This is a genomic window from Streptomyces desertarenae (assembly GCF_042681365.1).
Lineage (GTDB): Bacteria > Actinomycetota > Actinomycetes > Streptomycetales > Streptomycetaceae > Streptomyces > Streptomyces desertarenae.
Genome location: NZ_JBHUFU010000026.1, coordinates 1 through 55,876 on the forward strand (window position 1 = coordinate 1; position 55,876 = coordinate 55,876).

Annotated in this window: 44 protein-coding genes, 5 tRNA genes, 1 pseudogene and 1 riboswitch; of the genes and pseudogenes, 25 read left to right on the forward strand and 25 right to left on the reverse strand. The window is 73.2% G+C overall.

Translation table 11 applies throughout. The features are described from left to right. Window positions 1–379: 379 nt before the first annotated feature. Window positions 380–943, reverse strand: a complete 564-nt coding sequence (locus tag ACFSJS_RS26290) for a MarR family winged helix-turn-helix transcriptional regulator (RefSeq protein ID WP_380904707.1) — start codon at window positions 941–943, stop codon at window positions 380–382. A 120-nt stretch (window positions 944–1,063) separates the two neighbouring features. On the opposite strand from ACFSJS_RS26290, the gene ACFSJS_RS26295 reads away from it, so the two are divergent. Beyond that, entirely contained in the window at window positions 1,064–2,476 is a 1,413-nt protein-coding gene (locus tag ACFSJS_RS26295) for an MFS transporter (RefSeq protein WP_380904708.1), read from the forward strand. Here the strand turns inward: ACFSJS_RS26295 and ACFSJS_RS26300 are convergent, their stop codons facing one another. Together ACFSJS_RS26300 and ACFSJS_RS26305 are read right to left on the reverse strand one after the other, a co-directional pair. Continuing rightward, on the reverse strand, window positions 2,477–4,252 hold the full coding sequence (locus ACFSJS_RS26300; protein WP_380904710.1) for an ATP-binding SpoIIE family protein phosphatase: 1,776 nt from the start codon (window positions 4,250–4,252) through the stop codon (window positions 2,477–2,479). It abuts the gene before it with no gap. A 200-nt stretch (window positions 4,253–4,452) separates the two neighbouring features. Beyond that, window positions 4,453–5,775, reverse strand: a complete 1,323-nt coding sequence (locus ACFSJS_RS26305) for an NAD(P)/FAD-dependent oxidoreductase (RefSeq protein WP_380904785.1) — start codon at window positions 5,773–5,775, stop codon at window positions 4,453–4,455. 384 nt (window positions 5,776–6,159) lie between these two features. On the opposite strand from ACFSJS_RS26305, the gene ACFSJS_RS26310 reads away from it, so the two are divergent. Both ACFSJS_RS26310 and ACFSJS_RS26315 read left to right on the forward strand, forming a co-directional pair. Beyond that, a complete protein-coding gene (locus ACFSJS_RS26310; protein WP_380904712.1) occupies window positions 6,160–7,050 on the forward strand; it encodes a TetR/AcrR family transcriptional regulator in 891 nt (296 codons plus the stop codon). Window positions 7,051–7,642: 592 nt separating this feature from the next. After that, the gene (locus ACFSJS_RS26315; RefSeq protein WP_380904714.1) at window positions 7,643–9,457 is read left to right on the forward strand and encodes an NPCBM/NEW2 domain-containing protein; all 1,815 of its coding nucleotides are present in this window, start codon (window positions 7,643–7,645) and stop codon (window positions 9,455–9,457) included. 34 nt (window positions 9,458–9,491) lie between these two features. Here the strand turns inward: ACFSJS_RS26315 and ACFSJS_RS26320 are convergent, their stop codons facing one another. Beyond that, window positions 9,492–11,681: an asparagine synthase-related protein gene (locus tag ACFSJS_RS26320; protein WP_380904716.1), complete on the reverse strand. Its 2,190-nt coding sequence runs from the start codon at window positions 11,679–11,681 to the stop codon at window positions 9,492–9,494. 646 nt (window positions 11,682–12,327) lie between these two features. Between ACFSJS_RS26320 and ACFSJS_RS26325 the strand changes: the two genes are divergently transcribed. Then, complete coding sequence (locus ACFSJS_RS26325) at window positions 12,328–13,896, forward strand: sporulation protein (RefSeq protein WP_380904718.1); 1,569 nt, start codon at window positions 12,328–12,330, stop codon at window positions 13,894–13,896. Between the two features lie 300 nt (window positions 13,897–14,196). Continuing rightward, the gene (lhgO, locus tag ACFSJS_RS26330; protein ID WP_380904787.1) at window positions 14,197–15,393 is read left to right on the forward strand and encodes an L-2-hydroxyglutarate oxidase; all 1,197 of its coding nucleotides are present in this window, start codon (window positions 14,197–14,199) and stop codon (window positions 15,391–15,393) included. Between the two features lie 63 nt (window positions 15,394–15,456). Here the strand turns inward: lhgO and ACFSJS_RS26335 are convergent, their stop codons facing one another. Next, window positions 15,457–16,257: an SAM-dependent methyltransferase gene (locus ACFSJS_RS26335; RefSeq protein WP_380904720.1), complete on the reverse strand. Its 801-nt coding sequence runs from the start codon at window positions 16,255–16,257 to the stop codon at window positions 15,457–15,459. 613 nt (window positions 16,258–16,870) lie between these two features. On the opposite strand from ACFSJS_RS26335, the gene trmB reads away from it, so the two are divergent. The 3 genes from trmB (at window position 16,871) to ACFSJS_RS26350 (ending at window position 20,093) form a co-directional block, all read left to right on the forward strand. After that, the gene (gene trmB, locus ACFSJS_RS26340; RefSeq protein WP_380904722.1) at window positions 16,871–17,716 is read left to right on the forward strand and encodes a tRNA (guanosine(46)-N7)-methyltransferase TrmB; all 846 of its coding nucleotides are present in this window, start codon (window positions 16,871–16,873) and stop codon (window positions 17,714–17,716) included. A gap of 121 nt (window positions 17,717–17,837) precedes the next feature. After that, a complete protein-coding gene (locus tag ACFSJS_RS26345; RefSeq protein ID WP_380904724.1) occupies window positions 17,838–18,605 on the forward strand; it encodes a hypothetical protein in 768 nt (255 codons plus the stop codon). A 234-nt stretch (window positions 18,606–18,839) separates the two neighbouring features. After that, entirely contained in the window at window positions 18,840–20,093 is a 1,254-nt protein-coding gene (locus ACFSJS_RS26350; RefSeq protein ID WP_380904726.1) for a PrsW family intramembrane metalloprotease, read from the forward strand. Here ACFSJS_RS26350 and ACFSJS_RS26355 read toward each other — a convergent pair. Together ACFSJS_RS26355 and ACFSJS_RS26360 are read right to left on the reverse strand one after the other, a co-directional pair. After that, a pseudogene (locus ACFSJS_RS26355) lies at window positions 19,976–20,748 on the reverse strand (transposase family protein); the annotation flags it as partial. The gene ACFSJS_RS26350 and the pseudogene ACFSJS_RS26355 sit on opposite strands and share 118 nt — an antisense overlap. A 232-nt stretch (window positions 20,749–20,980) precedes the next feature. Beyond that, window positions 20,981–21,568: a hypothetical protein gene (locus ACFSJS_RS26360; RefSeq protein ID WP_380904728.1), complete on the reverse strand. Its 588-nt coding sequence runs from the start codon at window positions 21,566–21,568 to the stop codon at window positions 20,981–20,983. Between the two features lie 402 nt (window positions 21,569–21,970). Between ACFSJS_RS26360 and ACFSJS_RS26365 the strand changes: the two genes are divergently transcribed. The 5 genes from ACFSJS_RS26365 (at window position 21,971) to ACFSJS_RS26385 (ending at window position 27,569) form a co-directional block, all read left to right on the forward strand. Further along, window positions 21,971–22,615 (forward strand): hypothetical protein, encoded by a 645-nt coding sequence (locus ACFSJS_RS26365; protein ID WP_380904729.1) that lies wholly within the window; start codon window positions 21,971–21,973, stop codon window positions 22,613–22,615. Window positions 22,616–22,704: 89 nt separating this feature from the next. Beyond that, complete coding sequence (locus ACFSJS_RS26370; RefSeq protein ID WP_380904731.1) at window positions 22,705–24,120, forward strand: ParB N-terminal domain-containing protein; 1,416 nt, start codon at window positions 22,705–22,707, stop codon at window positions 24,118–24,120. A 5-nt stretch (window positions 24,121–24,125) separates the two neighbouring features. Further along, window positions 24,126–25,940 carry a DEAD/DEAH box helicase gene (locus ACFSJS_RS26375; RefSeq protein WP_380904733.1) on the forward strand — a complete coding sequence of 605 codons (1,815 nt, stop codon included), beginning with the start codon at window positions 24,126–24,128 and terminating at the stop codon, window positions 25,938–25,940. A gap of 98 nt (window positions 25,941–26,038) precedes the next feature. Next, window positions 26,039–27,079, forward strand: a complete 1,041-nt coding sequence (locus ACFSJS_RS26380) for a NaeI family type II restriction endonuclease (RefSeq protein WP_380904735.1) — start codon at window positions 26,039–26,041, stop codon at window positions 27,077–27,079. After that, complete coding sequence (locus tag ACFSJS_RS26385; RefSeq protein WP_380904737.1) at window positions 27,072–27,569, forward strand: very short patch repair endonuclease; 498 nt, start codon at window positions 27,072–27,074, stop codon at window positions 27,567–27,569. The genes ACFSJS_RS26380 and ACFSJS_RS26385 overlap by 8 nt, the downstream gene beginning before the upstream one ends. Here the strand turns inward: ACFSJS_RS26385 and ACFSJS_RS26390 are convergent. The 3 genes from ACFSJS_RS26390 to ACFSJS_RS26400 form a co-directional block, all read right to left on the reverse strand. Continuing rightward, window positions 27,483–28,685 (reverse strand): DNA cytosine methyltransferase, encoded by a 1,203-nt coding sequence (locus tag ACFSJS_RS26390; protein ID WP_380904739.1) that lies wholly within the window; start codon window positions 28,683–28,685, stop codon window positions 27,483–27,485. The two genes, ACFSJS_RS26385 and ACFSJS_RS26390, sit on opposite strands and share 87 nt — an antisense overlap. A gap of 261 nt (window positions 28,686–28,946) precedes the next feature. Next, window positions 28,947–29,579 (reverse strand): ATP-binding protein, encoded by a 633-nt coding sequence (locus ACFSJS_RS26395; RefSeq protein ID WP_380904741.1) that lies wholly within the window; start codon window positions 29,577–29,579, stop codon window positions 28,947–28,949. Between the two features lie 111 nt (window positions 29,580–29,690). Then, window positions 29,691–29,912, reverse strand: coding sequence for a hypothetical protein (locus ACFSJS_RS26400; RefSeq protein WP_380904791.1), 222 nt, complete (start codon window positions 29,910–29,912; stop codon window positions 29,691–29,693). Here ACFSJS_RS26400 and ACFSJS_RS26405 point away from each other — a divergent pair. The 4 genes from ACFSJS_RS26405 (at window position 29,836) to ACFSJS_RS26420 (ending at window position 32,253) form a co-directional block, all read left to right on the forward strand. Continuing rightward, the gene (locus tag ACFSJS_RS26405; protein ID WP_380904789.1) at window positions 29,836–30,639 is read left to right on the forward strand and encodes a helix-turn-helix domain-containing protein; all 804 of its coding nucleotides are present in this window, start codon (window positions 29,836–29,838) and stop codon (window positions 30,637–30,639) included. The two genes, ACFSJS_RS26400 and ACFSJS_RS26405, sit on opposite strands and share 77 nt — an antisense overlap. Next, the gene (locus ACFSJS_RS26410) at window positions 30,639–30,863 is read left to right on the forward strand and encodes a DUF397 domain-containing protein (protein ID WP_380904743.1); all 225 of its coding nucleotides are present in this window, start codon (window positions 30,639–30,641) and stop codon (window positions 30,861–30,863) included. The genes ACFSJS_RS26405 and ACFSJS_RS26410 overlap by 1 nt, the downstream gene beginning before the upstream one ends. A 9-nt stretch (window positions 30,864–30,872) precedes the next feature. Beyond that, window positions 30,873–31,361: a glutathione peroxidase gene (locus ACFSJS_RS26415; RefSeq protein ID WP_380904745.1), complete on the forward strand. Its 489-nt coding sequence runs from the start codon at window positions 30,873–30,875 to the stop codon at window positions 31,359–31,361. Window positions 31,362–31,506: 145 nt separating this feature from the next. Then, window positions 31,507–32,253: an antibiotic biosynthesis monooxygenase gene (locus ACFSJS_RS26420; RefSeq protein ID WP_380904747.1), complete on the forward strand. Its 747-nt coding sequence runs from the start codon at window positions 31,507–31,509 to the stop codon at window positions 32,251–32,253. Window positions 32,254–32,331: 78 nt separating this feature from the next. Here the strand turns inward: ACFSJS_RS26420 and ACFSJS_RS26425 are convergent, their stop codons facing one another. From ACFSJS_RS26425 to ACFSJS_RS26480, 12 genes are all read right to left on the reverse strand, one after another. Further along, complete coding sequence (locus ACFSJS_RS26425) at window positions 32,332–33,309, reverse strand: aldo/keto reductase (protein ID WP_380904749.1); 978 nt, start codon at window positions 33,307–33,309, stop codon at window positions 32,332–32,334. Between the two features lie 262 nt (window positions 33,310–33,571). Beyond that, window positions 33,572–34,624, reverse strand: coding sequence for a M23 family metallopeptidase (locus tag ACFSJS_RS26430; protein ID WP_380904751.1), 1,053 nt, complete (start codon window positions 34,622–34,624; stop codon window positions 33,572–33,574). 12 nt (window positions 34,625–34,636) lie between these two features. After that, window positions 34,637–34,812: riboswitch (cyclic di-AMP (ydaO/yuaA leader) on the reverse strand. 275 nt (window positions 34,813–35,087) lie between these two features. Then, complete coding sequence (locus tag ACFSJS_RS26435; protein WP_380904753.1) at window positions 35,088–36,419, reverse strand: APC family permease; 1,332 nt, start codon at window positions 36,417–36,419, stop codon at window positions 35,088–35,090. A 246-nt stretch (window positions 36,420–36,665) separates the two neighbouring features. Next, complete coding sequence (locus ACFSJS_RS26440; RefSeq protein ID WP_380904755.1) at window positions 36,666–36,881, reverse strand: hypothetical protein; 216 nt, start codon at window positions 36,879–36,881, stop codon at window positions 36,666–36,668. Window positions 36,882–36,886: 5 nt separating this feature from the next. Continuing rightward, window positions 36,887–37,450: a DUF5994 family protein gene (locus tag ACFSJS_RS26445; RefSeq protein WP_380904757.1), complete on the reverse strand. Its 564-nt coding sequence runs from the start codon at window positions 37,448–37,450 to the stop codon at window positions 36,887–36,889. A gap of 139 nt (window positions 37,451–37,589) precedes the next feature. Then, window positions 37,590–39,293, reverse strand: coding sequence for a SpoIIE family protein phosphatase (locus ACFSJS_RS26450; protein ID WP_380904759.1), 1,704 nt, complete (start codon window positions 39,291–39,293; stop codon window positions 37,590–37,592). A gap of 296 nt (window positions 39,294–39,589) precedes the next feature. Continuing rightward, window positions 39,590–39,662: transfer RNA gene (locus ACFSJS_RS26455), tRNA-Lys, on the reverse strand. A 236-nt stretch (window positions 39,663–39,898) separates the two neighbouring features. Further along, on the reverse strand, window positions 39,899–41,812 hold the full coding sequence (locus ACFSJS_RS26460) for a DEAD/DEAH box helicase (protein WP_380904761.1): 1,914 nt from the start codon (window positions 41,810–41,812) through the stop codon (window positions 39,899–39,901). Window positions 41,813–42,056: 244 nt separating this feature from the next. After that, window positions 42,057–42,968, reverse strand: coding sequence for a hypothetical protein (locus ACFSJS_RS26465; protein WP_380904763.1), 912 nt, complete (start codon window positions 42,966–42,968; stop codon window positions 42,057–42,059). 55 nt (window positions 42,969–43,023) lie between these two features. Further along, the gene (gene crcB, locus ACFSJS_RS26470) at window positions 43,024–43,410 is read right to left on the reverse strand and encodes a fluoride efflux transporter CrcB (protein WP_380904765.1); all 387 of its coding nucleotides are present in this window, start codon (window positions 43,408–43,410) and stop codon (window positions 43,024–43,026) included. Next, on the reverse strand, window positions 43,407–43,892 hold the full coding sequence (locus tag ACFSJS_RS26475; protein ID WP_380904767.1) for a fluoride efflux transporter FluC: 486 nt from the start codon (window positions 43,890–43,892) through the stop codon (window positions 43,407–43,409). The genes crcB and ACFSJS_RS26475 overlap by 4 nt, the downstream gene beginning before the upstream one ends. Beyond that, complete coding sequence (locus tag ACFSJS_RS26480; RefSeq protein ID WP_380904769.1) at window positions 43,889–44,251, reverse strand: metallopeptidase family protein; 363 nt, start codon at window positions 44,249–44,251, stop codon at window positions 43,889–43,891. The genes ACFSJS_RS26475 and ACFSJS_RS26480 overlap by 4 nt, the downstream gene beginning before the upstream one ends. 178 nt (window positions 44,252–44,429) lie before the next feature. On the opposite strand from ACFSJS_RS26480, the gene ACFSJS_RS26485 reads away from it, so the two are divergent. The 4 genes from ACFSJS_RS26485 (at window position 44,430) to ACFSJS_RS26500 (ending at window position 46,421) form a co-directional block, all read left to right on the forward strand. Then, window positions 44,430–46,055, forward strand: coding sequence for a metallophosphoesterase family protein (locus ACFSJS_RS26485; protein ID WP_380904771.1), 1,626 nt, complete (start codon window positions 44,430–44,432; stop codon window positions 46,053–46,055). 102 nt (window positions 46,056–46,157) lie between these two features. Then, window positions 46,158–46,230 (forward strand) — tRNA-Glu (locus ACFSJS_RS26490). A gap of 38 nt (window positions 46,231–46,268) precedes the next feature. Next, window positions 46,269–46,343 (forward strand) — tRNA-Asp (locus ACFSJS_RS26495). Window positions 46,344–46,347: 4 nt separating this feature from the next. Then, window positions 46,348–46,421, forward strand: a tRNA-Phe gene (locus ACFSJS_RS26500). A 100-nt stretch (window positions 46,422–46,521) separates the two neighbouring features. On the opposite strand, the gene ACFSJS_RS26505 is transcribed toward ACFSJS_RS26500, so the two are convergent. Continuing rightward, on the reverse strand, window positions 46,522–47,736 hold the full coding sequence (locus ACFSJS_RS26505; protein WP_380904773.1) for a site-specific integrase: 1,215 nt from the start codon (window positions 47,734–47,736) through the stop codon (window positions 46,522–46,524). A 75-nt stretch (window positions 47,737–47,811) separates the two neighbouring features. Between ACFSJS_RS26505 and ACFSJS_RS26510 the strand changes: the two genes are divergently transcribed. Further along, the gene (locus tag ACFSJS_RS26510) at window positions 47,812–48,255 is read left to right on the forward strand and encodes a GNAT family N-acetyltransferase (RefSeq protein ID WP_380904775.1); all 444 of its coding nucleotides are present in this window, start codon (window positions 47,812–47,814) and stop codon (window positions 48,253–48,255) included. 42 nt (window positions 48,256–48,297) lie between these two features. On the opposite strand, the gene ACFSJS_RS26515 is transcribed toward ACFSJS_RS26510, so the two are convergent. Beyond that, window positions 48,298–49,008: an SMI1/KNR4 family protein gene (locus tag ACFSJS_RS26515; RefSeq protein WP_380904777.1), complete on the reverse strand. Its 711-nt coding sequence runs from the start codon at window positions 49,006–49,008 to the stop codon at window positions 48,298–48,300. Window positions 49,009–49,545: 537 nt separating this feature from the next. Then, the gene (locus ACFSJS_RS26520; protein WP_380904779.1) at window positions 49,546–50,682 is read right to left on the reverse strand and encodes an ABC transporter permease; all 1,137 of its coding nucleotides are present in this window, start codon (window positions 50,680–50,682) and stop codon (window positions 49,546–49,548) included. A 118-nt stretch (window positions 50,683–50,800) separates the two neighbouring features. Between ACFSJS_RS26520 and hrpA the strand changes: the two genes are divergently transcribed. The 3 genes from hrpA (at window position 50,801) to ACFSJS_RS26535 (ending at window position 55,486) form a co-directional block, all read left to right on the forward strand. Then, on the forward strand, window positions 50,801–54,793 hold the full coding sequence (gene hrpA, locus ACFSJS_RS26525) for an ATP-dependent RNA helicase HrpA (RefSeq protein ID WP_380904781.1): 3,993 nt from the start codon (window positions 50,801–50,803) through the stop codon (window positions 54,791–54,793). Between the two features lie 90 nt (window positions 54,794–54,883). Further along, window positions 54,884–54,958 (forward strand) — tRNA-Asp (locus tag ACFSJS_RS26530). Between the two features lie 150 nt (window positions 54,959–55,108). Beyond that, window positions 55,109–55,486 carry a DUF6274 family protein gene (locus ACFSJS_RS26535; protein ID WP_380904783.1) on the forward strand — a complete coding sequence of 126 codons (378 nt, stop codon included), beginning with the start codon at window positions 55,109–55,111 and terminating at the stop codon, window positions 55,484–55,486. Window positions 55,487–55,876 lie beyond the last annotated feature (390 nt).

Here is a 55,876-nt window from a genome sequence, read left to right on the forward strand (position 1 = left end):
ACGGACGCTTCCTTCGGAACCCCTTCCCAGGGCCCCTCCGGGCGCTTCCCTTCGGTGTCTCCGACTCTATCAGATCCCTTTTCGGTTTCCGAATCCCCGGTCGGCGGGGTCCTGCTTTTTCCTTCACGCCGTTTCCGGCGCTTCCACCACCGTAGCGGATTCCCCCGCCGGCTCCTAATCGAGCCACCCGGAACGGAATTACGGCATACCGAAATCCATCCCGGAAGGGATTCACACCAAGTGAGTGGGCGCCACCGTACGCGGCAGAAGGGCCGCCAGGAGAACCGTTACGTCCCCGGCAACTCGGAGTACCTTACGGATCGGCTCGCGGCCTGTCAAGCCCGCTCCTCCGGGAACCCGTGGAGCCGCCACGAGGGGCTCAGTCCAGGTCGCTGAGGCGTCCGCCCGCGTCCGGCTGGGTGTCCTCCACCCGACGCAGCAGACGTGTCAGCAGTTCACCCAGGGTGCCCCGCTCCTCCCCCGACAGGTCCTGGAGCAGGTCCTCCTCGAAGACGGAGGCGAGCCGCATCACCTCCAGCCACTTCTCACGCCCCTCGTCCGTCAGCCCCACGATGACGCGGACCCGGTTGCTCTCGTCCCGTTCGCGGGTCACCAGGCCGGCGGTGGCCATGCGGTCGATGCGGTGGGTCACGGCCGCCGGGGTCAGGCCCAGGCGCTTGGCCAGCGCCCCCGGCCCCAGCCGGTAGGGGCTGCCCGCCATCACCAGTTCCTTCAGCACCTCCCACTCGGCCTGGTTGAGGCCGAGGGTCGCGAGCTGGCGGCCGTAGGCGACGCTCATGCGCCGGTCCAAACGGCTGAGGGCGTTGACGATCTTCTCGACCTGGGGGTCCAGGTCGCCGTACTCGCGCTGGTAGATGGCGATCTGCTCGTCGAGCGTGGGGCCGCGGGCGGAATCCGGGGCTGGGGAGGGCTGGTCGGACATGAGCCGGAGTATGGCAGAACTCGTTCGCTTCGAAGTCTTTGACTGTGTACTCTTTAGCGTCGAACTTTAGCTTTGAAGTCCACCCGGGGCAGTGCCCCGGCCGATCCGAGGTAGGTGAGTGTGACCACCGCGACGGGCGCAGCGCTGCGCCGGATCCAGACGGGGAACGCGCTGAGCGCGTTCGGCAACGGCTTCACCGTCCCGTTCCTGTTCGTCTACGTGTCGCAGGTACGGGACCTGGGTGCGGGCACCGCCGGAACGGTGCTCGCGCTCTTCGCCGTGGCCGCGCTGGTCGTGCTGCCCTTCACCGGGCGGGCGATCGACCGGCGGGGCCCGCTGCCCGTCGCCGTCGCGGGGGCGGCCCTGGCCGCCGTCGGCTCGCTCGGCCTCGCCCTGTCCACGACGGTGCCGGCGACGTTCGCCTCCGCCGTCGTCTTCGGCGCGGGCGTCTCCGTGATCCAGCCGGCGCTCGCCACGATGATCGTGTGGTGTTCCGCCCCGGCGAACCGCTCGCGGGCGTTCGCCACCCAGTTCTTCCTCAACAACCTCGGACTCGGGGTCGGCGGACTGCTGGGCGGGCTCGTCGTGGACACCGACCGGCCCTCCTCCTTCCTGCTGCTGTTCGGGATCGAGGCGGCGATGTACGTGGTGCTGGGCGCGGTCGCGGCGACCGTGCGGCTGCCGGCGGTGCCGCGGGCCGAGACCGGGTACGCCGGCCGCCCCTCCGGCGGGGGCGCCGGCTCCGCGCCGGCTCCGGGCGGGCTGCGGGCGCTGCTGTCGGACCGGGCCATGGTGACGCTGTGCGTGCTCGGCTTCGTGATGTTCTTCGCCTGCTACGGGCAGTTCGAGTCCGGGCTGTCGGCGTACGCGGTGGAGGCGTCGCGGATCTCCCCGGCGGCCCTGGGGGCCGCGCTCGCCGCCAACACCGCGGTGATCGTGCTGGCGCAGTTCGTCGTGCTGCGGCTGGTCGAGCGGCGGCGGCGCAGCCGGGTGATCGCGGTGGTCGGGCTGATCTGGACGGTGGCGTGGCTGGCCGCCGGGGTGTCCGGGCTGGTGGCCGAGCGGCACGCGCTGGCCGTCGCGGCGATCGTCTCCACCTACGCGCTGTTCGGGCTGGGCGAGGCGATGCTGTCGCCGACCGTGGCGCCGCTGGTGGCGGATCTGGCCCCGGCCCGGATGGTGGGGCAGTACAACTCGGCCTTCGCGCTGGTCAAGCAGTTGGCTCTGGCGGTCGGTCCGGCGGTGGGCGGCCCGATGGGGGCCACCTTGCACCTGCCCTACATCGCGATGCTGGTGCTGTGCTCGCTCGGGGTCAGCGTGCTCGCGCTGCTGCTGGGCCGCAGGCTGACCGAGGCCCAGGACAATCCGCTGCGCGCGAGCGTGCTGGTCGCCTCCTCCATGCCGCTGGAGACCGTGCGGGAGGCCCGGGCCGCCGTGGCCGCTTCCGGCGGCCCGCCGCTCCCGGTCGCCCCGGACGCCCGGGCCGGCGGCAACGCGCCCGAGGTCCGGGACGCCCCCGGCCGGTGCGCCTGATCACGGGACGCGCACGGCCTCGGGCAGCGCGAACTCGCACCAGACGGCCTTGCCGCCGCCCGGGGTGCGGCGCGAGCCCCAGGCCGAGGCGATCGTGGCGATGACCGAGATGCCGCGCCCGCTCTCGTCCACCGGTTCCGCGCGGCGGCGGCGGGGGAGGTGGTCGTCGCCGTCGGTCACCTCGATGATCAGCCGGCGGTCGGTGCGGCGCAGCCTCAGACACATCGGCGGGGTGCCGTGCTGGAGGGAGTTGGAGACCAGTTCGCTGGCGGCCAGTACGCCCAGGTCGTGCAGGTCCGGGGGGAAGCGCCAGCTCGCCAGCACCCCCGAGGCGAAGGCGCGGGCGCGCGGTGCGGCCTCGGTGCCGCCCAGGAGGTCGAGCGCGGCATTGTGGAACAGCTCGGCCTCGGCGCCCGTGCGGACGGGGTGCTGGAGGACGAGGAGAGCCACGTCGTCGTCGTGCTCGGCGGTGATCCCCAGGGCGCGCAGGAGGCGGTCGCAGACGATCTGCGGTGCGCCGGTGGCCCCGGCGAAGGCGTCCTCCAGGACCTGGATGCCCTGGTCGATGTCGGCGTCGCGGCGTTCGACCAGGCCGTCGGTGTAGAGCACGGCGGCCGAACCGGGGCCGAAGGGGACCGAGGCGGAGGTGTGCAGCCAGCCGCCGGTGCCCAGCGGGGGGCCGGTGGAGGCGTCGGCCCGGCGGACGGTGCCGTCCGGGTCGCGCACGAGGATCGGCAGGTGGCCGGCGGAGGAGTACGCCAGGCGTCCCTCGTTGGGGTCGTGGACGGCGTAGACGCAGGTGGCGATCTGGTTCGGGTCGATCTCGGCGGCGAGCCCGTCCAGGAGCTGGAGCACCTCGTGGGGCGGCAGGTCCAGGCGGGCGTAGGCGCGGACGGCCGTGCGGAGCTGGCCCATGACGGCGGCCGCGCGCACCCCGCGGCCCATCACGTCGCCGATGACCAGGGCGGTGCGGCCCGCTCCCAGGGTGATGACGTCGTACCAGTCGCCACCGACCGCCGCGTCGGTGCCGCCGGGGCGGTAGGTGGCGGCGACCCGCAGGTCGTCGGGTTGCTCCAGTTGCTGCGGGAGCAGGCTGCGCTGGAGGGTGACGGCGGCCTCGCGCTGTCGGCGTTCGCTGGCGCGCAGCCGTTCGGCGGCCTCGACCTGGTCGGTGACCTCGGCCGCGAAGACGAGGACGCCGCGCTGCGGCCGGGGCCCGGACAGCTCGATCGGGGTGCAGGTGAAGGTGTAGTAGCCCGGCCGGGCACGGCCGGGCGTTCCCCCGGGGCCGGCCGGGGCGCCGTCCACGCGGCGGGACTTGACGGTGCGCGGTCTGCCGCTGCGCAGCACCTGGTCCATGAGCGGGAGCAGGCCCAGCGCGGCCAGTTCCGGCAGGGCCTCACGGGCGGGTGCGCCGGGGGCGCGGGGACCGAAGGCGGCCGCGTAGGCGTCGTTGACGAAGGCGACGCGGTGGTCGGGGCCGTGGACGAGGGCGACCAGGGCCGGAAGGTGGCCGAGCAGGTCGTGGGCGGAGAGGGCGTCGAGGACCGCGGAGCCGCCTGCCGCCTTCCCCGCGGCCCCCGTTCCTCCCGGCCTCTCCGGTTCCCGGTCCGCCTCCCCGGCGTCCGGGGAGGCGGACGCGTCCCCCGGCCGCCCGGCCCGGGCGGCCGGAACGGCTCCGGCGGAGGCCGGCGCCTCGGGCGGACGCCGTGCCGCCCGTGCGGCGGTGCGCCGCTGTGTGCCGGGCAGCCGAGCGCTCCAGCGCGTGAAGTTCACTGCGTGCGGTCCGATCCGATTCCGTCGTTCTCGTGTTGTCGCGTCGTTCTGGCGCCTGTGCCGGGCGCGGCCGCCGGGCCCGGTCGCCCCCGGGTCCCGGCCTGCCCCGCCACCGGGCGGGGGCCACCGGTGGTGACTCTTCGCTGACACGGGCCCACCCATGGTCACACGACCAGTGTGGCGGAGGGTATCGGCATCCGTCAGGGGCCCTCGGGGTGGCGTCCGGTGCCCGCGGCGAGTTCGAACTCGGCGCGGGGGTGCTCCAGCGAGCCGAGCGAGACGATCTCGCGCTTGAACAGCCCGGCGAGCGTCCACTCCGCCAGGACCCGCGCCTTCCGGTTGGCGGTGGGCACCCGGCTCAGGTGGTACGCGCGGTGCAGGAGCCAGGCCGGATACCCCTTCACCCTGCGGCCGTACACGTGTGCGACGCCCTTGTGGAGGCCCAGGGAGGCGACGGAGCCCGCGGAGGAGTGCCGGTACTCCGTCTCCTCCTCGCCGCGCAGCGACGCCACCAGGTTGTCGGCCAGCTGCCGGGCCTGGCGCACGGCGTGCTGGGCGTTGGGGGCGCACGCGCGGCCCGGCTCGTCGGCCGCGAGGTCGGGGACGGCCGCGGCGTCCCCGGCGGTCCAGGCGTGCTCGACGCCCTCGACCCGCAGGGTGGCGGTGCAGCGCAGCCGGCCGCGCCCGTCACGGGGGAGGTCGGTCGCGGCGAGGAGGGGGTGGGGCTTGACGCCGGCCGTCCACACCAGGGTGCGGCAGGGGTGGCGGGATCCGTCGCTGAGCTGGGCGACCCGGTTCTCGCAGGACTCCAGGCGGGTCTCCAGCCGCACGTCGACGGCGCGCCCGCGCAGCTCGCGCACCGCGTACCGGCCCATCTCCTCGCCGACCTCGGGCAGGATGCGGCCGGTGGCCTCCACCAGGATCCACTTCATGTCCCGCGGGCGGATGTTGTGGTAGAAGCGGCAGGCGTAGCGGGCCATGTCCTCCAGCTCGGCCAGGGCCTCGACCCCCGCGTAGCCGCCGCCGACGAAGACGAAGGTCAGGGCGGCGGCGCGGATGTCGGGATCGCGGGTGGAGGAGGCGATGTCGAGCTGTTCCAGGACGTGGTTGCGCAGGCCGATGGCCTCCTCGACGGTCTTGAAGCCGATGCCGTGGTCGGCCAGGCCGGGGACCGGGAGGGCGCGGGAGACCGAGCCGGGGGCGATGACGAGTTCGTCGTAGGACACCTCGACGGGGCCGGAGCCGGTGTGCTCGGTGGCGAGGGTCTCGACAACGGCGGTGCGCCGGGCGTGGTCGACGGCCTTGGCCTCGCCGGTCACGATCCTGCAGTGGGGCAGGACGCGGCGCAGGGGGACGACGACGTGGCGGGGCGAGATGGAGCCCGCGGCCGCCTCGGGCAGGAAGGGCTGGTACGTCATGTACGGCTCGGGGCCGAGGACGACGACCTGGACGCCGCCCTGTCCCTCCCGCGCTCGCCTCAGCTCCTTCCTCAGGCGCCGCTGGAGGCGCAGGGCGGTGTACATGCCGACGTAGCCGCCGCCGACCACGAGAATGCGCGCGGGTTCCTTCGTCACCCGTCCATGACGCACCCGGGCACGGACGTTTGTCCACAGGTCCCGGGAATCGTATGACCGGCGGATGAGGCGGATCCGGCACGGTTCGCGGCTCCGCCGGGGGCGGGTATCCGCAGGTCGGGCATGGTCCGGGGGGAGTTCGGGGGAGGGGGGCGGAGCGGGTGGTGAAACGTGCTCCGTTCGGGGGCCGCAGGTGGCGGAACATGCCCCTTCCTCTGGTGACCGGGCCTCAACTATGTTCGTAGGGCGCCGGGGCGGAGTCATGACCGTGTCCCGGCGGCGAGGGCGGGGAGCCTCCGGGGGGAGGCTGCTCACTAACCGGGGGAATACAACATGCATATCCAGGGGATTCAGGGTTCTCGTTGGTCCGCCGCCGTCGCCGCGGACTCGTCCGGGGACGAGGGGGCACCGCGCGCGGTCGGCGGCGGAGGCGTGGGGGTGGCCGGGCGCACGACCCCGCTGCGGGTCGACGCCCAGCGCAATCTGGAGCACGTCCTGCGGGCGGCGCGCGAGGTCTTCGGCGAGCTGGGGTACGGGGCCCCGATGGAGGACGTGGCGCGGCGCGCCCGGGTCGGCGTGGGAACGGTCTACCGGCGCTTTCCCAGCAAGGAGGTGCTGGTCAGGCGGATCGCCGAGGAGGAGACGGCACGGCTGACGGAACAGGCGCGAACCGCGCTCGGCCAGGAGGAGGACGCCTGGTCGGCTCTCTCCCGCTTCCTCCGGGCCTCGGTCGCCTCCGGCGCCGGGCGGCTGCTGCCGCCGCGCATACTCAGGGTCGGCTCGTCCGCCGACGGGTCGGCCGACAAGGGTGCCGGGGTCGCGGGCTCCGCGGACGGCTCCGGGCCGGACGGCGTGCGCGCACCGCGGGAGGGCGGGCACGGGCAGCCGGGGCTGCGGCTGGTGGACGGCCACCGGTCCGCCGCGGAGGCCGGCTCCCGTACGCCGGAGCGCGACGGCGCCGGGGGCGCCGGGGAGGACGCGAACACCGCCGCGCTGCTCGAGGTGGTCGGGCAGCTGGTGGAGCGGGCGCGGGCGGCCGGCGAGCTGCGGTCGGACGTGACGGTGTCGGATCTGCTGCTGGTGATGGCGACGGCGGCCCCCTCCCTGCCGGACGCGGCGCAGCAGGCGGCGGCTTCCACACGGCTGCTCGACATCCTCCTGGAAGGGCTCAGGCCGCGGCCCGCCAAGCCGGTGGGCGTCGGGGCGGAGGGTCTCGACCGCTGAGGGTGCTCGAGCTGCCCGGGGCGCCCGAGCCGACTGGGGCGTCCGGGAGGTTCGGGGCGTCCGGGACGGAGACTTCGGTCCCGGACCCGGACGGGGCGCCGGTGCGGGCGTGCGCGGACAGCCGGGGGCGGGACGGCGTGCAGGGCGTTTTTCGGCCAATTTCGCGCCCCTGTTGTGCGCCCCGCTCCTCCTATACCTCTCCTCCCCTCCCCGCGCGCGCCGTTTCGGGGTTCATCACCCCGGACGAGTGATTGAGGCGCACGGCCGGGATTGCGCGGCCCTTCCGCGTGCCACGCTGTGCCGGTGTTCGGTGGCAACGGTGTGTACGGGGGTGCTCGCTTTGGGTGCTGAGGGGCGGGAGGAGCCGGGCGGCCCGGCAGGGCCTCCGCGGGGTGCGGGGAAGACCGGCGAGGACGCCCCTGTCGAGGGGGATGTCCGGAGAGCTGGGTCGGAGGAGTACGGGGAGCGGGCGCGGGAGCGGGGAGAGCCGCCGGAAGCGGGGGATGCGCAGGCGCGGGAGGGGACCGGGCCGGCGGAGGAGCACGGGCCGAGCCCCTTCCCGGAGGAGAGGTCCCCGAGCGACGCCGAACTGGTGTCGCTGGCCCGCGGCGGGGACACCGCGGCGTACGCGGCGTTGCGCGCGCGGCACGTCGCCGCCGTACGCCGCTACGTGCGGCACTGCTGCCGGGACGACGCCGGTGCCGACGAGCTGACGGACGAGGTGTTCCTCCGGACGCTGTCCTCGCCGGACGAGGACCCGGGACCGGACACCGCGGTGCGCGCCCATCTGCTGGCGACGGTCCGGCGGGTGGCGGCGTCCTGGGCGGGTACGGCCGGCTGGGACTCGCTGACCGGGGAGTTCGCGGTGTTCGCGGTGGCGTCCGGCACCCGGGGCGGTGGGGAGACCTTCGAGTCGGACGCGGGTGTGCGGGCCATGTGGCGGGCCGAGCGGTCGGCCGCCGTGCGGGCCTTCCGGAGCCTGCCCGAACGGTGGCAGGCGGTGCTGTGGCACACCGTGGTCGAGGAGGAGGCGCCCCGGGTGGTCGCCCCGCTGCTGGGGCTGACGGCGGAGGGGACGGCGGAGCTGGCCCAGCGGGCGGTGGAGGGACTGCAGCAGGCGTACCTCCAGACGCACCTCGCCCTCTCCCGGACCGGTGACGGCGCGTGCGCCCCCTACGTCGACCGGTTGGGGACGTACGCCCGCGGCGGGCTGCGGACGCGGTCCGCCCGGGCGCTGCACCGGCATCTGGACCGGTGCCCCGACTGCCGGTCGGCGGCACGGGGCGCCAGGGACGTCCGCGGACGGCTCCGCGCGCTGCTGCCCGTGGCGGTCGTGGGCTGGGGCGCCGGCGTGTACTCGGCGGAGGCGGCGCAGGCGGCGGCCGGTCTGGCGGCCGGCGCGGCGCCGGGAGCGGATGCGCCCGCGGCCGGTGGCACCGCCGCGGGCGGCGCGGCCGTCTTCGAGGGGCTGGGCGCCACGGCGAAGGCGGGCGTCACGGCGGGGGTGATGGCGGCCGCGGTGGCCACCGCGCTGACGCTGGCCCTGGTCGGCGACGGGCAGCGCTCCCGCGGTCCGGTTCCGGACTCGGCACCGGGGTCCGGGGCCCGGCCGTCGGCGGCGAGCGTGTCCGGCGAGGCGGGCCCGGAGGCCAGGGGAGCGGGAGGCGTCTCGGAGCCGCGGGCGGTGGAGTCGGGCGGCCCGGCCGATGCTGCGGGTGGCGAGGCGAGTGGACCGCGGGGGCGGCCCCCGGTCCCGCCGCACGGTCCGGATGCCGGCCCGTCGCCGTCCCCCGGAGCCGGATCACCCCGCGTGCCGGCACCCGCCGGACCGCACGGGCCGGCGGGTGCCGCGGGCGCGGACCGGGACGCCGGTCCCGGTACCGGCCCGACACCGACAGGTTCCGCCCCCGCGGACGGGCGGACGGACGGCCCGGCGGGCGGCGGGGATCCCGGGCAGGGGCGGACTCCTCCGCCCGCGGCCACCGTCCACCGCCTCGACCGGCTGCCGCGGGGCGGTCCGGCGGACGACGGCCCCGCCGTGCGCGGCGGGAGCAGTTGGCTGTGGCAGCGGCCGCAGGTGAGCATCGGCGGACGGGAAAGAGGTCACGGGGTGACGGTGTCGGCCCGCTCCTCGGTGACGGTCGACCTGGGGCGGCCCTGCACCTCCTTCGACGCGCTGGCCGGCGTGGACGACCTGACGGCGCTGCGGGGCGCGGTGCGCTTCTCGGTGTACGCCGACGGGGCCCGGCTGTGGCGGTCGGGCGTCGTCCGCCGGGGCGACGAGCCGGTGCCGGTCCACGTCCCCCTGTCCGGCCGCCGGGCGCTCCGGCTGGTCGTCGAGCCGGACTCCGCCCTGGACGTGGCGGTGCTGGCCGACTGGGCCGGGGCGAGGATCGGCTGCGGCTGACCCCGGCCCGGGCCCGGCGGCGCGGCCGCCGGACTCACAGGCTCGGGCGCTGCGGCACCCCTCCCGCCACCGCCCGCTGGCGCGGCGCGGCCGTCCCCGTCCAGCAGCTGCCGCGGCGGGCCAGCAGCCGGCGCAGCCACACCTCGGTGGAGACCAGTTCCGCCAGCCCGTCCAGGGGCAGCGCCTCGCCCTCCGCCGCCGCGCGCAGGGCCCTGCGCACCACCCGGGCCTCGACCAGTCCGGCGTCGGCGAGCAGGGGCGCGTCGAAGAGGTCGACGAGGTCGCCGATCCGGGAGCGCAGCCCGGTCCGCACGGCGGCCGCCCGGGTGGCGTGGGAGGGCGCGCCCCAGCCGGGGGGCAGGTCGCGGACGCCCGCCCCCGCCAGGACGGCGCGCAGCACCGACGCCCGCGCACCCGGCTGCACGCGCAGGGCCTCGGGCAGGGCACGGCAGGCGCGCACGACCTGGTTGTCCAGGAAGGGCGCGTGCAGCCGCTGGCTGCGGACCTCGGCGGCCTGCTCCAGTATCCGGTGGTCGGCCGCCAGCCGGGCGAGCGCGGCGCGCGCCCGCCGCTCCCCGGGGCGGGCGCCGGTCTCGCCGGGCACCGGACGCAGGGCGGCCTGCTCCAGCCGAATCGATACTTCTGCCAGTGCCTCACCGGTCAGCCAGCGCGCGGCCGGCCCGGGCCGGCACCAGGCGAGGGCCGCCAGCGAGGCGTCGAGCACCCCGGCACCGTGGACGTCGCGGCCCGCGCTCCCGGCCCCGGGGCCGGAGCCGTCCGCCGGGCCCGCCGCCGCGAGGGGACCCGCCACATCGCGTTCCCGCAGCCGCCGCGCCGCCTCCAGGACGCCCTCCCGGTACGGCGTGCGGGCCAGCCGCCGCGCCGCCCGGTAGACGGTGAGCGGCACCAGCACCGACCGTCCGGACGCCCCCTCCGCCCTCGCCAGCGCCGTGACGGGCCGCAGCAGATGGCGGCGGCGGCGGTCCAGCAGCAGGTCGGCCAGCCGGGCCGGGTGCGCGTCCAGCACCTCCCGGGCACCGTGGCCGGTGAGGTGGTCCGCGCTGCCTGCGGCCAGCCGCCGCCGGTGCCGCTCGGCGACGACGAGCGAGGGACCGGGCTCGTCGGTCAGCGGCCCGTCGGCGAGCGGCCCGCCGCCCGGTCCGGCGTACGGCAGCGCCTCCTCCCCGGCGGCCACGACGACGTGGTGCAGCCGGGGGTTCTCGGCGATGCAGCGGGCGCGCTCCAGCTCGGCCTCGCGCCCCGAGAACGGGTCCAGGGTCAGGTCGTTGAAGGTGACCGCCAGCAGCCGCTCGCCCGCCGACGTCCCGGGGGTGCCGAACACCGTGCCCGGCACGCCCGGCAGCCCGGCGGCCAGCAGGGCGATCGTCGCCGACGCGCTGCCGCCGGAGAGGTCGGCGCCGATGCCGGGCGCGGGTCCGCGGGCGGGGCGGCCCGCACGCCGCTGGGCCGGGCCCATGCCGGGGACGGGGCCGGGGTCGAGGGTGTCGAAGTCGGGCACGGGGGCGTGGCGCGGGGCCGCCAGCCGCGTCCGTACCGCCTCCACCAGCGCGTCGCGGATCCCGGCGACCGCGGCGTCCGCGTCCACCGGGGGCGCGGCGACGACGGTGGGGACGGCGGGCTCGTAGCTGACGGTCTCGCGGCTGCGGCCGTCGCGCATGACCAGCGCGTGTCCGGGCCGTACCCGGCGCACTCCCTCGTAGGGTGTGCCCTCGCCCAGCGCCTCGGGCGCGTCGGGACAGGCCAGGAGGGCGGCGAGGTGGCCGACGTCGAGCTGGGCCTCGATCAGGTCCGCCAGGGGCAGGGCGGCGGTGGCATAGGCGGTGCCGCCCGCCCACGGGGTGTGGAAGACCGGCCGGGCGCCGGCGAGGTCGGTGGTGATGGTGACGCGGCGGCCGACGCGCACGACGGCGGTGTAGCTGCCCGGCCAGACCGTCAGATGGCGCAGGGCCCCGCCGCGGGCCGCGGACAGCGCGACGCGCAGCTGGTCGTCGGAGGCGCCGCAGCACCCCAGGACGGCGAGCCTGTTCCCGCCGTCGGCCTCGACGACCCGCACCTCGTCCGGCCGCCAGTCGCCGACCGCCCAGAGCGGATCCGGTCCGTCCCACACCTGCTGCGCACCGACCGGCATGATCGTCTGTCCCGGTCTCGGTACGCCGCCCGTGCCGGAGGCGTGGTCTGCGGCCCATCCCACCAACCACCGCATCCGCGCCTCCGCCTGGCCCCTCGGGTCGCGGACGGCCGCCACCGGCCGCCGACCGCCGTCAGCCGTGAACCGTCAGAACTGTCAACTGCCGTCGCTGCGGACCATGCTGCCACGGGATGGGGCCGCGGGAGGCGTACCTGGACGCGGACGCGCGGAAATGGGCGTCGGGCCCCGACGCCCTGCCGACCGCCGAACGGTTCCGCCGCGAACGGCAGCATTCGGCCAAATATTTGCTGTGAGATATGCCGAGCGAAACGTTCTCGGCAGTCCGGGAGGCGTCCTCACCTCCCGGACCGGACCGCCGCTCGCGGGGAATGGAACGGCGGGTTCCCCCAGCCCACTGGTTCCGGCGCAGCGGGCCGACCCACGCAGCAGCCATGGAAGCGCTTCCCGTCCGGACCACACAGAGCGCACGGGCAGGCGCACCGGCACACACCCGGTGCACACGCCGGTGGAGCATGCGCGGTGCGTGCCGGAGCGCGCGGTGCGCCGTTCGTCCGTCTCCGGCTGAGCGTTTCTGTGCGGACCTGATTCCCGCCATCCCGCAAGTCGCCCCTTAACGGTGGGGATGCGGCGAACTACGCTGGGTTGACGAGCGCCCCGCAGGTGCGGTGCGGGGCGGCCGTCGGCAGTGTCAGGGGTGCGCATGTCCAGGGAGCCACGCGGACCGAACGAGAAGCTCGGCGCCGTTCTCGCCCTCGCCGGGATCAGCAACGCCGGACTCGCCCGCCGGGTCAACGACCTGGGCGCGCAGCGGGGCCTGACCCTCCGCTACGACAAGACGTCCGTCGCCCGGTGGGTCTCCAAGGGGATGGTGCCCCAGGGCATAGCGCCCCATCTGATCGCCGCCGCCATAGGCAGCAAGCTCGGGCGCCCCGTGCCGCTGCACGAGATAGGGCTGGCGGACGCCGACCCGGCCCCGGAGGTGGGCCTGTCCTTCCCGCGGGACGTGGGCGACGCGGTGCGGACGGCCACCGAGCTGTACCGGCTGGACCCGGCGGGCCGGCGGGGCAGCGGCGGCGTCTGGCAGTCGCTGGCGGGGTCGTTCTCGGTCAGCGCCTACGCCGTGCCCACCTCGCGCTGGCTGATCAAGCCGGCCGACGGCTCGGTGGCGCGCGAGTCGCCGGATCCGTCCGCGAAGCCCCCGGCGCCCCCGCAGGCGGACGGGCCGCGGGACGCGGACGACGGAGGCGGCGGACACGACGGGGGCGGCGCCTCCGGCAGGCGCCCCCCGGCCGGGCGCAAGGTCCCCGCCCCCTCCGTGACGCTCCCCCGCCCCCCGCTGCTCTCCTCCTCGCCCCGCGTCGGCCACAGCGACGTCGCCAAACTCCGGGAGGCGGCCGAGGAGGCCAGGCGCTGGGACTCCAAGTACGGCGGCGGCGACTGGCGTTCGTCGATGGTGCCCGAGTGCCTGCGCGTGGACGCCACCCCGCTGCTGCTGGGCTCCTACAGCGACGAGGTGGGCCGCGCCCTCTTCCGCGCCACCGCCGAACTGACGCGCCTGGCCGGGTGGATGGCGTTCGACACCGGGCAGCAGGAGGCCGCGCAGCGCTACTACATACAGGCGCTGCGGCTGGCGCGGGCGGCGGCGGACGTGCCGCTGGGCGGGTACGTGCTGGCGTCGATGTCGCTCCAGGCGACCTACCGCGGCTTCGCCGAGGAGGGCGTGGACCTGGCGCAGGCGGCGCTGGAGCGCAACCGGGGCCTGGCCACGGCCCGCACCCTGAGCTTCTTCCACCTGGTGGAGGCCCGCGCCCACGCCAAGGCGGGGGATCCGGCGGCCTGCGGTGCGGCGCTGTCGGCGGCCGAGGGCTGGCTGGAGCGCTCCCGCGACGGCGACCCGGACCCGTCCTGGCTGGACTTCCACTCCTACGACCGCCTCGCCGCCGACGCCGCCGAGTGCTACCGCGACCTCAGGGCGCCGCGCCAGGTGCGCCGCTTCACCGAGCAGGCGCTGTCGCGGCCCCGGGAGGAGTTCGTGCGCTCGCACGGCCTGCGGCTGGTGGTCTCGGCGGTCGCCGAACTGGAGTCGGGCAACCTGGACGCGGCGTGCGCGGCGGGTGCCCGGGCGGTCGAGGTCGCCGGGCGGATCTCCTCGGCGCGGACGACGGAGTACGTGCGGGACCTGCTGCACCGGCTGGAGCCGTACGGGGACGAGCCGCGCGTGGTGGAGCTGCGGGAGCGGGCGCGTCCGCTGCTGGTGGCACCCGCGTGAGGGAGACGTGAGGGGCGCGGTGGCCGCTCGGCGGCCGGAGCGGGGGCGCGGGCGCGGGCGGGGACGAGGCGGTGCGGTGGTTCGGCCGGGCCGCCGAACGGATCGCCGAACAGGTCACATCTCGGGGTTCGGGGGCTCCGTCCGCCGGTGGGCCGGGCCATGATGGAGGGCGTGTCCTCAGTCTCCCCGGCCTCCCCCTCCGATCCCGCGGACTCCACGGACTCCCCCGCCGTCTCCTCCCCGGCGGCCTCCCCGCCGGCTCCGGCGGGCGCGCGGCGGGCGCCGTACGACTGCGACGCGGTGGTGGTCGGCGGCGGGATCGTCGGCCTGGCGACGGCCTACGCGCTCACCCGGTCCCGGCCGGGCACGCGCGTGGTGGTGCTGGAGAAGGAGCCGGCCCCGGCGCGGCACCAGACGGGGCGCAACAGCGGGGTGATCCACAGCGGCGTCTACTACCGTCCCGGCTCGCTCAAGGCCCGCTACGCGGTGCGGGGTGCCGCGGAGATGGTGAAGTTCTGCGCGGAGCACGGCATCACCCACCGGGTGACGGGGAAGCTGATCGTCGCCACCGAGCGCGACGAGCTGCCCCGGCTGCACGCCCTGGTGCAGCGCGGCCGGGAGAACGGCATCCCGGTGCGCGAGCTGGGCCCCGCCCAGATCGCCGAGTACGAGCCGCACGTGGCCGGTCTGGCGGCCATCCACGTGGGCACCACCGGGGTCTGCGACTACGGCGCGGTCGCCGGCGAGCTGGTCCGGCTGGTGACGGCGGCGGGCGGTGAGGTGCGCTGCGGCGCCGAGGTCACCGCCGTGGACCGCCGCCCGGGTGTGGGCGTGGCCGTCCGCACGGCGGCGGGCGAGGTGGTGCGGGCCCGCGCCCTGGTCAACTGCGCCGGACTGCACTGCGACCGCGTGGCGCGGCTGGCCGGGGACGCGCCCCCGGTGCGGATCGTGCCGTTCCGCGGGGAGTACCACGAACTGGTCCCGGTCCGTTCCGGGCTGGTACGGGGCCTGGTCTACCCGGTGCCGGACCCGGCGTTCCCGTTCCTGGGCGTCCACCTGACGCGCGGTGTGGACGGCTCGGTCCACGTCGGACCCAACGCCGTGCCCGCCCTGGCCCGCGAGGGCTACCGCCGCAGCACCGTCCGTCCCCGCGACCTGGCCGGGACGCTCGGCCACCCCGGCGTCTGGCGCCTCGCCCGCCGCCACTGGCGGTACGGGGCGGGCGAGGTGCGCCGCTCGCTGTCGAAGGCGGCCTTCACCGAGGCCGTGCGCCGGCTGCTGCCCGGGGTGGGGGAGGACGACCTCGTCCCGGCTCCGGCGGGAGTGCGGGCCCAGGCGGTCGGGCCGGACGGCACGCTGGTGGACGACTTCCTGATCACCGAGGCGCCGCACACCGTCCACGTCCTCAACGCCCCCTCGCCGGCGGCGACGGCCTCCCTGCCGATCGGCCGCGAGGTGGCGCGGCGGGCGCTGGCGGCGCTGGACACCGTGCGCTGACCCCGGCGGCACCACCGGGCGGCCCCGCCCGGCAGCGCCGCCCGGCAGCGCCGCGGGCCGCCGTCACGCCTTGCGCGCCAGTCCCCCGTACACGGCCGCCTCCGGTCCCGGCTCGCCCTCCGGCCGCCACAGCGAGCACGGGACGATGCCGGGTTCGAGCAGCTCCAGCCCCTCGAAGAAGCCCGCGATCTGCTCCGGGCTGCGCGGCGTGTAGGGGGTGGCGGGCCCGCGGGCGTTGTGGCGCTCGATGGACTCGACGTACGCCGGGTCGGTGGTGGAGCCGTCGTTCAGGCCGAGGTAGCTGCCCGGCGGCAGGGCGTCCAGCAGCCGCCGCACCACCGACCGCGCCTGGTCGTAGTCGGGGACCAGGCCCAGGATCCCCATGAGCATCAGCCCGACGGGGCGGGAGAGGTCCAGCGTCCGCGCGGCCTCCTCCAGGATCCTGTCGGGGTCGCGGACGTCGGCGTCGATGTAGTCGCACGCGCCCTCGGGGGAGCTGGTGAGCAGGGCGCGGGCGTGCACCAGCACCAGCGGGTCGTTGTCGACGTAGACGACGCGGCTCCCGGGTGCGACGCGCTGGGCGACCTCGTGGGTGTTGTCCCTGGTCGGCAGTCCGGTGCCGATGTCCAGGAACTGCCGCACGCCCGCCTCCCCGGCCAGGTGCGTCACCACCCGGCCGATGAAGGCGCGCGAGGTCCGGGTGATGTCGCGCATGCCGGGGAAGACCGCGAGGACCTTCTCGGCGGCTTCCGCGTCGACCTCGTAGTAGTCCTTGCCGCCCGCAAGGTAGTTCCAGATCCGTGCCGAGTGCGGACGGGAGCTGTCGATCCCGCCCGCGCCCGGACGTGCGGCGTTGTCCGCCATGCCCGTTCGCCTCCTCGGTACCCGCTGTGCGTGCCACAGTCTGTCAGCACCGCGCCGGTTCCGCGGCCCTCCGGAGGGCTTCGGGACGCGGTCGGTCCCCGGACCGCGCCGGCCGGCGGCGGAGCCCGCCCGGTGCGGCCCCGGACCCGTCCTCGGAGCCGGTCGGTGCCCCTGTCCGGAGTGACGCGCACGACGACGCGCTCGCCGTCGTTCTCCGACGCGGGGGTGAAGGTGGCGTAGTCCTGCCCCGTGTACTCCAGCGACAGCTCCTCCACCGGTTCCCCGCCGGAGTCGGGCGTGACGGTGGCGGTGCCGCGGACCTCCGCGTACACGTGTGCCTCCTCGCGGGTACGGGTGGGCGCGCGGTGCCCCGGCGGGGCCCGCCTCCTGCGCCCTCTCCCGGAACGGGCCCCGTCGGGGGGGGGCTCCCGGTCTCCCCCGGTGCCGCCCCCGCCCCGGGGCCTCGGGGGCCGGGCGGGGGATCACCGTCATGGCACGACGCGACGGCGGCCGGACCACCGGACCGGACGTCCCGGCCGCGGCGCGCTCGGCTCCGGCCGCGCGGACCGCGGCTCCGGCCGTGCGGGCACGCCGCCGTAGACTCGTAGGCACTGTGTCCGAGAAAACCACCGAAGCCACCGAAGCACCCAAAACGCCCGGAGCGGCCGCCGGCCGGGCGGCCGCGCGCTCCGGCGAGCGACCCGGCGACCGCGCCGGGGGCACCATGTTCCCCGACGGCACCGGCCCCTCCGCCAATCCCGCCGGGGAGCGCCACGAGCGCCGCATCCGCAGCTTCCAGCCGCGCCGCAGCCGGGTCACCGCCAACCAGCGCGACGCGCTGCTGCGGCTGTGGCCGGTGTGGGGGGTGGAGATCGACGGCGACCGCCGCCTCGACCTCGGCGAGCTGTTCGCCCCCCTCCCGCCCGGCTCGCCCGTCGTCCTGGAGATCGGCTTCGGCATGGGCGAGGCGACCGCGCGGATGGCCGCCGCCGACCCGGGCACCGGCATCCTCGCCGCCGACGTCCACACCCCCGGCCAGGGCAACCTGCTGCTGCTGGCCGAGCGCGAGGGACTGTCCAACGTCCGGGTGGCCAACGGCGACGCGATCATCCTGCTGCGCGAGATGCTCACCCCCGGCAGCCTCACCGGGATCCGCGTCTTCTTCCCGGACCCCTGGCCCAAGAAGCGCCACCACAAGCGCCGCATCATCCAGCCGGAGTTCGTCGAGCTGGCCGCCTCGCGGCTGGCGCCGGGCGGGCTGCTGCACTGCGCGACCGACTGGGAGCCGTACGCCGAGCAGATGCTCCGGGTGCTCACCGACTGCCCGGCGCTGGAGAACACCTGCCCGGACGGCGGTTACGCGCCCCGCCCCGACTTCCGGCCGATGACCCGCTTCGAGCAGCAGGGGCTGGCCAAGGGGCACGTCGTCCGCGACCTGCTCTTCCGCCGCTCCGCCTGACGCACCCCGGAATGCGCCCCTCGGCGCATGTGAACTGGCGTGCTCCCGGACAAGCCTTACGGGTGGTTTGGAGTGCGTACGATCGACGGGCGCCCCGGTGGTGTCCGTACGGTGCGGCGCCATGGAGACCCTTGACGACCTCGTCCGCCGGGTGAACGGCGAGCTGCACGAGGAGTACCGCACGCGGTTGCGTGCCCTGCTCTCCGAGCGGCCGAAGGAGTGGCTGGTGGAGCAGCTCCTGGCCCGTGTGCCGGCGCCGGGAACCGGGCCGTCCCCCGCCGCGCCCGGCTCCCGCCCGGAGCCCGCGGAGCTCCCCGAGCCGGAGAGCGAGGAGGAACGGACGCGCCGGCTGGGGCGGATCCGCACCTGGAAGCTGGACACGCCCCGGCTGGCCGACCTCGTGGCCCGGCTGCGCTCCTGGGACCGCGAGCGCCTGGAGGCGGAGGGCCTCCTGCTCGACCCGCCCCGCAAGGGCGGCCCCCTCGTCCCCGCCCGGTGCCGCTCGGTGGCGGGCGAGGAGCTGCTGCGCGAGGCGAAGGACCTGCTGTACGCGCTGCTGTTCGGCGACGCCGGCGACGGGGTGCAGCTGCCCCGCGTGGAGCGGGAGCTGCTGACGCTCACCGTGCCGCGCGCCAAGGCGCACGCCGTGGCGTTCCTGATGCGCGCGGCGACGGAGATCGGCGCGGTGGGCACCTGGCGCGACCCGCAGCGGCAGGCCGACGACGAGCGGGCCCCGAACGTCCTGGTGCAGGTGGAGTACGGCGAGGTCGCCGAGGAGCTGGTCGGCAACGGGATCGCCGCCTCCCTGAAGCTGATCAACGACCTGGAGGTCAACGAGCAGGTGCTCTACGCCCGGATGGAGAACGTGGAGGAGAGCACCCTGGAGTGAGCCGCCGGCGGGGCGGCCCGGCGGGCGCGGGGACGGTACGGGACGGGCCGCCGGGCGGTGTGTCCCGCGCCGCCGCCCGCCGCTCCGCCGTGTCGTCGCTCACACTCGCGCCGGACTCCCCGCCGCGCGGGTCCGGGAGGCCGCCGATCGGCGAGCATGGGCGGTGCCCGTCCGGCGGCACGGCGGCCGGCCGGGCTCTGGCCATCCGTCCCCCAGTGCGCTAAAGGTCGTCGCGTGCACCACGAGTCTGCGGCGGGACCGCCGGCGGCCGGCGGTCGGCAGCGCTGCCGTACCCGCCGTGCCGCGGGCACGGCTGCCCTGACGGTGCTCCTGGGGCTGTGCGGCGCGGTGGTCCTCGGGCTGGTGCACCAGCAGACCGGCTCCGACGGCTTCCTCGTCGGGCTGGGCCTGGCCGTCCTGCCGGTGCCCGTGCTGCTGGCCGCCTTCCGCTGGCTGGACCGGGCCGCGCCCACGCCCCGGCGGAACCTGCTCTTCGCCTTCGGCTGGGGCGCGTGCGCCGCCACCCTCGTCGCGATCACCGTCAACGGCTTCGCCACGGACTGGCTGGCCTCCTCCCTGCTGCCGCGCGCCCCCGACCGGGCGGACGTACTGGGCACCACCGTCGTCGCCCCCGTCGTGGAGGAGGCGGCGAAGGCGGGGGCCGTCCTGCTGCTGTACCTGCACCGGCCGCGGGACTTCGGCGGCGTGGTCTCCGGTGTGGTCACCGCGGGCGTCACCGCCACGGGCTTCGCCTTCACCGAGAACATCCTCTACCTGGGCCGCGCCTTCGGCGAGGACCTGGCGTTCGGGCACTTCGGCCTGGAGTCGACGACGCTGGGGACGTTCCTCCAGCGCGTGGTGGTGGCGCCGCTCGCGCACCCGCTGTTCACGGCCCTGGTGGGGCTGGGCTTCGGCGCGGCGGCCCTGGCCGCCCGGCACCGGCGCGCCCTGCGCACTCTGCTGCCGCTGCTCGGGCTGGCGGCGGCCGTCACGCTGCACGGGGTGTGGAACGGGGCGGCGACCCGCCCGACGCGGGTCTTCTTCACCGTCTACGGCCTGTTCATGGTTCCGGTGCTGCTGGTGGTGGCCGCCCTGGCGCTCTGGGCCCGCCGGCATGTGCTGCGCACGGTACGCGCCACGCTGCCCCGGTACGCGGAGGCCGGCTGGCTCACGCCCTCGGAGCCGTACGCGCTCGGCTGCCTGCGCTCCCGCGCCCTGGCCCGCGACCTCGCACGCCGCGGCGGCGGCCGCCGGGCGGCCCGCGCGGTCGCCGAGTACCACCGCGCCGCCACCTGCCTGGCGCTGCTCCGCGCCCGTGCGGAGCGCGGGGCCGTGCCGCCGGGCTTCCGCGCCCACGAGCGCGACCTGCTCCGCATCCTCCGCCGCCACCGCCCCCTGGCCTCCGCCGCCACCGCCTCGGCGGCCCCGGCCGCCGCCCTTCCCACCCAGGCGCGGATAGAGGAGTGGGAGCGGTTGCGGGCCTGCTGACCTGTGGAGAGCATCTCCCCGCGGCCCCAGTGGGGCACCCGTGTGGTGCCGCCGGCGCCTCGGTAGCACTTATCGGCCCAGCACTCCACCTCGGCTCCGGCCAGGGCATCGATGATGCCGTGGATCCGCGCGGCCTTGATGTCGTGGACGGCTCCGGGCAGGGCCGGGGAAGCCCAGAGCAGCTGCCCGGCCGGGTCGGCGATGACCTGCACGTTCATGCCGTATTTCGTGTGTTTGCCGGAGTAGAAGGGTCGGCTGGCTGCTATCTCCCCAGCCTTCGGCCGGGTGGGGATGCCCCCGGACAGAGACTGGGGGAGTGCCCTCAGCCGAGCGGCAGCAGAGTGCCGTCCGGAATCACAAAGGCCCTGCCTGCGGCCGTCTCCATGGCGTCAGCCAGGCTCGGGGCCAGGGCCGCCAGGACCTCGACGGCCTCGCGGATGCAGCGGTGGACGGTGGTAACCCCGCCCCGGAGGGCCACGGCGAGACGGACGTAGGTATCACCGCAGCGCAGATGGACCAGGACCAGCAGCGCCTGGCGGCGGCTGGAGAGGCGGCGCCACCGGCAGCCGATGGCTCTGCGCCGCTCGGCCAGGTGACGGCTGAGGAACCGCAGGGCCGAACCGGACGTATCGATCACCGATGGGCAGACAAGCACACGAAGCTCCTGGCCGGACAGGTTGACCTTGGTCGACAACCCGTCTACCAGGAGCTTCGTCTGTTGCTACCGCTGGGGTCTGCCCCCAGCCCCGGCGCCAGGCTGGAAACGGCTCGCTGACCCCAGGGCTCCATGTCTGTTGTCATTCATCACCTCGGCATGAAGGCAGGCCAGTCCGGAGCCCGGCGGGGACGGTGTCCCTCAACTGTTGCACGGTCTGGAGCGCCGGATGTCAGTTGCTGAGCGCGAGTCCGAGCAGATCGACGGCCAGAGTGGGACGCTGCCAGTCCAGCAGAGACTTCGTGATGCTCATCACGTCCCGGTCAACGCGTTCTGCCGCGTACTTGAGGAGATCCCTGGCCGCCTCTTCCAACCCGTGTGACTGACATGACGCAAGTGCTGCCGCCGTCTCCTGCGGTGCTGCTGCGCCGCCGGCGTAACGCAGAATGACCACAGCGTCCTGTGCGCGCCCCTCTCCGATGTGCGCGGCGAGGCCGTCAAGCCCGGACCACACAGGGGCGTCCGTCCCGCTGTGTTGCCGGTCCCCCTCGGTTAGGGGGACCGGCAACACAGCGGAGGTGACGGTGCTCTGGACATGTCGTATCGCTGGCCCCGGGCCTGCCGCGGGGCAAGAAGCGCAGAGGCGAGCAGGCCGCGCGGAGTACTCCATGACAGCCTTGCGCAGCTTTTCCAGCTCATCTAGCGGTATCGGTGTCGGCAGCCCCTGCCGTTCCGCGTGCTGCACCGCCTGACGGTGCAGATCCTTTAAAACACGCTCGCTGGGCCGCTTCCGCCGTCCGTTGATCAGTGCCGACAGCACAGACCTCGTGGTGAAGCACCTCCCGGCGATCTCCTCAAGCGATCCCTTCATAACAGAGCACAGGTCGCGAACCGCCTGAGCAAGGGCGCGTTGCGGATCCGGAAGACCGCTGATATCGGCGTATTCGCCGCGTCTTGGCACCTTCTGTCCCCCTGGTAGGCCAGATCTCGTGTGTCTCCCGAGTCATTGTGGGTTGGAGCGGACCAGTAGTGGAAGGTTTCCTGTCCCGATCTGAAGCCGGGACAGAGAAGCCTTCCCATCCAGCGCCGTGTTGCCGTTGAGTTGTTGATGCACGGAGCGGCGGTCGTCATCGAGAAGCGGCCACCAGAGCAGCCACAGTGCGTTCCGCGGTCAGAGAGGTGATCTGTTCATATGGACACGCCGTCCTGGAGGGACACGAAGATGGGCACCATGAAGCGCGCTGCGCTGTGGCTCGCCCAGGAAGTCGGCCTCGGCAACACGTTCACAAAGACTCAGCTGCGTGAGGCGTTCCCGGACGTGTCGCAGATCGACCGCCGCATGAGGGACCTTCGCGACTTTGGTTGGAAAATCCATACGAATCGGGAGGAGGCGGGGCTGGACACCCACGAGCAGCGTTTCGTCGAACAAGGCATTCCCGTCTGGGAACCCGGCAAGGCGGCCCGAAAGCACGGGGTCTCGATCACGGCTGCACAGCGGCATGAGGTCATGATGCGCGACGGCCACAAGTGCCGGTCGTGTGGGATCGGTCCGGGCGACAGGTACGTCGGCACGGACATCACCTCACAGCTCGATGTTGCCCGCCGCAGCGTCAAGCTGCCGAGCGGAAGGACCGAGACCCAGCTGGTCATCGAGTGCAACCGCTGCCGCATCGGCAACCGCGAGCTGGTGGCCGACCTCGGGGAGATCCTGATCCGCATCGACCGGCTGCCGGCGATCGAGAAGAAGATCCTCTCCGCCTGGGTCGAGCAGGACAGCCGGAGCTTCAGCGAGATCGAGGACATCTGGGCCGCCTACCGTACTCTGCCGACAGCTGCTCGTGAGCACGTCAAGGATGCCCTCGCCTGAGGGCGCGGTGAGTTCAGCGGTGCGGGGAGCACTGCGTACTCCCCGCACCGCAGCACCCAGTCGTCAACCATCTTCAGGGAAGGTTATCCATGCAGGTTGATTTCGGTGAGCCGCCGATCTCGGCGGAGAACCGTGTGCTCGTCGAGCAGCGACTAGAAGAGGTACGCAAAGGACAGGGAGTCCCGGAAACGCTCACGGTCGAGTTCCGGGGTCAGCCCCGGCACGTCGAGGTGATCGACATGCCGGTTTCCCGGCTCTTCTACAACCCGGGCACGCACCGTATCCGCGCACAGCGCAGCCACGATCCTGAGAGGGATCTCGCCCTGCAGAAGGATCCGTGGAGCGATGAGAGCCAGGACTACCTGCACTACCTGCTGAAGGCTGCGCCAACAGATCCGTCGAAACGCGATCCCAAGTTCGACGATCTCATGGGGAGCCTGCGGGAACACAAGCAGAACGAGCCCGGCCTGATCACCCGCGATGGCGTCATCGTCAACGGGAACACCCGGCGGGCCGCGCTGAAGGAACTCGGCGTGACCAGCATCCGGGTGGGTGTCCTGCCGGCCTCGTGCACCTGGGCGGACATCCACGCGGTAGAACTCTCGCTCCAGCTGCGCCCTGACCGTCGCCGCGAGTACTCGTACATCAACCACTTGCTCGCCTTGGACGAGCAGGTGGCACTCGGCCGACAGCTGTCCGACATCGCCCGCGACTTCCACACCACGACGCCGGCCTGTGAACGGGACATCTGGATCCTGAACCAGCTGCGAGACCTGATCCAGCGCAGCAAGCACAACGGTCTGTCGCTCCGCCTGATGGACTTCGAGGACGCAAAGGAGAAACTGTTCGAGCTATACCGTGCCTACTCCAAGGAGCACGCCAAGAACAAGGAAAAGGCTGACCTGCTCAAGGAGGCACGGCTGGCCGCCATCGTCCTCGATTTCTCCAAGACGGACGTCCGCTACATTGGCCCTGACTTCCAGACCCGGTTCCTTGAGCAGAGGCTTCCTGAGTCCGCCAAGCCCTCCGGTGCCGCGGCGCCAGCCGCCGTGACGATCCCCGGGCTCAACAGGACAGTCCAGGCCGCGGGCGCGCAGGTCGCTGCTGCCCGTGCGCTGACGAACTCGCTCCTGCAGGCCAAAGCCGTTCAAGTAGTCAGCGGAAAGGCCACACCGGCTCAGCTCACGGCAGCGTCCGAGACCTTTACAGAGCTGAAGGAAGCCTTCGATGAGGCCATTGAGTTCGCCGGCAAGGACTACCGTCTGCGCAAGAAGCGGCAGGCCGCGCCTGACCGTGTGAACGATGCTTGCAAGGATCTTGAGCAGTGCATCACCGACCTGGTCCTGGCCCGCGGGAACGGCAGCCTTGACGAAGGAGCGTTCGACGATGCGCTGCTCAACCTGCGCAGCGTGATGCGTAAACTGGCTGTTGAGGCGAGCAAGAGTATCCCGCTCCCCGGTGAAGGAGTCTCCTGGCTCCGGGACGTGACGGCAACGGAGCGCTGACAACCATGCCGGAAGCAACAGAGCCGTCGCTCCGTATCGGCTTCGACGTCACACGGACCCGCGTAGTCCTGCGTACACGGGCTGAGTTCCAGGGTGACTTCGCACAGCTGGCCACCCGCATCGCTGCGGGTGGCCAGCGCGGCCTCCTCAGCGCAGAGATCGACCTGGATGACTTCCTGGTCGGACTCAGCGAACTCGGCAGCTGGACCCACGACGGTGTCGTATGGGAAGAGGCACTTGCCGAACTCGTCAACAGCGTTCTGGACGACGCAGCGACCGCAGAGCGCAGCCTCAGCCAATCTGGTCCGGAAGCTGAGGAAGCCGTCGCGCCAGAAGATCTCGATGTACTGCTGGGATCGGGCTGGGTGGCGGACCTGACCGCTTTCCAGCGCCGTGACATCGCCCGGCTCCTGGCGCTCCGCCACGGAGCGAACTTCAGCGTGCCCGGTGCGGGCAAGACCCGCGTGGCTCTCGCCGTGTTCGCCGCCATGAGGGAGCGCGGCGAGGCCCAGCGCCTCTTGGTGGTGTGTCCTAAGTCCGCGTACGAAGCGTGGCAGTACGAAAGTTCCAACTGCTTCAAGGAGCCGCTCCGCACAGATGTGATGGCATCCGCTCCTGATCCGGGCGCGGAGCTGCTGCTTGTGAATTACGAAAGACTCGGCCGGTCAGTCGCAAGCCTGGCTTCATGGCTCCGGTCCGCGCCCGCCATGCTCGTCCTTGACGAGGCACACCGGATGAAGCTCGGCGCGCAGGGCACGTACGGCTCAGCCTGCCTGGCACTCGGCCCCCTGGCGCGGCGGCGTCTGATTCTCACCGGTACCCCGGCCCCGAACGGTGCCCGGGACCTGGAGAGTCTGCTGTCCTTCGTGTGGCCCGGCCACGGCAAAAGGGTCGTTGCAGACGCGGTGGGGGGCGGCGATCTGGCCTATGCGAGCTCGGTGCTCCGGCCGCTGTTCACGCGCACGACCAAGAGGGAACTCGGCCTGCCGCCCTTCGAACCGAAGATCCGCTATGTGGACCTGCCTCCCCTGCACCGCGAGATCTACGAAGCCCTGAAGGGCAATCCCTCAGCACGCTCAGGGAGCCTCGACTCGCTGGGGAAAGCAATGCTCCGGATGCTGATGGCCTCGACAAGCCCCGCACTTCTACTGGAGGGCACGACACGGTACGAACCGCTGTCGTACCAGGTGCCGCCGCTCGAAGCATCACCGGACGACTCCCTCTACACGCTTCTGAGGAATCTGCCTCGCCACGAATTGTCACCCAAGTACGCGGAAGCCGTGAGGATCGTCGCGGAGAACGCGAGTGCAGGACGTAAGACCCTCGTCTGGACGACGTTCGTCCGCAGCCTCACCACTCTGGAACAGCTTCTCGCCCCCCACCGCCCGGCAGCTGTTTACGGCGGCACGGAAGACCGGGAGGAACAGATCAGACGCTTCCGTGAGGACCCGGACTGCATGGTTCTCATCTCCAACCCGGCGACCCTCGGCGAAGGCATAAGCCTCCACCAGGTCTGTCACGACGCACTGTACGTTGACCGTGACTTCATGGCGGGCCGCTTCCTGCAGAGTCTTGACCGCATCCATCGTCTGGGCCTGGCTCCTGACACTGAGACACGGGTCACAGTCCTGGCAGCCCGAGGGACTGTTGACGAAATCGTGGCGATGCGCCTGGAGTCGAAACTCGAGTTCATGGGCCGCATCCTGGATGACCCGTCCGTACTGCAACTAGGCGATCTCCAAGAGGATGAGCCGAACACGGTCGGCATGGATGCCGAGGACATCCGGGCCCTCCTGGCACATCTGGGGACTTCCTCGTAAACGACTCCACTGCGGGACATGTCTGCCATTTTCCCCAGGAACTGGCACGCCTCCACTGGACCTTTACCCATAATTGACACATTTAACTTAAGACGAAGATGAGCCTTCCAGAATACAGCCACCCGGCACTCCCTTTTGACATTGCAGTCGCTACGAGCCTCGCCGGACCAGTCACTGACGATCCGGAACTGCTCGCAGTCAGGGATTACCTGCTGCGAGAGGACCCCGAGGGCAGGCGGTTCGCCACTGTTCTGCGGAACACCATTGACCAGCTGCTCGACGGCGAGAACACGGGCCGATACGACTGGCGCCAACTGCACAAGACCGAGAAAACCCATGCCGGCACCCTGGTCGAGATCAATCTGCAGCGAGAATTCCAGTTCAAAGACGGCCAGGACATGGATTACTCCATCGAGGGAATTGACGTCGACTGCAAGTTCTCGCAGAGGCCGTACGGCTGGATGATTCCCCCAGAAGCACTTGACGAGCTATGTCTTGTGGTCTGGGCGGATGATCACCTGAGCCAGTGGAGCGCAGGACTCCTCCGCGCCAGCCGGGAAATCATCGCTTTCAGCGAGAACATCACTCGGAAGGGAAACAGAGACAGAAAAATCGTCCTGAAGAAGGAGCACCGCGGCCTCGTGCACTGGCTCTGGGAGAAACATCCACTGCCGGAGAACCTTCTTCTTCATATTGCCGAGGGGACTCGCCGTGCAATCTTTGATGCTGGAGCCAGTTCTCGCAGGAGTGTCGGCCAGGCAAGAGTTTCAGAACTATTCCGGCGAGTTCAGCAAAGACGCATAAGCCGGACCGCCGTACGGACACTTGCCCAGCAGAAGGATTACATGAAGCGAGTGCGGTACAACGGAGGAGCCCGCACGAAGCTGCGCCCGGACGGGATAGTCATTTTCGGAGACTACCCAAGCCATCAGGAAGCGGCAGAAAGACTTGGAATCCCTGTACCACAAGAAGGAGAATTTGTCAGCGTCCGGGTTGCAAGAGCCAGAGCTGACCACGGCGACCGCCCCCGTGTGCGTCTTGACGGAGAAGAATGGGTTGTAGCCGATGGCAACGACCCAGTAGAGAAGGCACCTCTTGTCCCTGAGACCAGGAAGGGCCACCAGAGCGACGATGACTGACCGGAAGGACCAGACCGCCGAAGACACCTTCTGGAAGCCGCCGGAGGGCTCGTGGGCCTCGTCGGCCGCGCGACGGCGGAACATGCAGGCCATCCGGAGCCGGGACACGAAGCCCGAGCAGACGGTCCGGCGGCTCGTGCACGCCCTGGGACTCCGCTACCGGGTATCAGTGAGGCCGATCAAGGACCTTCGCCGGACGGCCGACATGGTCTTCCGTCCGGCGAAGGTCGCCGTGTTCATCGACGGGTGCTACTGGCATGGCTGCCCGGAGCACTATGTGCCTCCCAGGACCAACTCCGGCTACTGGTCAGACAAGGTCGCGGGGAACATAGCCCGGGACCGGGACACCGACCGGCGGCTCACCGAGGCGGGCTGGACCGTACTGCGGTTCTGGGAGCATGAGTCACCCGACGACTGCGCGCTCAAGATCGCCGCTACGGTCAGCAGGCTCCGCGCCGAGCGGGACAGACGGGGCGGGGAGCTCGAATAGTGCGGTCTCCCGGACCTCGTCCAGTTCCACAGGAACGGCAGACGGCTCCTTGGCGCCTGCCTCAAGCGCCGCGATGATCTGTGCGCCGATGGCCTGGGCGACAAGCGGCGGGAAGGCGTTGCCCACCTGACGGTAGGCGGCGGTCTTGCGTCCGGAGAACTTCCAGGTTTCAGGGAACCCTTGGATAATCGCGGCCTGGCTCACCGTGAGCTTGGGACCGATGGGCACGCCTTCCTTGTCCACGCTGTACAGATCGCGCTTGGGGTCCTTCATGTCCTCTGGCTCGTTCGCCACTCCCATGGCGTCGACGCCGAGCTTGCGCCATGCCTTCTTGGCGCGCGTGGGACCGAGGTCCGCACCTCCGTGCTTCTTCGAACCGCCCACCAGCGTGGGCGCCACGCCGGTGCGGGCTTTCTCGTACCAGCGCATGTATGCGGCCTTGCCCTCCGGGGAGTTCCCGAAGCGCTTCTTCATGGACTTCGCCAGGGCCTCGCCCACCGTGACCAGCTTAATCTGGTTCGGATTCGGCCACTCGAAGTGTCCGGCGTACTCCTTCTTCATGGCCACCAGGATCGCCCGGGGCCGCAGCTGCGGCACTCCGTAGTCACATGCCTCGATGACTCTCCAGTCGCAGATCACGTACTCCGCCTTGCGCAGACGGCGCTTGATCACATTCTCCCGGTAGTCCCGGAACTTGTGCCCCGGCTCCAGCAGCCCGCGCACGTTCTCAATCATGACGGCTTTGGGCTGGAGATACTCGATCATGTCGAGCGCGTTGGGAAACAGGTCGCGCTCGTCGTCCTGGCCGAGCTGCTTGCCGGCCGCTGAGAACGGAGGACATGGGACCCCTCCGGCGAAGAGGTCAAGATCACCTTCACCGAGGTCCAGCTCCTCGGCCAGTTTCCTAGGACTCAGCTGGGTGAGATCCCTCTGGAGGATCTGGCACCCTCCCCACTCGGGGTTCCCCTCGACGTTGTTTCTGAGGGTCTCGCAGGCGTTGTCGTCGATCTCGATGAGCGCCAGGTGACGGAAACCGGCGTTGTGCAGTCCGAGGGCTTGCCCCCCCGCTCCGGCGCAGATCTCCACTGAGGTGAACACCGACTCAGCGCGGCTCATGCGCCCTCCTTCCAGGCATGCCTGACAGATACTCTCCGCAGTTCATCGTTACAGAGGGTGACATGCCCCACTGACAACGCGGCTTCCAAACTACCCAGTATGACCAGAAGCCCCTCTGGCTGCGCCGCAAAGCTCTGTGAACACTCATACGATATTGGCCCCGCGGCTGCCATCGGAACTGAGGGGTGGGTCGCAGCCGCCTCGGCGCATCACGCCGCACTCCTGGCGCCTCACGCGCCGCGGAGGAGCAGGCCACCAGGATCATGCTGCGCCCGCCTCCGCCTCATAGGACATCTGCGCCCGGTCGAGGACGTCGTCCGGGTCGCGCCCCTGCTTCGCCAGCCAGTGGAGGAGGTCAGCGATAAGGCCCGCTGCCGAGCCTTCGAGTACCGCGAGGCTGCGCGTACTGGCCGGCGCCAGCCGACCGGAGATACGGCCGTAGACCTCCAGGGTGCTCACGGCCCGCCGGAGACGTCGGCATTCCTCGCTCGTCCCTAGAGAGAACTCACACCACACCGCCTTACCGGAAGCGGTCAGGACCGTTCCCCAGTCAGCGGCCATCGCGGCGAGCAGACGCAGACCGCGGCCGCTCTCGTCGCGGTCATCCGGGTGCGCCAGCTCGGGCATCGCGTGACAGCTGTCGTGAGCTTCAATCCGGAGCCGGCCATCGCCTGTTACGAGCATGAGTGTCGCTGCGGTCCCCTCCCCTACGTGCTTGACGACATTGGAGGCGAGTTCGCTCACGGCCAGCTCCGCGTCGTCCACCAGGTCGGCCAGCCCCCAGAGCCCAAGCTGCTCCCTGACCGTCCGGCGCAGCCTACTCAGTTCCTGCGGAATCGCTCTGAAGGGCAGCACCGAGCGCAGCCGGGGTTCCGTGATGCCGTAACCGTCCATGGATCGCACTCCCTTCGTGCCACGTCAGCGCTGCGCCTGCCGCTCCATGCGACTTCGCCGAGTGACAACCCGGTTGCGAGTATGACATGAGATATTCCGCCATGTAACTTCTCACAAGAATCGACCGGGTGAATCGGCGAAACGCCAACTCAGGCCGTTCATAGCCTGGTTGATCATCCGGAGCAGACGCCCGCACAACAGGAAGGTTGCCGTCATGCCGCCAAGGATCACGACCCGGCGCCGCCAGCTCGGCGCGATGATGCGGAAGTTCCGTGCCCGTTCGGGGATGACTCTTGAGGAGGCAGGCCGCCTCGTCGGGGTGTCGAAGGCCACGGTCAGCCGGTACGAGACACAGGAAGGACCGGTGAGATGGCTCGTCGTGGACAACCTATGCCGGCACTACGGAGTGAGTGACGCCGAACGCGAGGCCGCCGTCAGGCTCGCCAAGGACGCCAGACAGCAGGGCTGGTGGAGCTCCTACGCGGACACGCTCCCGGAGACCATGAACCTGCTGCTCACCCTTGAGGACGAGGCGGTACGCGAGGACCACTTCGCCTGTCTGTACGTTCCCGGTCTGCTGCAGACCCGCAGGTACACGGAAGCGGTGCAGCACGCGTCCGAGATGCGGTTCGCTCCCGAGGAGATCGAGCGGCTCGTCGACCTCCGCATGAAGCGGCAGGAGATCCTCACCCGCGACAACCCTCCGCACCTGTGGGCCGTGCTCGACGAGTCGGTCATCCGCCGCGTCGTCGGCTCGCCGGAGGTGATGCACGAGCAGCTCGGGCACCTGCTGGAGGCCAGCCGGTCTCCCCACATCACGCTCCAGGTACTGCCCTTCTCCAGGGGCGCCCACTCCGCCGCCATGGGCAGCTTCGTCATCCTCGGCGGTGCCGAACCCTCTCTGGACGTCGTGTACATGGACCTGCACGCGGGGTCGGTCTTCCTGGAGAAGGACGAGGAACTGAACCGGTACCGGCTTGCGTTCGACTACCTGCGCGCCCAGGCTCTGGACATGGCAGCCTCGGCCGAACTGATCGAACGCGTCCGTGAGGAGATGTGATGCACCCATGCATACCAGCAGTTCCGGACAGGGCCTGGTTCAAGTCCTCGTACAGCGGCGCGGGGGCGACCGAGTGCGTCGAGGCGGCGTTCGTGCCGGGGAACGTGGCCGTGCGCGACAGCAAGGAGCCGGGCGGGCCCGTGCTGACGTTCGCGGCGGAGGCCTGGGACGCCTTCCTCCGCGAGGTGAAGATCCACGACGCCCGTGGAGGCGATCTCTGTTAGACAGGGGGCATGAGCCTCTACGACATCCCCCTGCGCACCCTGACCGGTGAGCCCACCTCCCTCGCCGAGCACCGCGGCAAGGTGCTGCTGATCGTCAACGTCGCCTCCCGGTGCGGGCTGACCCCGCAGTACGAGGGCCTGGAGCGGCTGCAGGAGAAGTACGCCGACCGCGGGTTCACCGTGATCGGCGTGCCGTGCAACCAGTTCGCCGGCCAGGAGCCGGGCACCGCCGAGGAGATCGGGACGTTCTGCTCGGCCACCTACGGCGTCACCTTCCCGCTGCTGGAGAAGACCGACGTCAACGGGGAGGGCAGGCACCCGCTCTACGCCGAGCTGACCGGGCTCGCGGACGCCGAGGGCCAGGCCGGCGACGTCCAGTGGAACTTCGAGAAGTTCCTGGTGGCGGCGGACGGCACCCCCGTGGCCCGGTTCCGTCCGCGCACCGAGCCGGAGGCGGAGGAGATCACCGCCGCGATCGAGGAGCGGCTGCCGGCCTGAGGGACGGGGCGGGCGGGGGCCGCCGTGTTCCGGCGGCCCCCGCCGAAGCGTCCCGCCCGACTTCCTTGACCTCAAGCGGACATGAGGTGTGAGGCTCGTTCCGCAAGCACGGAGGAGCACCCACCGAGCGCGAGGAGGCACAGCCATGTCCGCCTACCCCGACCCCACCCGTCCCGGCGTCGGCGCCGTGTTCGTCAGCACCTGGGACGTGGGCACGCCCGAGCGGCAGCGCGCCGCCGCGGCGGCCGTCGCGGACGCCTGGGCGAAGCGGCCCTGGCCGACCCCCGGGCCCCTGACGTACAGCGTGTACGCCGGGATTGACGGCCGGACGCTGCTGCACTACTCGCAGTGGCCCGACGAGGAGGCGTATGACGGGTTCGTGCGCGACCACCGGTCGGACCGCAACGGCGAGATCGACGCCGCCGTGCCCGGGATCGAGCGGCTGGCCCTGTACCGCACCCGGCTCCACCGCAGCCTGTCCGGCGGGCGGGAGGGGGGTGCACGGCGGCCGGCGCCCGGCTGCGTGGTGCTGGTGAACGTGGAGTTCGACGGACCCGACGAGGAACGGCAGCGGGACTGGGTGGACACCGTCGTCCGGGCGCTGGAGGCGGACCGGCCCGGGGGGATCCTGCCGCCCGGCGGCATCTCGGCGCACTTCCACCTGTCCACCGACGGCACCCGCGTCCTCAACTACGCCGAGTGGGAGAGCGTGCAGGCCCACGTCGACGCGCTGGCCGCCCCGGGCGAGGGGGTCGGCGGCCCGTCGCCGCTGTGGCGGCGGGTGCGGGAGTACCCCGGGCTGGTGAGGAGCGACGTCTCCCGGTACGAGCTGCTGTTCACCACCGCGCGCTCCGAGGAGCCCGCGGCGCCGGAGCCGCACCCCGCCGGCTGACCCTGGGGACGGCCGCCGCCGGCCGCGGCGCCCTCGCCGTCCCGGCGGGTCCGGACGGCGCGGGGCGCGGGCGGGCCGTCAGGCCGAGGCCCTCTCCAGCAGTTCCGTCTCCCGCTCGGTGAGGGCCAGCCCGGCCATCGCCAGCAGCGGCGGAAGCTGCTTGGGGGTGCGGGCACTGGCCAGGACGGAGACGACCGTCGGACGGGCGGCGAGCCAGGCCAGGGCGACAGTGGCGGGATCGGCGCCGCGGGCGGCGGCGACCTCGTCCAGGGCCGCCAGGACCCGGCGGCCCCGCTCGGTCTCCAGGTGCCTGGCCGCGCTGCCGGCCCGGGGGCCGGAGGCCGCCGCTCCGGGCCGGTACTTGCCGGTGAGGAAGCCGGCGGCCAGGGCGTAGTAGGGGACGGCGGCCAGGCCGTGGCGCGCGGCCGCGTCCCGCAGCGGCCCCTCGTAGGTGTCGCGCGAGACCAGGCTGTAGTGGGGCTGGAGGGCGACGTAGCGGGCGCGCCCCTCCCGGGCGGAGAAGGCCAGGGACGCCTTCAGCCGCTCGGCGGAGAGGTTGGAGGCGCCGATCTCGCGGACCTTGCCCGCGCGCACCAGGTCGTCGAGTGCGCCGACGATCTCCTCCACCTCGACCGACTCGTCGTCGCGGTGGGTGTAGTAGAGGTCGATGCGGTCGGTGCCCAGGCGGCGCAGGGAGTCCTCGGCCGCGACCCTGACGGTGGCGGCCGACAGGCCCCTGCGGTCGGGGTGGGCGCCGACCTTGGTGGCGATGACGACGTCGTCGCGGTTGCGGCGGGCGGCCAGCCAGCGGCCGATCACCGTCTCCGACTCGCCGCCGCTGTTGCCCTGCGCCCAGGCCGAGTAGGAGTCGGCGGTGTCGATGAAGGTGCCGCCGGCTTCGGTGTAGGCGTCCAGGACGGCGAAGGACTCCCGTTCGTCGGCCGTCCAGCCGAAGACGCTGCCGCCGAGGGCGAGGGGGGAGACGGTCAGGCCGCCGATCCTGCGCGGGGCGGCATCCGTCCGGGGGGCACGGGGCGTGTGCGCTGCGTCGCTCATGGGACACGGTAACCACGTGCGGGGCCGGACCGGGTGGAGCGGTGGGGAACCGGCGGCCCTGGTGTCGGGGGGTGGTCCACCAGGGCCGCCGGGGCATCGGGGCCCGGCCGGTGACCCGGACGCCGCCGCCTCGTCCCCTCCTGGGGTCGGCCGACGTGCACCGACGGTGCGCGAGGCGGCGGCGCGGGAGCGGGGAGGGCCCTGCCGGGCCCGCGTGCACGGCGCGGCGGGCGGCCGCGCGCCCGGCGTCCGGGGCGGTGGCTCAGATGGACTGGCCCTTGCCCCGCAGCCAGGCCAGCGGGTCGATCGGGGCCCCGCCACCGGGGCGGACCTCCAGGTGGAGGTGCGCGCCGGTGGAGTTGCCGGTGGAGCCGACGCGGCCGATGACGTCGCCGGTGGTCACCTTGCCGCTGGTCACCGTCATCGAGGACAGGTGGCAGTACCAGACCTCGGTGCCGTCGTCGAGCTTGAGGATGATGCGGTAGCCGTAGGAGCCGGCCCAGCCCGCCTCGACGATCTCACCGCTGTGCACCGCCTTGACGGGGGTGCCGGTCGGGGCGGCGAAGTCCAGGCCGGTGTGGTTGTTGGCCCACATCGAACCGGAGGCCCCGAAGTGGGAGGTGAGCTGGTAGGAGGTGAGCGGGAGGGTGTAGCTGGCCGCGAGCTTGGCCAGGCGCTCGGCTTCGGCCCTGCGCGCCGCCTCCTCGGCCGCCTTGCGCTTGCGCTCGGCCTCCTCCTCGGCGGCCTTGTCCGCGGCCTCCTCGGCCGCCTTCTCCGCGGCCTCCTCGGCGGCGGCGTCGGCCTCGGCCTGGACGACGTCCGACTGCTGCCGGTCGGCCTGCTGGAGGATCCGGGCCCGCAGCGCCTCGCCGGGGTCCGTGCTCAGGGTCGTGGTGGTGGCGACGTCACCGGTGTCCAGGCCGGCCTGGGCGAGGGTGCCTCCGAAAGGGGTCGCGCCGGTCCCGGCACCGGTGCCGGCGTCCTCGTCGGAGTCGGCTATGAGACCGCCGACCCCGGGGATGCTCTCGGCCATGGCGCCCAGGTCGGGCACGGAGATGGGAGTGGGCGCCTTCTCCTTGGCGGTGGCCATGCCGCCCGCGCCGACCGCCGCGATCATGCCGACGCCCAGGACCGCCCCGCTGCGGGCCATGCCGTTGCGCTGCTTGACCACGCGGTGCCGGCCGCGGACCGGGCGGACGGAGTCCTCGGTGGGATTCCACACCTGCCGCTCCTCGCCGCCCTCCGGGTCGAACGGGGTGAAGGTGCTGGTGTGCGGGTCGTACGCGACCTCGGGGGCCGGACTGCTGGACGCCACGGAGGCGCTCTCCTTTCCTTCCTTCTCGCCTACCGGGTTAGCTGACGGGTTCGGAGCAGGAAGGTCTCCTACGGAGCCGTGCCGGCACGCCGGACGGTCCGATTCACCCCAAAAGGTGGTTCCCCGGTTCCCTGGGCGCGGCCCCGCGGTCCACGGGACAGCACCTTCGGGATTCGGCGACGGCGCACGGTGCCGCCTCCATAGGCGACAGTGACGACCGCGCTGCGTTATCGAACGTTAATAGAGGAGCGCTTCGGTTTCCAAGTCCCCCCTTCAAAGCGTGAGTAATTTCAGGGAGGACTTAACGCCTCATTTCCGGTTCAATTCGGGCGAGTTGAACGCCGCTCCGGCGTCGGGAGATGCATCACACATAACTGACGGAGCCTCAGTTGTTATGCGGAGGGACGTCCCCCGGATACGGACGGTGACTCAGGTCGGCGGCCGGGGGCGGGAGGCGGGCCGGTCAGCGTCCGACGGATGGCCGCGTCGTTCCGGAGCCGTCCGCTCCGCCACCGGGGCCCCGGCGTCCGGCGAGCACGCGCCGCACCCCGTACACGGCGGCCCCGGCGGCCAGCACCGCCGCCCCGGAGGCCACCGACGCGGCGGGCAGGGCGAAGGCCAGCGCCGCGCACCCGGCCAGCCCGGCGACGGGGACGACCCGGACCGGACGGCCCTCGGCGGGGGTGAGGGTGAGGGCGGAGGCGTTGGCGACCGCGTAGTAGGCCAGCACTCCGAAGGACGAGAAGCCGATCATCCCGCGCAGGTCCGCGGTGGCCGCCGCCACCGCCACCACGGCGCCGACGGCCGCTTCGGCGCGGTGCGGCACCCCGGTGCGCGGATGGACCGCGGCCAGCACGGGCGGCAGGTGGCGGTCGCGGGCCATGGCCAGGGTCGTGCGCGACACCCCCAGGACGAGCGCCAGCAGCGAGCCCAGCGCGGCCACCGCCGCCCCGGCCCGCACCACCGGGGCCAGCTCCGGCACCCCGGCCGCCCGCACGGCGTCGGCCAGCGGCGCGTCCGCCCGGGCCAGCCCGCCGGGGCCGAGCACGGCCAGCGCGGCGACGGCCACGGCCGCGTACACCACCAGGGTGATGCCCAGGGCCAGCGGGATCGCGCGGGGGATCGTGCGCTCCGGGTCGCGCACCTCCTCCCCGAGGGTGGCGATGCGGGCGTATCCGGCGAAGGCGAAGAACAGCAGGCCGGCCGCCTGGAGGACGCCCGCGAGGGTCGCGTCGCCGCCGAGGTCCAGCCGGGCCGCCTCCGCACTGCCGGAGCCCAGGCAGGAGACCACCACGGCGGCCAGCACCGCCGAGACGACCGCCACGATCGCGCGGGTGAGCCAGGCCGCCTTCTGCACGCCCGCGCAGCCGACGGCCGTCAGCGCCACCACGGCGGCGGCCGCGACGGCGTGGGCGTGCTCCGGCCACACGTACAGACCCGCCGTCAGGGCCATCGCCGCGCACGAGGCGGTCTTGCCGACCACGAAGCCCCAGCCCGCCAGGAAGCCCCAGAACGGGCCCAGTTGCTCGCGGCCGTAGACGTAGGTGCCGCCGGAGACCGGGTGGCGGGCGGCCAGCCGGGCCGAGGAGGTGGCGTTGCAGTACGCGACGGCCGCCGCCAGCGCCAGGCCGGGCAGCAGTCCGGAGCCCGCGGCGCGCGCGGCGGGCGCGAAGGCGGCGAAGACGCCCGCGCCGACCATCGACCCCAGGCCGATCACCACCGCGTCGAAGGTTCCCAGGCGCCGCCGCAGCCGCCCGCCCGCCTCCGCCGCTCCCCGGGCCGGTGACTCGTCCATCGTCGGCTCGCTCCCCCTGTGTCCGCGGCCGCCGCGCCGCTCCTCCGCCGCCCTCGGCCGGCTTCCGCCGCCCTCAGCGCTTCCCCGCACCGCCGGACGGTACACCGGACGTGCCCGGCCCCCTCCCGGCCGGGGGCACCGGCTCCTCCGGCTCCGTGGCGGATCCGTCCCCCCGGGTGGGGCCGCGTACCGGCGGGCGGTGCGTGCGGCCGCGGCGGCCGGCGTCCCGGCCGGGACGGGCCCGCGTCATCCGGAGCGTCCGCGGCGGGCGGGATCGTCGGACGACCCGCCGGTCGGGCGCCACCGCCTCGGCTTCGCACCGCGGCCGCCGAGCCCCGGCGGTGCGTCGCTGTAGCGGAACTCCGTGACCCGCTCGTCGCGCTGGGCGTTGAGCCGGTGGATCACGAGGGCTCCCAGCGCGATCGCTCCGATGATCACTGCCACGGTGATGACGATGTCCACGGTCCTCAGCTCCCCACCGGTCGGTGTCCGGATCCGGCCGGACGCGAAGGCTGCGGGAGGAGGGTCCCGCCGGCCGCCCTCGGCCCCGGACTGCGGGGCTCCGCGACGGTGCGGGCCCCCTCCTCGCGCGCCGTGGTCGTGCCGGCCGCGAGGTGGTTCTCCGCCGCGGAGGCGGCGGACGCCGGCCAGGCCGCCGGGCCCGCCGTCTCCGGCGGGATCACCAGCAGTTCGCAGCGGCCGGCGGGGTGGGAGAGCAGGATCAGCTCGTAGGGGCGGCGGCCGCCCGGGAGCCACCCGACGCGCACCGTGCGTCCGGCGACGCGCACCGCGCGCGGAACGACGGGCCAGCCGGCCGGATCGACGGTGGCGCGGGTGACGCGCCCCCAGCCGTCGTCCAGCACGTCGGTCAGGACAGGCAGTTCGCGGGAGAGGTCACGGGAGCGGGGCCACCAGACGCCGTCCACCCCGGGGCGCCCCGGAAGCACCCGGACCGGCGCCAGGACCAGGCGGGCCGGCGGCGGGGGGACGCCGCGCTCACCCGTCGATGTGGGACTGTCGGTCACGGCCATGTCGCGGACCCGCCTCCGGGCCCGGTCTCTCTCCGGCGGCCCGGTGTCGTCGCTCACCGGGAGCGGCACCCGCGGGAAGGCGGGTGCGCGGAGTGCTCCCGGTCCCTCCAGCGTACTCCCGCCGCCGCCCCACCGGGACTCAGCCGGGGACGCGCAGGGCGAGAACGGCGATGTCGTCGGTGCTGCCGGAGGACATGCGGACGAGGACCTGGTCGCAGAACTCGTCCAGGGGGCGGCGGGCGAGGGCCGCGGCGTGGCGCCGGAGACGGCCCAGCCCGGTGTCCAGATCGGTGCCGGGGACCTCGACCAGGCCGTCGGTGTAGAGCAGGAGGGTGGAGCCGGGCGGGAGGGGCGCGGTGGCGTCGGGACGGTCGCCGCCGCCGAGGTGGGTCCCCAGCAGGAGGCTCTGCCCCTGCCCCAGGTACTCGGCGTGGCCGTCCGGTGTGGCCAGGAGGGGCGGTGGATGGCCGGCGCTGGTCCACCGCAGCCGCCAGGGGCCCTCCTCGGGTCCCTCGACGCGGGCCAGTACGAGAGTGGCCATGGAAACGCTGGTGATGGCGGGCAGGGCGTCGTCGAGGCGGTCGACGATGGCGCTGGTCGGCTCGGTGCGGTCCCAGGCCAGCGCGCGCAGCATGCCGTGGAGCTGGGCCATGCCCGCCGCGGCGGCCAGGTCGTGGCCGACGACGTCGCCGATGACCAGCGCGGTGGCGCCGTCCCGCAGGACGAAGGCGTCGTACCAGTCGCCGCCCACCTGGGAGCCGGCGGGGGCGGGCTGGTAGCGGGCGGTCAGGCGCAGCGGTCCGGGCTGGGGCAGGGAGACGAGCAGGTTGCGCTGCATGGCCTCGGCGATCTCGCGCTGGCGGCCGAAGAGGCGGGCGTTGTCGATGGCCAGTCCGACGCGGCGGCCCACGTCGCCGGCCAGGGCCAGGTCGGCGGCGCCGAACGGCCGGGCGGCGCCGGTACGGACCAGGGTGAGGGCGCCGGTGACCTGCCGGGCGGTCCTCAGGGGCACGGTGACGGCGGAGGTCGCGCCCAGCGACTGCAGGAACCCGGCCTGGACGGCGGCCAGCGCGGAGTCGGGCGGCGCGCCGATCTCCTCGGGGCCCAGCAGGGCGGGCTCACCGCCGTGCAGGACCCGCACCAGGGGGGAGCGGGAGTGCTCGGCGGCCGCCGGGAGGGTGCCCTGCCACGCCTCCCGCTCGGCGTCACGGCCCTCCGGCCCGGTCACCGCGACCCTGCGCACCTCGCCTTCGACGCGCAGGTCGACGGCGGCCCAGTCCGCCAGCCGGGGGACCAGGAAGCGGCTCAGCCGGCTGAGGGCCTCGTCGGTGTCGAGGGTCTGGGCCAGGACGGCGACGATCTCCTCCACCAGGGCCGCCCTGCCGGTGAGGTCCTCCGGCGCGGCCACGTGTGCCGTCCGCCCCCCGGCGGCCCCCGAACCGGCGGCGGCGGTGAACAGCACGGCCATGCCCGCCGCACGGCCGCCCCCGGCCACGGGGGCGCAGGACCAGTCGGCCCGGAGCAGCCGCCCGTCGCCGCGCAGGAAGCCGTCCCCCTCACCACGGGCCGGGGCGCCGAGGGCGAGGGCCGCGAGCAGCGGGCACTCCTCGCGCGGGACGGCCGTGCCGTCGGCGCGGCGGTGCAGCAGGTCGTGGAAGTCCTTCCCGGCCATCGCCGCCGCGGTGCGGTCCAGCAGCTCCTCGGCGGCGGGGTTGGCCGCGACGATCAGGCCGGAGGGGTCCACCACGACCAGACCGGCGCCCAGGCGCTCGAACACCTCCCGCCAGAACGTCGGTTCCGCCGCCCATCGCAGGCCCTCGCCACCGGACGCATCCTGGACCACGCCGCTTCCTCCGGTCGGTAGAAGGTCCGCCGCCCGCTGCCGGACGGCGGCTGTCGCCCTGGACGGTTCCCGCGAGCGGGGGTACCGCACCGGGGCGGGGCGGAGGTTCCCCGGAACCGGTCCGGTCCCGCCCGCACCGGAGAGGGGGCGGCAGCGGCGCGGGGCGGGGCGGCCGGGCCGTCCGCCCGCGCACCGCTCACGCCCGGGGCGCGCGAAAGACGGAGCGCTCCGGCCGGTGAGACCCGGCCGGAGCGCCACACGGCAGGTGGGAGGGGTTCTCCCCGTCCTGCCACCGGTAGGCCGTGTGGGACTCGAACCCACAACCCATGGATTAAAAGTCCACTGCTCTGCCAATTGAGCTAACGGCCCGCCCCCCGAAGCATAGCCCGGAGGCGGGCCGTGCCTCGAAGGCATTCGCACGGCATCGTGCCGGCGTCGCCCGCGGGCCGCGGGGGCCGCGGCGGGCGCCGGGCACGGGGCCGCCCCGGAGGCGCGGCGCCGGGGCAGGGACGGCAGGGGCCCCGCCCGAACGGGGAGTTCGGGCGGGGCCCCTGCGTCCCGGAGGCTCCCGGACGGCTCCCGCCGCCGGTCACCGTCCGGCGGTGTCAGCCGTTGCGCTTCCAGCGCGGCTTGTCGGCGCGGCGGTCGAACGAGCGGCCGCCCCGGTGGTCGCCGCCCTGGTGGCCGCCGCGGTGGTCGTCACGGCGTCCCTGCGGACGGCGGTCGTCGTGGCGGTCCCGGTTGAACGGGCGGTCGCCGCCGCTGCGGTGGCCGAACTCGCGGCGGTCGTCGCGGCGGAAGCCGCCCCGGTCGTCACGCCGGTCGTAGGGACGCTCGTCACGCCGGTCGTAGGGACGCTCGTCGCGGCGGTCGTCGCGGCGGAAACCGCCCCGGTGGTCGTCGCGGCTCCGGTCGCGGTCGCGGTTGAACGGACGGCGGTCGTCGCGGTCGCGGTTGAACGGACGGCGGTCGTCGCGGTCGCGGTTGAACGGGCGCCGGTCGTCGCGGTCGCGCCGGTCGCGGCCCCGCTCCTCCCGCGCCCGCCGCGCCTCGGTCTCGGCCCGCTCCTCGGCCGCCCGCACCTCGGCCACCGCCTCGGCGGCGGCCGCCTCGGTGGCCTCGGCGACCGCGGCCACCGCGGCCTCGGGGTCCTCACCGCGCTCGCGGGCGGCACGCGCCGACAGCTTGTCCGCCTCCTCGCGCAGTTCGGCGGCGCGGCGCTGCGCGTGCTCCAGCTTCCGGGCGATCTCGGCCACCTCGCGCTCGGCCTGCTTGGCGGCGTTGAGCGCGGACTCGGCCTGCACCTCGGTCAGCGACCGGGCGCCGGTGATCTCCACCACCTCGTCGTCGAAGGCGTCGCCGCGGCCGATGACGTGGCGCGAGGCGTCCACGCCCGCGTCCTCCATCAGCCGGAAGATCTGCCTGCGCTGGTGCGGCAGCGCCAGCGAGACGACCGTGCCGGAGCGGCCCGCGCGGGCGGTGCGGCCGGAGCGGTGCAGGTAGTCCTTGTGGTCGCCGGCCGGGTCCACGTTCAGCACCAGGTCGATGCCGTCGACGTGGATGCCGCGCGCGGCGACGTCGGTGGCGACCAGCACGTTGACCCGGCCGTCCTTGAAGTCGGCCAGCGTCCGGGTGCGGGCGCCCTGGGTCATGCCGCCGTGCAGCGCGTCCGCCCGCACACCCGCCTCGCGCAGCTGCTCGGCGACGCGGTCGGCGCCCATCTGGGTGCGGACGAAGACGATGGTGCGGCCCTTGCGCGCGGCGATGGCGGCGGTGACCGGCGCCTTGTCGCGCGGCTTCACGATCAGCACGTGGTGGCTCATCGTGGTGACGGCGCCCTGGGCCGCGTCCACCTCGTGGTTGACGGGGTCGACGAGGTAGCGGCGCACCAGGGTGTCGATCTCGTTCTCGAGCGTGGCGGAGAACAGCATCCGCTGGCCGCCGGCCGGGACCAGGTCGAGCAGTTCGGTGACCTCGGGCAGGAAGCCCAGGTCGGCCATCTGGTCGGCCTCGTCCAGGATCGCGACCTCCACGTCGTCCAGCGAGCAGGAGCCGCGGTTGATCAGGTCGCGCAGCCGTCCCGGGGTGGCGACGAGGATGTCCACGCCGCGCTCCAGGGCGCTGATCTGGTTGGCCATCGAGGTTCCGCCGCAGACGACCTTGAGCTTCAGGCCGAGGACGTCGCCGTAGGGCTGGAGCGCATCGCTGACCTGCATGGCCAGCTCGCGGGTGGGGGTGAGGATGACGCCGCGGGGGCGCCTGCGCTCGGTGCGTCCGCCGGCCAGCCGGGCCAGCAGCGGCAGGCCGAAGCTGAGCGTCTTGCCGGAGCCGGTGCGGCCGCGGCCGAGGACGTCCTTGCCCGCCAGCGCGTCCGGGATGGTCGCGGCCTGGATCGGGAACGGGACGGTGACGCCGTTGTGCGCCAGCTTGCGGACGATCTCGCCCGGCAGGCCGAGGTCGGCGAACGTGGTCGTCGGCTCGTCCTCGGGGAGGACGACGTCAGGGGTGGTCACAGACATGCGAAAACAAACCTTCCGGAGTTCATGGCACGCGCCCGCAACTCCGTGATTTCGCATACGACCGCCTCGATGCGGTCAAGCCACGGCTCAGGTGAGGAACGCGCCACACGGCGCGCTCTGGATGGGCGCCGGGCAAATGGGAGCAAACGATCTGCCACCATACGACCCTTCGCCCTCAGGAGGCAAATCCCTTGCCGGCTGGCGCCGGAGAGCGTTCGGGGAGGCGACGGTGGCGACCGCACGGTCAGTCTACCGGTTCCCCCGTCCCGGGCCGTCGGGCGGGCTCCGCGGCTCCGCGGGTACGGCTGCCGGAGGGGCCTGCGGCGTCGGGCCGGCGGGCGGGGTGGGCGGGGTGGTCGAGGCGGTCGGGGACGACGGATTCGGGTTCGTGTGAGGGGAGAACGCCGCCGGTGCCGCCGTTCATTCCCGCCGCCCCGGCGGACCGTGCGGAGAGGGGCTCGGCACCGGCCGTCAGCGGCCCGACGCCCGCGGGGAACCGCTCGCGCGCGGCGCCCGCCGGCCCGCCCGCCCCCGCGGGGTCGGCGGACCCGTCCTCGGAGCCGCCCCCCTCGCCGCCGCTGCCCCCGCTGCCGCCCTCGGAACCGCCGCCGCCGTCGTCGCCGCCGCTGCCCCCGCTGCCGCCGTCACCCCCCGTGGGGGACGGCTCGGCGGGCGGGGTGGTGCGGTCCGGCGGCGGTGTGTCCGGACGCGGGGACGTCGCCGGCGCGGAGGGGCGCCCGCCGCCCGCGCCCGGGGAGGCCGTGGGTCTCGGCGGGCGCGGTGTGCGCGAGCCGCCCGCCGACGGGGTGGCGGGGACCGGGGGCGAGGAGGAGGCCGCCGGCCTCCCCGGCTTCTCGCTCCCCCTGTCCTCCCGGTCCTTCGCACGGTGCTCCCCGCCGCCGTCCCGGCCGCCCGTGCCGCCGCGCGGCGCCACCGCGCCGCCGGGGCGGGCGCCGTCGGGGCCCTGGGAGGCCTGGTGCCCGGCCGGTTGCGGCCGGTCGCCGTCCGCGTCGCCGGAGGACCCGACCGTCATGCAGCCGCCGAGCGCGGCCAGCAGCAGCGCGCCGGCGGCCGTGCGGACACCGGTGCGGGCCGGGCCCGCGGCGCGGGGGGAGGGGGGTGCGGACAGGCGGGGGACGGATCGGGAGCGGCGCACGGGCGGGCACCTCCGGAGGGTGGGAATCAGGGGCGGGCTCCCTGCCCAACTCCCGTCAGCCCGCCAGGTAACGCGCGAGGGCCAGACCCGCCCAGACCGCGCCCAGGGCGACGGCCGGGGTGACCGCCGCGTTCGCCAGCGCCGCCCGTCCCCGGCCGAGTTCGGCCAGCCGCAGCGTCTCGTGGGAGAAGGCGGAGTACGTCGTCAGCGCCCCGCACAGCCCCGTGGCGAGCAGCGCCGCCCACGGGCCGGCCGCTCCCCGGGCGGTTCCGGCCAGCAGCCCCAGCAGCAGGCTGCCCGCGGCGTTCACGGTGAGGGTGCCCCAGGGGAAGGCCGATCCGTACCGCGCCCGCACCGCGCGGTCCACCGCGTACCGCAGGCACGCCCCGGCCGCCCCGCCGAGCGCCACCAGCGGCCAGCCGGTCCAGCCCGCCCCGCTCACCGCGGCGCCCCCGGCCGTTCCGCCGTCAGGGCGCGGGTGGCCGCGGTGGCCGCCCACACGGCGCCGAGCGCGGCGGCGAACGTGCCGGCCAGACAGGCCAGGGCCGCCGGCACCTGCCCCCGCTCCAGCAACCGCACGGTGTCCAGCGCGTGGGCCGAGTACGTGGTGAAGCCGCCCAGCGCCCCGGTCCCCAGGAAGGGCCGCGCCAGCCGGTGCCCCCGGCCGCGCTCGCCGACCAGCACCAGCAGCACGCCGATCAGCGCGCAGCCGGCCGTGTTGACGGCGAGGACGGCCCAGGGGAAGCCGCCGGGCGGGGTGGGCCAGGCCAGGGCGATCCCGTGGCGGGCGGTCGCGCCGAGCGCACCGCCGGCCGCCACGGCGGCGAGGACGGCCGGCGCGCCGTCCCCGGCGGACGTGTGCGGGCCGGGGGCCGGTCCGGCCGCCGTCCCGGCCCGGTTTCCCGGGCCGCGCCCACCGCTCACGCGTAGCCCAGGTCGTGCAGCCGTTCGTCGTCGATGCCGAAGTGGTGGGCGATCTCGTGCACGACCGTGATCTCCACCTCCTCGACGACCATCTCCCGGCCGCCGCCGTCACGCTCGCACATCCGCAGGGTGGGGCCCCGGTAGACGGTGATCCGGTCCGGCAGGACACCCGCGTACCACTCGCCGCGCTCGGTCAGCGGGGTGCCCTCGTACAGCCCGAGCAGTTCGGGGTCGTCGGCGGGCGGCTCGTCCTCGACGAACACGGCCACGTTGTCCATCAGCCGCGTCAGCTCCGGCGGGATCCGGTCGAGCGCCTCGGCGACCAGTTCCTCGAACTCCTCGCGCGTCATCTCCAGCACGCGCCCATTGTCCGCCACACCGCGCGGGCGGCGCACTGTTCCGGCGCACCCGGCCCGCACCGCGCGCCCCGGCGTCACGCCCGGCCGGCGCGCCCTTCCGCATCCGGCCCGCACCCGTCCCCGCGCAGAGCGGCCGGTCACCGCATAGCCCCCGAACGAACAGGGCATATGGCACCGCATGAGCCGCGAACCCCTCCGGCCGTTCCGGGACCTCGCCCGCAGGGCCGCAGCCGTTCTCCGCTCCCTCCGGAACCGCTTCCGGGCACACCGCCCGGCACCGACGTCCTCCCTCGTCCACACCCCCCACCCCTACGCCCGCGCGCTCGCGCTGGCGGCCGTGACGCTGCTGGGCGCCTGGCTGGGGCTGCTGGCGGTGGGCAGCGTCGAGGTGCCGGTGGGTCCGGTGGACACCCGGATGTCGCTGCGCCCCGCGGTCTCGGGCGGCACGGAGATCAACGTGCCGCCGCTGGGCGCCCTGGAACTGGAGACCCACCGGGCACCGCTCGGCCTCGACGTCGACATCAGCCGGCTCGACCCCGAGCGCGCCCAGATCCTGGTCGACCACCCGGAGCGGATCAACGGCCTGGAGGACCAGATCACCCGGGACGTCCGGAACGGCACCCTGGACCTGGCCGTGAGGTCGTGCGTCGCGGTGGTCGCCGGCGCCACGGTGCTGGGCCTGGCCGTCTACCGGCGGCCCCGGCGCGCGCTCGCGGCCGGCGGCCTCGCCCTGGCGCTGCTCGCCTCCTCGGCGGCCACCGCGTACGCCACCTGGAACCCCAAGTCGGTGCTGGAGCCGAGGTTCTCCGGACTGCTGGCCAGCGCGCCGAACGTGGTGGGCAACGCGCGCAGCATCGTCACCGAGTTCGACGTCTACCAGCAGGAGCTGGCCCGGCTGGTCACCAACGTCACCAAGCTGTACGACGCGGCCTCCACCCTCCCCACCTACCAGCCGGACCCGAGCACGATCCGGGTGCTGCACGTCTCCGACATCCACCTCAACCCGGCCGCGTGGCACATCGTCAGGTCGCTGGTCGAGCAGTACGACATCGACGTCATCGTCGACTCCGGCGACACCATGGACCACGGCACCGCCGCCGAGAACGGCTTCCTCGACGCCGTCGAGGACCTCGGGGCGCCGTACGTGTGGGTCCGCGGCAACCACGACTCGCACACCACCCAGGAGTACCTGGAGGGGCTGGACAACGCCCACGTCCTGGACGACGGCAGGGCCGTGACCGTGGGCGGCCTGCGGATCGCGGGCATCGGCGACCCGCAGTTCACCCCGGACCGCTCCGTGGTCTCCGAGGGCGACGACGCCGAGCGCGCCGCGGGGCGGACGCTGGCCGCGGCACTGCGGGCCGCCGAGGCGCGGGGGGAGCCGGTGGACATCGCCGTCGCGCACAACCCGGTGGCCGCCCAGCAGACGGACGGCGACGTGCCGCTGGTCCTGGCCGGACACATCCACCGCCGGGAGACGGAGGTCCTGGACGACGGCACCCGGCTGATGATCGAGGGCTCCACGGGCGGCGGCGGACTGCGGGCCGTGGAGGGCGACGAGCCCCAGAAGGTGATGGCCTCGGTGCTCTACCTGGACCAGGAGAGCCGGCGGCTCCAGGCGTGGGACTCGATCACCCTCGGCGGCCTGGGCCTGACCACGGCCGAGGTCAGCCGCCACCTGCCGGAGGACGCGGAGCCGGGCGCCCCGCCCTCCCCGTCGGCCTCGCCCTCCGGATCGCCGCCCGCCTCGCCCTCCCCGGCCCCGTCCCCGGCCGGCACCCCCTCCCGGACGCCCTCCGACTAGCCCGCACGGGGGGCCGCCGGAATCCGTTTTGGCGATCCGTCCCGGCATCCCATATGCTTCTCACGTCCCCGACGCGCTGAGAAGCGCCCAGGTGGGCCATCAGCCCTCATCGTCTAGTGGCCCAGGACGCCGCCCTTTCAAGGCGGTAGCACGGGTTCGAATCCCGTTGGGGGCACGCACCAACCTGTGCGAGACTAGTGCTCGTGCAATCCAGGTCCTGTGGAGCAGTTTGGAGTGCTCGCCACCCTGTCAAGGTGGAGGCCGCGGGTTCAAATCCCGTCAGGACCGCTGCGGCTGGGTAGCTCAGTTGGTACGAGCGTCCGCCTGAAAAGCGGAAGGTCGCCGGTTCGACCCCGGCCCCAGCCACCGCAGCCCATCAGGGCAGAAACCCCCGTCGAGATCATCGGCGGGGGTTTCGCTTTGCCGCACTGACGGCAGTACGACGGCAGTGGGGGCGCTCGGCGGCTCACTCGAAGAGCTTGCTGAGCTGGGTCAGCGCCTTCCGCTTCTCCTCCTCCGAGGCGTGGGCGTACACCCCGAGCGTGACCTGGAGACCGCTGTGACCGGCTATCTCCCGGACGATGTGGGGCGCCACGCCGGGGTCGAGCAGCAGCGAGACGAAGGAGTGACGCAGGTCATGGAAGCGGTGGCCCTCCAGGCCGGTCCGCTTCTGGGGGGCGTACCAGTGGCGGTCCAGGTTGCGGGGGTCCACGGGCGAGCCGACGGCTGTGGTGAAGACGTGGCCGGAGTCCAGCCACTCGTCTCCGCAGTTCCGGTGTTCCCGCCGCTGCTGCTCGCGCCGGGCCTTGAGGGCCTCCACGACGAGGGGCGGCAGCGGGATCGTCCGGCACGAGTGCCGTGTCCTGGGTTGCGCCGACACCAGTTCCCCGTTGATCCGCTGGAGTGAGCGGGTCACGGTGAGTTCACCCCTGTCCAGGTCCACCGCGTCCCACCGCAGGCCGAGGAGTTCGCCCTTGCGCAGGCCCAGGGTCAGGGCCATGAGGTACAGCGCGTACAGCCGGCCGTTCCTCACCGTCGCCAGCAGTTCACGGGCCGACGCCGTTTCGAGCCCCTTGCCCCGCGCGCACGACGGCCCCTCCACCTGGACGAGCTTGGCGACGTTGCGCGAGACGAGTTCTTCCCGCACAGCGTTCTGGAGGGCGTTGCGGAGCACGGCGTGAACGAACTGGATCATCCGGGCCGACAGCCGCCGGCCGCAGCACCGGCCACGTGAGCAGCACTGCACCTCCTCGGGCCGCCGGGCGTCCAGCTTCCGGGTACAGCACAGGCACAGCTCACGCAGCCGCGCCAGCATGCCCAGCGCGTCCCGGGGTGCCAGCCGCTCGAGACGCTTGCCGCCGAGCAGCGGCACCAGGTAGAGCCGGACGGCCGACTCGTAGGCGAGGAGGGTCTTGGGCCGCCGCCGGGGAGCCACCACGTGCTCGATCCGATACGTGAGGTAGGCCCCGACCGTCCATGACTTGTCGGCGACGGGGATTCCGCGGTTCGCCTGCTCCAGCATCCGCACGAGCTTGGCGTGGGCATCGGCCCGCGTGCGCGCGTACTGGCGCTTGCGCTTGAGCGTGCCCGCCGAGGTCGGGACATGGGCCGCAGCCTCCCAGCGCCCGTCCTTACGGAGCGTGATCGTCCCTTCGCCGTTCAGGCGGCTGCGGCAGCCCATGTCCGGCCCTCCCCCTCGTCGAGTTCCGCGAGCGCTTCGCGGGCGGTCTCCCGGTTCTGGCGGATGTCGCGGGCGATGGAGGCCGCGGACGGGTATCCCGTCGAGGGAGTCGCCGACCCGGAAGCTTGGCTGCGATCGGGGGACGTGTTGGCTTCCTGGGTCGCAGAGGCCGACCACCAGGTCGTCGGACACGTGGCAGTGATGATCCCCAACGGCGAAGACGCCGTAGCCCTCTGGACCCAACAGAGCGGGGAGAGCCACGAACGCGTGGCCGTACTCGGCCGGCTCTTCGTGACCAAGAGCGCCAGGAAGCGCGCCCTGGGCGAGAAGCTGATGCGGACGGCGACGGCCTACGCACAAGCTCGTGGGCTCCGCCTGGTGCTCGACGTCATGACGAAGGACACCGCCGCCATACGCCTCTACGAGCGTCTCGGATGGCGCAAGATCGGCGATACCACGCACCGCTACGGCGACGGGCAGCAGACCAGCGCCCTTTGCTACGTAGCACCATCCAGCTAGCGCGTTACAAAGTTCTCTACCTCATTGAAGTTCTCTACCTCATCAAGCTGCTTCCGCCGCGCACGGCGCGGCGTCGCGCGGCCCGGCGACTTGGGCCGCGCACCTGTCTTCGCCCGGCACGGCCCGGTCACTGCGCAGCGGTATGAAGTCCCAGCACAACCTCTGCTCCTCGTCCACGACGGGCGTGTAGTCGTTGAGGGGCTGGTTGGTCTCCAGTGACGTGGCGATCGCCTCCATGAGCAGTGGCAGGGACGTCCACATCTCGTGTGATACACGTATAAGGCCTTCCTCGGCCTCGGCTTCGTGGACGCGCCCCCGGTAGTCGATCCCGGGACGGTGGTCCAGTACGAGGCAACCCCCGCGGACGTCCCGCGCGATGGGGATCAACTGCGGATGTCCGTACAGGACGCTGCTGACCCCGATCTTCATGAAGTCGTAGTCCGCCTCCTCTCCTTCCTCATCAGCCGTGTGCTTGTCGTAGAAGCCGGTGAAACGTTGCCACTCAGCCGCTATCTCGCGTGCGCTCATTGGTCTGTAGAACCCTGGCAGCAGCCGGCTCCGCTGGTCGAGGAGACCGTCGTGCCGCAACAACGACAGCACCAAGGGCTTCAGCAGTGGTCGACCGATGACGCGTTCGGCTGCGGCGATGTCCGCCGGACCCGCGGGCGGCGCCAGCGCGGCGTAGGTCGCCGGGGCGTGCTCGGCCAGCCAGTTCTCGATTCGCGTCCATGACTCACTGATCGGTGCGGTCATGGTCCGGCATCCTGCCACCTGGTGCTGACAACCTTCTGGGAACAGCCAGACGGTGGCCGTGATCCCGACGCGTCTGACCGGGGCCGTCTCTGGGCCGTGCGAGGGAACTCGACGATGACAGGCGACGAAAACCGCCGACCGCTGACCCGCAGGCCGGAAGGGTGGCGGCCGGGGCCGGAGTGCGTGCAGGCCAGGAAGGTGCCGCGTCACTTCTTCGGCTTCTGTGTGGGGCCACCACCGCTGACACCAGCGGCAGAGAGGGCCGAGAGCGATCACTGTTCCCTGTTCCGCCTGGACGCGGCTGACGGCAGTCTGACGGCAACGTCGGCGAACGCCGCCGAACGCAGCCGTACGTCGTGAGCTGTCAACGCTGGTCGTTGCCGGGCCGGAAGATGATCCACTCCGTACGACCAACTCGCCTGAAAAGCGGAAGGTCGCCGGTTCGACCCCGGCCCCAGCCACCGCAGGTGAAGCCCCGAGCGAGGTCCCTCGCCCGGGGCTTCACCGTGTCCGCGTGCGGCAGCGGCGCCGGGGCGTTCACTCCCCGGCCGTGCGCCCGCCCGGGTGACGGTGGCGCCAGATCCAGAAGACGGTGCACGAGCCCACCGCCCAGGCCGCCAGCACCAGGTAGGGCTGGACGTGCTGGTGGCCGGGGAAGTAGACGGCGGTGTGCTGGGCGTTGACGGAGGCGCCCGGCGGCAGCCAGCGCCCCACCACGCCCAGGGGCGAGGGCAGCAGGGGCCAGGCGACCGCGCCGCCGGAGGAGGGGTTGCCGATCAGGACCATCACGCCCCAGGTGGGGAGCATCGCCCAGCGCCCGATCAGGGTGTGGAACATGGTGAAGACCATCCCCGAGGAGAACATCGTCAGGGCGAGGATCAGCCAGGACTGGACGAAGGGGAAGTCGATCGCGTTCAGCCCCCAGTCCACGGCGGCGGCGATGGCGAAGCCGCCGAGCAGCGAGTAGGCGGCGGTGAAGGCGATCCGCTCCGGCGGGTTCAGGGCGCGGGCGTGGACGCTCATCTGGATGGCCCCGATGAAGCCGGTGACCACCGCGGCCAGGGAGACGTAGAACAGGGCCAGGCCGCGCGGGTCGCCCGGGTCCAGCGGTTTGGCGTCCCGCACCTGCACCCGCAGCCCGGTCTCCTCGCCCACCGTGCGGGCGGCCTGGGTCAGCAGCTCGGCGACGGAGGCACCGGAGGCGCTGGAGACGTGCAGCACCGGGGGCCGCCCGGCGCCGGACGGGATCTCCAGTACGGCGAAGACCTGCTGCGACTCCAGCGCCTCCTCGGCCTCGGCCCGGGTGCCGTACTCGTGGAGCTCCAGGGACGAGCGCAGGTCCTCGCTCACGGCCTTCGCGAAGGCGTCCGCGCGGTCCCGGTGGGCGTCGGTGTAGCCGACGACGGCGACGGGGACGCGGTGCGGGGTGGGATCGGCCATGGCGTAGGTGTAGGAGCCCGCGAAGAGGCCCGCCGCGGCGGCGATGATCAGCGACAGCACGGCGGCGGGCAGGAACGGCGACCGCTTGAAGCGCGGCCACCACCCGGTGCCGCCGTCCGCCGCGCCCGCGCCCCCCGCGGCGCCGCCGGCGGCGTCCTCCGCGCCGCTTTGGGCATCATGGGAGCGGTGCGCGGCGCGCCGGCCGTCCGCGGGAGTGTGGCGCTGGTCGCTCATGGGCCTCACCCTAAACAGTCATTCCACCCATAAGACCGCATGTCGGCCGCGGGTTCCGTGCGGTGCCGGACGAATTGATTCGCCCGGCACTCGGCGCGGGTGCGATCCTGGAGTCCGTATGTCCACTGTGTCTGATCCCACCCTCCCCGCCATCCTGGAGCGGCTGCCCGAGCTGATGCTCCGCGACCAGCAGCGTCTGGGCCGGCGCCTGGAGGGCACTCGCCGCATCCGCAAGCCCGAGGCCCGGCAGGCGGTGCTCGCCGAGATCGCCGCCGAGGTGGAGCGGGCCGAGCTGCGCGTGGCCGCCCGGCGGGACGCCGTGCCCGCGATCGACTACCCCGAGCAGCTCCCCGTCAGCCAGAAGAAGGACGAGATCCTCGCGGCGGTCCGGGACCACCAGGTGGTGATCGTCGCGGGCGAGACCGGCTCCGGGAAGACCACCCAGATCCCCAAGATCTGCCTGGAGCTGGGACGCGGTGTGAAGGGCCTGATCGGCCACACCCAGCCGCGGCGGATCGCGGCGCGCACCGTGGCCGAGCGCGTCGCCGAGGAGCTGCGCACCCCGCTGGGCGGGGCGGTGGGCTGGAAGGTCCGCTTCACCGACCAGGTGGGTGACGACACCCTGGTCAAGCTGATGACGGACGGCATCCTCCTGGCGGAGATCCAGCACGACCGGGAGCTGCGCCAGTACGACACGATCATCATCGACGAGGCGCACGAGCGCAGCCTCAACATCGACTTCCTGCTGGGCTACCTCGCCCAGCTCCTCCCCCGCCGCCCGGACCTGAAGGTCGTGATCACCTCCGCGACCATCGACCCCGAGCGCTTCTCCCGCCACTTCGGCGACGCCCCGATCGTCGAGGTCTCCGGCCGCACCTATCCGGTGGAGGTCCGCTACCGGCCGCTGCTGGAGGAGGAGGGCGACAACCCCGACCGCGACCAGATCACCGCGATCTGCGACGCGGTCGACGAGCTCCAGGCCGAGGGGCCGGGCGACATCCTGGTCTTCCTCTCCGGCGAGCGGGAGATCCGGGACACCGCCGACGCGCTGAACAAGAGGAACCTCCGCGCCACGGAGGTGCTGCCGCTGTACGCGCGCCTGTCCCACGCCGAGCAGCACCGCGTCTTCCAGCGGCACAGCGGGCGGCGGATCGTGCTGGCCACCAACGTGGCCGAGACCTCGCTGACCGTCCCCGGCATCAAGTACGTCATCGACACCGGCACCGCCCGCATCTCCCGGTACAGCCACCGCACCAAGGTCCAGCGGCTGCCCATCGAGCCGGTCTCGCAGGCCAGCGCCAACCAGCGCAAGGGCCGCTGCGGCCGCACCTCGGACGGCATCTGCATCCGGCTCTACTCCGAGGAGGACTTCCTCTCCCGGCCGGAGTTCACCGACCCGGAGATCCTGCGGACGAACCTGGCGTCCGTCATCCTCCAGATGACCGCCGCCGGCCTGGGCGACATCGAGCGCTTCCCCTTCATCGACCCGCCGGACCACCGCAGCATCAAGGCCGGCGTGCAGCTGCTGGAGGAGCTGGGCGCCCTCGACACCCGGGAGAAGGACCCGCGCAGGCGGCTGACGGAGACGGGCCGGAAGCTGGCGCAGTTCCCGGTGGACCCGCGGCTGGCCCGGATGGTCCTGGAGGCCGACCGCAACGGCTGCGTCCGCGAGGTCATGGTGATCGCCGCCGCGCTCTCCATCCAGGACCCGCGCGAGCGCCCGGCCGACAAGCAGCAGCAGGCCGACCAGCAGCACGCCCGCTTCCGCGACGAGACCAGCGACTTCATCACCCTGCTCAACCTGTGGACGTACGTGCGCGAGCGGCAGAAGGAGCTGTCCTCCTCGGCCTTCCGCCGCATGTGCCGCTCGGAGTTCCTCAACTACCTGCGCATACGCGAATGGCAGGACATCTACGTCCAGCTCCGCCAGGTGGCGAAGACCATGGGCATCCAGCTCGGCGACCAGGAGGCGAGCCCCGACCGGGTCCACCAGTCGCTGCTGGCGGGCCTGCTGTCGCACATCGGGCTCAAGGACACCGAGAAGAACAACGAGTACCTGGGGGCGCGCAGCACCCGGTTCGCCGTCTTCCCCGGCTCGGCGCTGTTCAAGAAGCCGCCGCGCTGGATCATGTCGGCCGAGCTGGTGGAGACCTCGCGGCTGTGGGCGCGGGTCAACGCCCGGATCGACCCCGACTGGATCGAGCCGCTGGCCGGGCACCTGGTCAAGCGCACCTACAGCGAGCCGCACTGGGAGCAGAAGCAGGCGGCGGTGATGGCGTACGAGAAGGTGACGCTCTACGGCGTCCCCATCGTGGCGCAGCGCAAGGTGAACTACGGGCGCATCGATCCCGAGACCTGCCGCGACCTGTTCATCCGCAACGCGCTGGTGGAGGGCGACTGGCGCACCCACCACCAGTTCTTCCACGACAACCGCAGGCTGCTGGGCGAGGTCGAGGAGCTGGAGCACCGGGCCCGCCGGCGCGACATCCTCGTCGACGACGAGACGCTGTTCGACTTCTACGACCAGCGCATCCCCGAGCACGTCGTCTCCGGGGCGCACTTCGACTCCTGGTGGAAGCGCAAGCGCCGGGAGGAGCCGGACCTCCTCAACTTCGAGAAGTCCATGCTCATCAACGAGCGGGCCGGAGAGGTCACCAAGGCCGACTACCCCGACTCCTGGCGTCAGGGGAAGCTGAAGTTCCGCGTGACGTACCAGTTCGAGCCCGGCGCGGACGCCGACGGCGTGACCGTCCACGTTCCCCTCCAGGTGCTCAACCAGGTCTCCGCCGAGGGCTTCGACTGGCAGATCCCGGGCCTGCGCGAGGACCTGGTCACCGAGCTGATCCGCTCGCTGCCCAAGGCGATCCGCCGCAACTACGTGCCCGCGCCCGACTTCGCCCGGCGCTTCCTGGAGGTGGTCGGCGGGGGCGGCGGGGTGCCGGCGGAGGTCCAGCGGCAGCCGCTGACGGCCGTCCTGGCCCGCGAGCTGACGCGGATGACGGGGGTACGGGTGGTGCCGGAGGACTTCGACCCGGACAAGGTCCCCGACCACTTGAAGATCACCTTCCGGGTGGTGGACGAGCGGCGCCGCAAGGTGCCGGGCAAGTCCGAGAGCAAGGACCTGGAGGAGCTGCGCACCGCCCTGCGCTCCCGCACCCGGGCCGCGCTCTCCGAGGCGTTCGAGTCCGCCCGCACCACCGGTGACGGCGGCGGGGACGGTGCGGGCGTGCAGCAGCGCACCGGCCTGACGTCCTGGACGATCGGCACCCTGCCGCACACCTTCGAGACGCGGCGGGCCGGCCAGCCGGTCAAGGCCTACCCGGCGCTGGTGGACGACGGCGACTCGGTCTCCGTGAAGCTCTTCGACACCGAGGACGAGCAGCGGCAGGCGATGTGGCGCGGCACCCGCCGCCTCGTCCTGCTGAACCTGCCCTCCCATCCGGCCAAGTTCGCCCAGGGGAAGCTGACCAACCAGGCCAAGCTCGCCCTCGCGAGTTCGCCGCACGGCAGCGTGCAGGCCCTGTTCGACGACTGCGTGACGGCCGCCGCCGACCGGCTGATCGCGGCGCGCGGCGGTCCGGCGTGGGACGAGGAGGGGTTCCGCAAGCTCTTCGACGCGGTCCGCGCCGACATCACGGACGCGACGCTGACCACCGTCGGCCACGTCCGGGAGGTGCTCGCCGCCTGGCAGGCCTGCGAACGGCGGCTGAAGTCGCCCCAGCTGACCGGGAGTCCCGCGCTGGTGGAGAGCCTGGCGGACGTGCGCGCGCAGCTCTCGGAGCTGGTCTGCCCGGGGTTCGTGACCCTTCACGGCGCCCGGCGCCTGCCGGATCTGCTGCGCTATCTGACGGCCGTGGACCGGCGCCTCCAGCAGCTCCCCGCGAACGTCGAGCGGGACCGGGCCCGCATGGCGAAGGTGAAGGAGATGCGGGACGAGTACGAGTGGCTGCTGGAGCAGTTCCCGCCGGGACGCCCGGTGCCGCGCGAGGCGAAGGAGATCCGCTGGATGATCGAGGAGCTGCGGGTCAGCTACTTCGCGCACGCCCTGGGCACCGCGTACCCGGTGTCGGACAAGCGGATCGTGAAGGCGGTGGACGCGGCGGCGCCGTGACGGCCGCGGCACCCAGGGTGAGTTCGCCTTGCACGGGTGAGCTGCTGTAGAGTCCTTCTCGCAGCTCGGAGAGATCCGGCTGCGGCTCCAGGTCCTGTGGAGCAGTTTGGAGTGCTCGCCACCCTGTCAAGGTGGAGGCCGCGGGTTCAAATCCCGTCAGGACCGCCGTATCGAAGGCCCGGATCCCCCGCGGATCCGGGCCTTCGGCCGTTTTCCGCCCCGCCCCGCGCCCTCTTCCCGGCGCCCGGTCGGCCGACGGGGCGTCTTGACGGCGCCTCACCTCGCGGGTACCTGTGCTACAGGGAGGTGGGCGCCATGCCGACTACTCCGAGCCGACCGCGGCACGAGACGCGGGCCCTGCTGAGGGCCCACCTGTCCGCGGCCGCGCGCTACGGCCACGACACCCGCCACTGCCCGATCTGCCACCGGCTGCAGCGGCTGGCGATGGAGCCCGGCGACGAGTACCGTCCCGCGCCCCGCCCGGAGTTCCCCGCGGAGCCCTCCGGGCCGCCGGGGGGCGCCGGACGCCTTGCCGGTGTCGCGCGGGGCGACGGGGCCGGAGAGGCCGTACCGGCCGGTCCCGCCGATTCCGCCGCGCCCTCCGCCCTCGTCGCCGCCCCGTGCCCCGGGGCCCCCCGCGAGGAGTCCGCCGGCCCCCTGCCCGCCGCGGTGCCCGCGACGGCCGAACCCTGAGGCGGCCGGGCGCGTCCGCCGCTTCGAGAGGGCGCCCGGAAGCACCGCGGGAGGGCCGCGGGGAGGCTCGGGAAGAACCGGTGCGCGACCGTTTTCCCCACTACCGCACGGTAGTTGGGGTCGACAAGAGGTAAGCCATGTGACGGGAGTCACCGAATCGGTCGACCTGGAGAGGGAATTCACGCCCCGCTTACATCGGGCAAATTTAATATGTGCAATTTTACTGGGGTGTCCAAGGCCGGATACGGCCTCCGGCCGAACCGCCGGCGGGCCCCGGCGACAGGGCCCGCACGGTCGGCCGGATCCTCCTCCAGGACCGGGGATCCACCACGGTGAAACGGTGCGAGCGCCGTGGGCCCCGGGCCCGGAACCATTGGTTCCGGGCCCGGG

Excerpts from the sequence above, each read along its gene's own strand:
- ACFSJS_RS26290 (WP_380904707.1), bottom strand. The coding sequence starts at position 943 with ATGTCCGACCAGCCCTCCCCAGCCCCGGATTCCGCCCGCGGCCCCACG.
- ACFSJS_RS26305 (WP_380904785.1), bottom strand. The coding sequence starts at position 5,775 with ATGTACACCGCCCTGCGCCTCCAGCGGCGCCTGAGGAAGGAGCTGAGG.
- ACFSJS_RS26310 (WP_380904712.1), top strand. The coding sequence starts at position 6,160 with ATGCATATCCAGGGGATTCAGGGTTCTCGTTGGTCCGCCGCCGTCGCC.
- ACFSJS_RS26320 (WP_380904716.1), bottom strand. The coding sequence starts at position 11,681 with ATGCGGTGGTTGGTGGGATGGGCCGCAGACCACGCCTCCGGCACGGGC.
- ACFSJS_RS26325 (WP_380904718.1), top strand. The coding sequence starts at position 12,328 with ATGTCCAGGGAGCCACGCGGACCGAACGAGAAGCTCGGCGCCGTTCTC.
- ACFSJS_RS26335 (WP_380904720.1), bottom strand. The coding sequence starts at position 16,257 with ATGGCGGACAACGCCGCACGTCCGGGCGCGGGCGGGATCGACAGCTCC.
- ACFSJS_RS26345 (WP_380904724.1), top strand. The coding sequence starts at position 17,838 with ATGGAGACCCTTGACGACCTCGTCCGCCGGGTGAACGGCGAGCTGCAC.
- ACFSJS_RS26365 (WP_380904729.1), top strand. The coding sequence starts at position 21,971 with ATGGGCACCATGAAGCGCGCTGCGCTGTGGCTCGCCCAGGAAGTCGGC.
- ACFSJS_RS26370 (WP_380904731.1), top strand. The coding sequence starts at position 22,705 with ATGCAGGTTGATTTCGGTGAGCCGCCGATCTCGGCGGAGAACCGTGTG.
- ACFSJS_RS26375 (WP_380904733.1), top strand. The coding sequence starts at position 24,126 with ATGCCGGAAGCAACAGAGCCGTCGCTCCGTATCGGCTTCGACGTCACA.
- ACFSJS_RS26380 (WP_380904735.1), top strand. The coding sequence starts at position 26,039 with ATGAGCCTTCCAGAATACAGCCACCCGGCACTCCCTTTTGACATTGCA.
- ACFSJS_RS26385 (WP_380904737.1), top strand. The coding sequence starts at position 27,072 with ATGACTGACCGGAAGGACCAGACCGCCGAAGACACCTTCTGGAAGCCG.
- ACFSJS_RS26390 (WP_380904739.1), bottom strand. The coding sequence starts at position 28,685 with ATGAGCCGCGCTGAGTCGGTGTTCACCTCAGTGGAGATCTGCGCCGGA.
- ACFSJS_RS26395 (WP_380904741.1), bottom strand. The coding sequence starts at position 29,579 with ATGGACGGTTACGGCATCACGGAACCCCGGCTGCGCTCGGTGCTGCCC.
- ACFSJS_RS26405 (WP_380904789.1), top strand. The coding sequence starts at position 29,836 with ATGATGCGGAAGTTCCGTGCCCGTTCGGGGATGACTCTTGAGGAGGCA.
- ACFSJS_RS26410 (WP_380904743.1), top strand. The coding sequence starts at position 30,639 with ATGCACCCATGCATACCAGCAGTTCCGGACAGGGCCTGGTTCAAGTCC.
- ACFSJS_RS26415 (WP_380904745.1), top strand. The coding sequence starts at position 30,873 with ATGAGCCTCTACGACATCCCCCTGCGCACCCTGACCGGTGAGCCCACC.
- ACFSJS_RS26420 (WP_380904747.1), top strand. The coding sequence starts at position 31,507 with ATGTCCGCCTACCCCGACCCCACCCGTCCCGGCGTCGGCGCCGTGTTC.
- ACFSJS_RS26425 (WP_380904749.1), bottom strand. The coding sequence starts at position 33,309 with ATGAGCGACGCAGCGCACACGCCCCGTGCCCCCCGGACGGATGCCGCC.
- ACFSJS_RS26435 (WP_380904753.1), bottom strand. The coding sequence starts at position 36,419 with ATGGACGAGTCACCGGCCCGGGGAGCGGCGGAGGCGGGCGGGCGGCTG.
- ACFSJS_RS26445 (WP_380904757.1), bottom strand. The coding sequence starts at position 37,450 with ATGGCCGTGACCGACAGTCCCACATCGACGGGTGAGCGCGGCGTCCCC.
- ACFSJS_RS26460 (WP_380904761.1), bottom strand. The coding sequence starts at position 41,812 with ATGTCTGTGACCACCCCTGACGTCGTCCTCCCCGAGGACGAGCCGACG.
- ACFSJS_RS26485 (WP_380904771.1), top strand. The coding sequence starts at position 44,430 with ATGAGCCGCGAACCCCTCCGGCCGTTCCGGGACCTCGCCCGCAGGGCC.
- ACFSJS_RS26505 (WP_380904773.1), bottom strand. The coding sequence starts at position 47,736 with ATGGGCTGCCGCAGCCGCCTGAACGGCGAAGGGACGATCACGCTCCGT.
- ACFSJS_RS26510 (WP_380904775.1), top strand. The coding sequence starts at position 47,812 with ATGGAGGCCGCGGACGGGTATCCCGTCGAGGGAGTCGCCGACCCGGAA.
- ACFSJS_RS26515 (WP_380904777.1), bottom strand. The coding sequence starts at position 49,008 with ATGACCGCACCGATCAGTGAGTCATGGACGCGAATCGAGAACTGGCTG.
- ACFSJS_RS26520 (WP_380904779.1), bottom strand. The coding sequence starts at position 50,682 with ATGAGCGACCAGCGCCACACTCCCGCGGACGGCCGGCGCGCCGCGCAC.
- hrpA (WP_380904781.1), top strand. The coding sequence starts at position 50,801 with ATGTCCACTGTGTCTGATCCCACCCTCCCCGCCATCCTGGAGCGGCTG.
- ACFSJS_RS26535 (WP_380904783.1), top strand. The coding sequence starts at position 55,109 with ATGCCGACTACTCCGAGCCGACCGCGGCACGAGACGCGGGCCCTGCTG.